General features: G+C 49.5%; 50 protein-coding genes (3 of these 50 running past the window's edge). 42 read left to right on the top strand and 8 right to left on the bottom strand.

All coding sequences use genetic code 11. From position 1 onward, the window contains the following. Window positions 1–75, bottom strand: the start of a protein-coding gene (locus PBN151_RS20945; RefSeq protein ID WP_072730558.1) for an electron transfer flavoprotein subunit beta/FixA family protein. 684 nt of this gene lie to the left of the window's left edge; the window shows 75 of its 759 coding nt (coding positions 1–75); its start codon is at window positions 73–75; its stop codon lies beyond the left edge, outside the window. A gap of 268 nt (window positions 76–343) precedes the next feature. Next, window positions 344–928, bottom strand: a complete 585-nt coding sequence (locus PBN151_RS20940; RefSeq protein ID WP_065293672.1) for a fatty acid metabolism transcriptional regulator FadR — start codon at window positions 926–928, stop codon at window positions 344–346. 209 nt (window positions 929–1,137) lie between these two features. Here PBN151_RS20940 and PBN151_RS20935 point away from each other — a divergent pair, with 209 nt between their 5' ends. The 15 genes from PBN151_RS20935 to PBN151_RS31440 all read left to right on the top strand — a co-directional run bounded on the left by PBN151_RS20935 (window position 1,138) and on the right by PBN151_RS31440 (window position 19,960). After that, window positions 1,138–3,312, top strand: a complete 2,175-nt coding sequence (locus PBN151_RS20935; RefSeq protein WP_028533636.1) for a heterodisulfide reductase-related iron-sulfur binding cluster — start codon at window positions 1,138–1,140, stop codon at window positions 3,310–3,312. A gap of 473 nt (window positions 3,313–3,785) precedes the next feature. Continuing rightward, window positions 3,786–6,182 (top strand): 3-hydroxyacyl-CoA dehydrogenase/enoyl-CoA hydratase family protein, encoded by a 2,397-nt coding sequence (locus PBN151_RS20930; protein WP_072730557.1) that lies wholly within the window; start codon window positions 3,786–3,788, stop codon window positions 6,180–6,182. A gap of 34 nt (window positions 6,183–6,216) precedes the next feature. Further along, window positions 6,217–7,398, top strand: coding sequence for an acetyl-CoA C-acyltransferase (locus PBN151_RS20925; protein ID WP_072730556.1), 1,182 nt, complete (start codon window positions 6,217–6,219; stop codon window positions 7,396–7,398). Between the two features lie 103 nt (window positions 7,399–7,501). Continuing rightward, on the top strand, window positions 7,502–9,286 hold the full coding sequence (locus tag PBN151_RS20920) for an acyl-CoA dehydrogenase family protein (RefSeq protein ID WP_370510441.1): 1,785 nt from the start codon (window positions 7,502–7,504) through the stop codon (window positions 9,284–9,286). Between the two features lie 37 nt (window positions 9,287–9,323). Further along, window positions 9,324–11,003 carry a long-chain-fatty-acid--CoA ligase gene (locus PBN151_RS20915; protein WP_072730555.1) on the top strand — a complete coding sequence of 560 codons (1,680 nt, stop codon included), beginning with the start codon at window positions 9,324–9,326 and terminating at the stop codon, window positions 11,001–11,003. Window positions 11,004–11,100: 97 nt separating this feature from the next. After that, window positions 11,101–11,529 (top strand): PaaI family thioesterase, encoded by a 429-nt coding sequence (locus PBN151_RS20910; RefSeq protein ID WP_021252281.1) that lies wholly within the window; start codon window positions 11,101–11,103, stop codon window positions 11,527–11,529. Window positions 11,530–11,796: 267 nt separating this feature from the next. After that, on the top strand, window positions 11,797–12,798 hold the full coding sequence (uvsE, locus tag PBN151_RS20905; RefSeq protein ID WP_021252280.1) for a UV DNA damage repair endonuclease UvsE: 1,002 nt from the start codon (window positions 11,797–11,799) through the stop codon (window positions 12,796–12,798). Window positions 12,799–12,949: 151 nt separating this feature from the next. Then, window positions 12,950–13,720: an enoyl-ACP reductase FabI gene (fabI, locus tag PBN151_RS20900; protein WP_021252279.1), complete on the top strand. Its 771-nt coding sequence runs from the start codon at window positions 12,950–12,952 to the stop codon at window positions 13,718–13,720. A 147-nt stretch (window positions 13,721–13,867) separates the two neighbouring features. Further along, entirely contained in the window at window positions 13,868–14,692 is an 825-nt protein-coding gene (locus PBN151_RS20895) for a sulfite exporter TauE/SafE family protein (RefSeq protein ID WP_072730554.1), read from the top strand. 101 nt (window positions 14,693–14,793) lie between these two features. Continuing rightward, on the top strand, window positions 14,794–15,651 hold the full coding sequence (locus PBN151_RS20890) for an inositol monophosphatase family protein (RefSeq protein WP_072730553.1): 858 nt from the start codon (window positions 14,794–14,796) through the stop codon (window positions 15,649–15,651). Window positions 15,652–15,685: 34 nt separating this feature from the next. After that, window positions 15,686–15,967, top strand: coding sequence for a hypothetical protein (locus PBN151_RS20885; RefSeq protein ID WP_072730552.1), 282 nt, complete (start codon window positions 15,686–15,688; stop codon window positions 15,965–15,967). Window positions 15,968–16,176: 209 nt separating this feature from the next. Beyond that, entirely contained in the window at window positions 16,177–16,416 is a 240-nt protein-coding gene (locus tag PBN151_RS20880) for a hypothetical protein (RefSeq protein ID WP_072730551.1), read from the top strand. Window positions 16,417–16,488: 72 nt separating this feature from the next. Next, window positions 16,489–17,016 (top strand): RNA polymerase sigma factor, encoded by a 528-nt coding sequence (locus PBN151_RS20875; protein ID WP_005543265.1) that lies wholly within the window; start codon window positions 16,489–16,491, stop codon window positions 17,014–17,016. Beyond that, window positions 17,016–19,580: a DUF4179 domain-containing protein gene (locus PBN151_RS20870; protein ID WP_072730550.1), complete on the top strand. Its 2,565-nt coding sequence runs from the start codon at window positions 17,016–17,018 to the stop codon at window positions 19,578–19,580. Before PBN151_RS20875 ends, PBN151_RS20870 begins: the two co-directional genes overlap by 1 nt. A gap of 212 nt (window positions 19,581–19,792) precedes the next feature. After that, window positions 19,793–19,960: a hypothetical protein gene (locus PBN151_RS31440; RefSeq protein WP_163974314.1), complete on the top strand. Its 168-nt coding sequence runs from the start codon at window positions 19,793–19,795 to the stop codon at window positions 19,958–19,960. A 114-nt stretch (window positions 19,961–20,074) separates the two neighbouring features. On the opposite strand, the gene PBN151_RS20865 is transcribed toward PBN151_RS31440, so the two are convergent. Then, entirely contained in the window at window positions 20,075–21,451 is a 1,377-nt protein-coding gene (locus PBN151_RS20865; protein ID WP_072730549.1) for a C39 family peptidase, read from the bottom strand. A 185-nt stretch (window positions 21,452–21,636) separates the two neighbouring features. Here PBN151_RS20865 and PBN151_RS31435 point away from each other — a divergent pair, with 185 nt between their 5' ends. The 8 genes from PBN151_RS31435 (at window position 21,637) to PBN151_RS20825 (ending at window position 31,432) form a co-directional block, all read left to right on the top strand. Further along, entirely contained in the window at window positions 21,637–22,248 is a 612-nt protein-coding gene (locus PBN151_RS31435) for an RNA polymerase sigma factor (RefSeq protein ID WP_227774908.1), read from the top strand. Beyond that, window positions 22,196–23,926: a DUF4179 domain-containing protein gene (locus PBN151_RS20855; protein ID WP_072730548.1), complete on the top strand. Its 1,731-nt coding sequence runs from the start codon at window positions 22,196–22,198 to the stop codon at window positions 23,924–23,926. The genes PBN151_RS31435 and PBN151_RS20855 overlap by 53 nt, the downstream gene beginning before the upstream one ends. Window positions 23,927–24,119: 193 nt before the next feature. After that, window positions 24,120–24,893: a hypothetical protein gene (locus tag PBN151_RS20850; RefSeq protein WP_072730547.1), complete on the top strand. Its 774-nt coding sequence runs from the start codon at window positions 24,120–24,122 to the stop codon at window positions 24,891–24,893. A gap of 21 nt (window positions 24,894–24,914) precedes the next feature. Beyond that, complete coding sequence (locus PBN151_RS20845; protein WP_072730546.1) at window positions 24,915–25,646, top strand: hypothetical protein; 732 nt, start codon at window positions 24,915–24,917, stop codon at window positions 25,644–25,646. A 258-nt stretch (window positions 25,647–25,904) separates the two neighbouring features. Then, window positions 25,905–27,641 carry a DUF4179 domain-containing protein gene (locus PBN151_RS20840; RefSeq protein ID WP_227774907.1) on the top strand — a complete coding sequence of 579 codons (1,737 nt, stop codon included), beginning with the start codon at window positions 25,905–25,907 and terminating at the stop codon, window positions 27,639–27,641. A 191-nt stretch (window positions 27,642–27,832) separates the two neighbouring features. Then, window positions 27,833–28,597: a hypothetical protein gene (locus PBN151_RS20835; RefSeq protein WP_072730545.1), complete on the top strand. Its 765-nt coding sequence runs from the start codon at window positions 27,833–27,835 to the stop codon at window positions 28,595–28,597. An 81-nt stretch (window positions 28,598–28,678) separates the two neighbouring features. Continuing rightward, the gene (locus PBN151_RS20830; protein WP_072730544.1) at window positions 28,679–30,028 is read left to right on the top strand and encodes an ABC transporter substrate-binding protein; all 1,350 of its coding nucleotides are present in this window, start codon (window positions 28,679–28,681) and stop codon (window positions 30,026–30,028) included. 45 nt (window positions 30,029–30,073) lie between these two features. After that, window positions 30,074–31,432, top strand: a complete 1,359-nt coding sequence (locus PBN151_RS20825) for an ABC transporter substrate-binding protein (protein ID WP_072730543.1) — start codon at window positions 30,074–30,076, stop codon at window positions 31,430–31,432. A 74-nt stretch (window positions 31,433–31,506) separates the two neighbouring features. Here the strand turns inward: PBN151_RS20825 and trpB are convergent, their stop codons facing one another. Continuing rightward, window positions 31,507–32,667 (bottom strand): tryptophan synthase subunit beta, encoded by a 1,161-nt coding sequence (gene trpB, locus PBN151_RS20820; protein WP_083545253.1) that lies wholly within the window; start codon window positions 32,665–32,667, stop codon window positions 31,507–31,509. A gap of 325 nt (window positions 32,668–32,992) precedes the next feature. Between trpB and PBN151_RS20815 the strand changes: the two genes are divergently transcribed. The 8 genes from PBN151_RS20815 (at window position 32,993) to PBN151_RS20785 (ending at window position 42,109) form a co-directional block, all read left to right on the top strand. Next, window positions 32,993–33,868 (top strand): ROK family protein, encoded by an 876-nt coding sequence (locus PBN151_RS20815; RefSeq protein ID WP_021252261.1) that lies wholly within the window; start codon window positions 32,993–32,995, stop codon window positions 33,866–33,868. Window positions 33,869–34,464: 596 nt separating this feature from the next. Beyond that, window positions 34,465–36,099 (top strand): glucose-specific PTS transporter subunit IIBC, encoded by a 1,635-nt coding sequence (gene ptsG, locus PBN151_RS20810; RefSeq protein WP_072730541.1) that lies wholly within the window; start codon window positions 34,465–34,467, stop codon window positions 36,097–36,099. 430 nt (window positions 36,100–36,529) lie between these two features. Next, window positions 36,530–37,309 (top strand): dethiobiotin synthase, encoded by a 780-nt coding sequence (gene bioD, locus PBN151_RS20805; protein WP_072730540.1) that lies wholly within the window; start codon window positions 36,530–36,532, stop codon window positions 37,307–37,309. Window positions 37,310–37,412: 103 nt separating this feature from the next. Continuing rightward, window positions 37,413–37,562, top strand: coding sequence for a hypothetical protein (locus tag PBN151_RS31430; RefSeq protein ID WP_175560765.1), 150 nt, complete (start codon window positions 37,413–37,415; stop codon window positions 37,560–37,562). A gap of 2 nt (window positions 37,563–37,564) precedes the next feature. Beyond that, the gene (gene bioB / locus PBN151_RS20800) at window positions 37,565–38,569 is read left to right on the top strand and encodes a biotin synthase BioB (RefSeq protein ID WP_072730539.1); all 1,005 of its coding nucleotides are present in this window, start codon (window positions 37,565–37,567) and stop codon (window positions 38,567–38,569) included. Next, window positions 38,557–39,795 (top strand): aminotransferase class I/II-fold pyridoxal phosphate-dependent enzyme, encoded by a 1,239-nt coding sequence (locus PBN151_RS20795; protein ID WP_227774904.1) that lies wholly within the window; start codon window positions 38,557–38,559, stop codon window positions 39,793–39,795. Before bioB ends, PBN151_RS20795 begins: the two co-directional genes overlap by 13 nt. Window positions 39,796–40,025: 230 nt before the next feature. After that, window positions 40,026–41,096: an alpha/beta fold hydrolase gene (locus PBN151_RS20790; protein WP_227774902.1), complete on the top strand. Its 1,071-nt coding sequence runs from the start codon at window positions 40,026–40,028 to the stop codon at window positions 41,094–41,096. Then, window positions 41,096–42,109: a methyltransferase domain-containing protein gene (locus PBN151_RS20785; protein ID WP_072730538.1), complete on the top strand. Its 1,014-nt coding sequence runs from the start codon at window positions 41,096–41,098 to the stop codon at window positions 42,107–42,109. Before PBN151_RS20790 ends, PBN151_RS20785 begins: the two co-directional genes overlap by 1 nt. A gap of 136 nt (window positions 42,110–42,245) precedes the next feature. On the opposite strand, the gene pfkB is transcribed toward PBN151_RS20785, so the two are convergent. Together pfkB and PBN151_RS20775 are read right to left on the bottom strand one after the other, a co-directional pair. After that, entirely contained in the window at window positions 42,246–43,178 is a 933-nt protein-coding gene (pfkB, locus tag PBN151_RS20780) for a 1-phosphofructokinase (protein WP_072730537.1), read from the bottom strand. Window positions 43,179–43,198: 20 nt separating this feature from the next. Next, window positions 43,199–44,068, bottom strand: coding sequence for a class II fructose-bisphosphate aldolase (locus PBN151_RS20775; protein WP_072730536.1), 870 nt, complete (start codon window positions 44,066–44,068; stop codon window positions 43,199–43,201). A 90-nt stretch (window positions 44,069–44,158) separates the two neighbouring features. On the opposite strand from PBN151_RS20775, the gene PBN151_RS20770 reads away from it, so the two are divergent. The 9 genes from PBN151_RS20770 (at window position 44,159) to PBN151_RS20730 (ending at window position 53,899) form a co-directional block, all read left to right on the top strand. Next, window positions 44,159–45,217 carry an SIS domain-containing protein gene (locus PBN151_RS20770; protein WP_072730535.1) on the top strand — a complete coding sequence of 353 codons (1,059 nt, stop codon included), beginning with the start codon at window positions 44,159–44,161 and terminating at the stop codon, window positions 45,215–45,217. 141 nt (window positions 45,218–45,358) lie between these two features. Then, window positions 45,359–46,150 (top strand): DeoR/GlpR family DNA-binding transcription regulator, encoded by a 792-nt coding sequence (locus PBN151_RS20765; protein ID WP_072730534.1) that lies wholly within the window; start codon window positions 45,359–45,361, stop codon window positions 46,148–46,150. A gap of 525 nt (window positions 46,151–46,675) precedes the next feature. Then, window positions 46,676–47,158, top strand: coding sequence for a PTS sugar transporter subunit IIA (locus tag PBN151_RS20760; RefSeq protein ID WP_072730533.1), 483 nt, complete (start codon window positions 46,676–46,678; stop codon window positions 47,156–47,158). A gap of 93 nt (window positions 47,159–47,251) precedes the next feature. Then, the gene (locus tag PBN151_RS20755; RefSeq protein ID WP_021252247.1) at window positions 47,252–47,512 is read left to right on the top strand and encodes an HPr family phosphocarrier protein; all 261 of its coding nucleotides are present in this window, start codon (window positions 47,252–47,254) and stop codon (window positions 47,510–47,512) included. A gap of 42 nt (window positions 47,513–47,554) precedes the next feature. Further along, entirely contained in the window at window positions 47,555–49,288 is a 1,734-nt protein-coding gene (gene ptsP, locus PBN151_RS20750; RefSeq protein ID WP_072730532.1) for a phosphoenolpyruvate--protein phosphotransferase, read from the top strand. A 250-nt stretch (window positions 49,289–49,538) separates the two neighbouring features. Further along, window positions 49,539–50,396: a glucose PTS transporter transcription antiterminator GlcT gene (gene glcT, locus PBN151_RS20745; protein WP_072730531.1), complete on the top strand. Its 858-nt coding sequence runs from the start codon at window positions 49,539–49,541 to the stop codon at window positions 50,394–50,396. A gap of 207 nt (window positions 50,397–50,603) precedes the next feature. Next, window positions 50,604–52,055 carry a PTS transporter subunit EIIC gene (locus PBN151_RS20740; protein ID WP_072730530.1) on the top strand — a complete coding sequence of 484 codons (1,452 nt, stop codon included), beginning with the start codon at window positions 50,604–50,606 and terminating at the stop codon, window positions 52,053–52,055. Between the two features lie 281 nt (window positions 52,056–52,336). Continuing rightward, complete coding sequence (locus PBN151_RS20735; protein WP_072730529.1) at window positions 52,337–53,035, top strand: helix-turn-helix transcriptional regulator; 699 nt, start codon at window positions 52,337–52,339, stop codon at window positions 53,033–53,035. Between the two features lie 6 nt (window positions 53,036–53,041). Then, window positions 53,042–53,899, top strand: coding sequence for a J domain-containing protein (locus tag PBN151_RS20730; protein ID WP_227774900.1), 858 nt, complete (start codon window positions 53,042–53,044; stop codon window positions 53,897–53,899). Between the two features lie 108 nt (window positions 53,900–54,007). On the opposite strand, the gene PBN151_RS20725 is transcribed toward PBN151_RS20730, so the two are convergent. Both PBN151_RS20725 and PBN151_RS20720 read right to left on the bottom strand, forming a co-directional pair. Further along, a complete protein-coding gene (locus PBN151_RS20725; protein WP_021252241.1) occupies window positions 54,008–55,324 on the bottom strand; it encodes a glutamate-1-semialdehyde 2,1-aminomutase in 1,317 nt (438 codons plus the stop codon). Window positions 55,325–55,339: 15 nt separating this feature from the next. Further along, entirely contained in the window at window positions 55,340–56,374 is a 1,035-nt protein-coding gene (locus PBN151_RS20720; RefSeq protein WP_072730527.1) for an LCP family protein, read from the bottom strand. Window positions 56,375–56,555: 181 nt separating this feature from the next. Here PBN151_RS20720 and PBN151_RS20715 point away from each other — a divergent pair, with 181 nt between their 5' ends. After that, on the top strand, window positions 56,556–57,671 hold the 5' portion of the coding sequence (locus tag PBN151_RS20715; RefSeq protein WP_072730614.1) for an ABC transporter ATP-binding protein. 6 nt of this gene lie beyond the right edge of the window; 1,116 of the gene's 1,122 nt are visible here — the first part of the coding sequence; its start codon is at window positions 56,556–56,558; its stop codon lies off the right edge, out of view. Continuing rightward, window positions 57,670–57,671: a 2-nt sliver of an ABC transporter permease gene (locus tag PBN151_RS20710; protein ID WP_072730526.1), read on the top strand. 793 nt of this gene lie beyond the right edge of the window; a 2-nt sliver of its 795-nt coding sequence is all that appears in the window; the start codon is cut by the window's right edge — 2 of its three bases fall inside, at window positions 57,670–57,671; its stop codon lies off the right edge, out of view. Before PBN151_RS20715 ends, PBN151_RS20710 begins: the two co-directional genes overlap by 8 nt.

Below are 57,671 nucleotides of genomic sequence, written 5' to 3'. Positions count from 1 at the left end.
TGCAATTTTGCCTCCTTCGGTGATGATCTTTTCCTCCGTATCGAATGTCTGCTTGACTAATACGATGATATTCATCGTTCATTGCCCCTTTCGCTTTATTTAGTTTCAAAATATCTAAAGCGGACTTGCAGAACAAGTGGACTGCCATGCAGGAGATTGGGTAGGAGTACAGCTCTGAGAAGGGGTATTACAACGTCGGTATCCATTTCCTATATGGCGATAACGTGATAGTGAATCCAAGATGAGACATGATCATATATCCAAGATGGGTCTTGGTAGAACAAGAATAAATAAGGATCTGACCTTAAGAACAGGGTGTAATCGGGAAATTAGAAGGGGAGAGCTAAGGCTCGAGTCCCTTTAGGAAAAAAGTGATCGTGCCATCCAGCTGTCCAACCAGAGAATACTTCTGCCCGGAAATGAGCCACGACGTCACGACTTCATCCATAGAACCGAATATGAGTAGACGGGTAAGCTTGACGTCAATATCGTCACGGAATACCTTTTCTTCAATGCCCTGCAATAAGATTCGTTCAATCAGTACAATATAGGGTTTTATAATTTTTCCGATTTCCTTGCGAAGCTCAAGGGAGCTTTGTCTCAGCTCGATTTGCGTGACGAACGCCAAATCCGGATTGCTCTCAAACTCGGAAAAATGGATTTTGCATACATTACGCAATGCTTCCTTGGCCCCGGTCGTTTCTTCGAGGCTTGCATGAAACTTAGCGATAAGCTCCCCAAGCTTCTCTTGAAACAAGGAAATCAGGATATCCTCCTTTCGTTTGAAGTATAGATAGATCGTGCCGTCAGCAACTCCGGCTGCTTTTGCAATTTTGGAAACTTGCGAGCGGTGAAACCCGTGTTCTGCAAAGACTTTGACCGCTGCTTCGAGAATTTGGGAATATTTTTCTTTTTTCTGACTTGTCATGGAATCACCTCGGTGCTAGAATATGGAATACAAATGAATGAATGCTCATTCAGTTTCTGCTGCTATCATAAATTAGAACTGAGATCATTGTCAATCATTGGATATAGATCTGGGTTAAGGCAGTAGAAAGGCACTTGGTGACAAGGGGATGAAAACGCTTCCTGTAGGTAATTCATTCATTTGCAATATTGAGAAAGGGGATGGTTCCGATGCCGGGAGCGATTGTGCAGCTTGTCCTATTTTTGGCCGTTACGGGACTCGGCGTTTATTGGTTTGCCAAAGCGGTCTATCACCGGTTCTTGTATGTCAAACTCGGACAGCCGGTAAATTGGAGCGGACGGGTGAAGCACAATTTGCATGCATTTGCCGCCCAAGTGTTCGGGCAGACGAAACTGCTGAAGGATAAGAAAAGCGGCCTGATGCATATTGTCATCTTCTATGGTTTCATCATTTTACAAGTTGGCGCACTGGATATTATTTATAAAGGATTGTCGGGCAAACCGCTGCCCATTCCCGGGTACGAGGCATTCGAGCTGCTGCAGGAAGCAACCGTGACGTTGATACTCATTGCCATGGGGTATGCTGCCTATCGCAGATACGGGGAGAAACTAGGAAGGCTGAAGCGGGGCTGGAAGCCATCGATTGTCGTCTTCTTTATTTACGCTTTGATGTTGTCTGTCTTATTGACGATGGGATTCCATCGGTTAGCTGAAGGAGAAGGGGCATCGGGATACGCGCCGATATCTTCCCTTATAGCAGGTATTTTTACCGGCATATCCCACGGGGTGGCTGAGGCGCTCTATATCGCATTCTGGTGGGCGCACTTGTTGATTTTGCTTGCGTTTCTTGTCTATGTGCCGCAGAGCAAGCATTTCCATCTACTGTCGGCTCCCGTCAACCTGCTGCTTCGGCGCACAGAGCCTGTCGGGCGGTTGAGCAAGCTCGACTTGGAAGATGAGGAAGCTGAATCGTTCGGTGTGGGCAAAGTGGAGGATTTTACACAGAAGCAGCTAGTGGATCTGTACGCATGCGTCGAATGCGGGCGCTGTACGAATGTATGTCCGGCTGCCAGTACAGGGAAATGGCTGTCGCCCATGCATATGATCGTCAAGTTGCGCGATCACCTGACAGAGAAAGGAGCGGCTATTACGTCTCGTTCACCATGGACTCCTGCCTTTGCATTCAAATCAACGGGTACTCACAGCATGAATCCAGAGGGGGCCGAGCTTGGAAAGTGGCACGGACAGGGGATAACCGATATTGCTTCGACGATGCAGGCGCAGGCAGCCACTTGGCAAATTGCACAACACCCCCCAGAGCAACTTGAGCTTATCGGCGATGTGATGTCCGAGGCTGAAATATGGGCATGCACGACCTGCCGCAACTGTGAGGATCAATGTCCGGTCGGCAATGAACATGTCGACAAAATCGTCGATATGCGCCGTTATCTGGTGCTAACGCAAGGGAGCATGCCGCATGATGGGCAGCGGGCGCTGCAGAACATTGAGCGTCAGAGCAATCCGTGGGGCATTAGCCGCAGTGATCGTGTGAAATGGGTGAAGGAAGTTGATCCTGAAGGTGTGCTTCATGTACCAACCGTGAAGGAGAATCCGGAGTTTGATATCCTGCTGTTCGTCGGCTCCATGGGCTCTTATGATAATCGCAGCCGGAAGGTTACGCGGGCGCTTGTGCGCCTGATGAATGAAGCCGGCGTGAACTTTGCCATACTCGGCAATGAAGAGAAGAATTCGGGCGATACTCCGCGGCGCATGGGCAATGAATTTTTGTTCCAGCAGCTATGCGAGGAGAACATCGTCACTTTCCAAAAATATAATGTACGCAAAATTGTTACGGCTTGTCCCCATACGTACAACACGTTAAAGAATGAGTATCCCGAGTTTGGGCTGGAAGCCGAAGTACTCCATCACAGCGAGCTGCTTGATGAACTGATTCGCGCGGGAAGTCTTGTTCCGCAGTATGAGGTGGAGGAACGAATTACGTACCACGACTCCTGTTATCTTGGACGCTATAATGGCGTTTATGAACAACCGCGCAATATCCTGCGCGCGATACGCGGCGTAACCCTGCTTGAAATAGAGCGAAGCCGTGAGAATGGCATGTGCTGCGGAGCTGGCGGCGGCATGATGTGGATGGAAGAGACTGCAGGCAAGCGTGTCAATCTGGCGCGCACTGAGCAAGCACTGGCCACAAAGCCGACCGTAATTTCATCGGCATGCCCGTACTGCCTCACGATGATGGAGGACGGCACGAAACTGCTTGAAGCCGAGGAATCCGTTCAGACGCGCGACATCGCAGAAATTTTGGAACTAGCTGTGTTCGGGGCGGTTAAATTGGATGACAAGCAGCCGATGACGGTTTCATAAGACAGCCCTTGGTAAGTCTACAAAGAATGATTGCATTTTTTGAACAATGGTCAAAAACCTCATTCTCTCACCATCAATGAACTACTCCATATATCTTTCTTCTATGAATCTACAACTACAACGACAAGCACAATCCAGATTAGCACTTGTCTTAAGAGCAGCATTGGCATCAAGAGCAGCGGTCTGGAAGCATTGCACATCTCAAGAAGCACACATCTCAAGAAGCACACATCTCAAGAAGCACACATCTCAGAAGTACACATTTCAAGCAATACACACCTCACGAAGTACAGACACACTTACAAGTCCTGAAGCAGGAACATCTTACGAAGTGCACCCAGCACTTCTGAAGCAGGGAACATCTCAGAGTATCGTCATCAGCCAACAATTTCATATCTATTAAAGTCTTGAAGTCGTTCTTGTTGTTCTCATCATGTGACACAGACCATTACAAATTGGGAGGGAACTCGCATATGGTTCAACCGATTCAATGCGCCGCCGTTATCGGCTCTGGCGTAATGGGTGCGGCTATTGCCGCCCACTTGGCGGGTGCAGGCATTCGCTGCCTGCTGCTCGACCTTGTGCCGAACCAGCTTACAGAAGCTGAATCCAAGAAAGGACTCACACTGGAGCATCCAGCTGTACGCAATCGTTTAGCTGCGGATGCGATCGCGCGCCTGAAGAAGACGAAGCCGGCACCGCTTTATAGTGAAGAGTTCGCGGGCAGAATTACACCGGGCAATCTCGAAGATGATCTGTCGAAGCTTGCAGACGTGGATTGGATTATTGAGGTCGTCGTCGAGAGACTGGATGTGAAGCGCGACCTGCTGAAGCGAATCGAAGGGGTATGGAAGCCGGGAACGATCGTAACATCGAATACGTCAGGCATATCCATCAACGACATGGTTGCTTCGTGCGGAGAGTTATTTAAAAAGCACTTTTTAGGCACTCATTTTTTCAATCCTCCACGTTATATGAAGCTGCTTGAAATTATTCCGGGAGAGACGACAGATCCGGAAATTGTGTCCTACATGCATGAGTTCTGTGAGCGTCGCCTCGGCAAAGGCGTCGTTGTAGCCAAGGACACGCCGAACTTTATCGCCAACCGAATCGGTACATTTGGACTGCTTATTACATTGCGAAATATGATGGAGCTTGGGTACACGGTCGAGGAAGTAGATGCTGTCACTGGACCTGCGCTTGGTCGCCCGAAGAGCGCAACGTTCCGTACACTTGATCTGGTTGGACTTGACACGTTCGTGCATGTAGCAGCGAATGTGCATGACCAGACAGCAGCGACAGTAGAGAAAGATGTATTCAGCGCGCCGGATGTTCTTACCCGGATGGTTGACTTAGGCTGGATAGGTGAGAAGCAGGGCCAGGGCTTCTATAAGAAGGTAAAGACCGACTCTGGGAAGGTCATACAGGCACTGCGCTTTGACACGATGGACTACGAGCCGGTACGCAAAATCTCTTCCGCCTCCTTGGAAGCGTCAAAGTCTGCCAAGGGCGCAGCGAATAAAATCAAGGCGCTGCTCGGTACAAAGGATCGTTATTCCGAACTGGCATGGAACACGCTGAAGCCGGTGCTGCTCTATTCGGCGCACAAGCTGGGCGAAATCGCCGATTCGATTGTCGATATCGACAATGCGATGAAATGGGGCTTCAATTGGGAACTCGGGCCGTTCGAAGTATGGGACGCGATCGGCTTGGTGTCGGCTGCCAAACGCATGGAGGCAGAGGGCGACGTGCTGCCAGATTGGGTACGCGCGTGGATTGCTGAAGGACATACTCACTTCTATGAGAAGCGGGAGGCACAACAATTTTACGTTCATGGCGGGGAGTGGACTGAGCTGGAGTCGGCAGCGGAGCATATTTCGCTCAAGCAGCTCAAGCAGCAGAACAAGGTCGTGCTATCTAACCCGGGTGCTAGCTTGATTGACATCGGGGACGGCGTAGCTTGTCTGGAATTCCATTCGCCGAACAATGCCATCGGTGCGGATATTTTGACCATGATTCAGAAAAGCGTGGAGGAAGTTCGCCGTAATTACCGCGGACTCGTTGTGGCAAATGAAGGGCGTCATTTCTGCGTGGGCGCCAATGTCATGCTGCTTCTAATGGAGGCTCAGGAAGAGGAATGGGATGAAATTGATCTTATCATCCGCCAGTTCCAGACTACGATGCTGACGCTGAAGAGACTGGAGAAGCCTGTTGTAGCTGCGCCGCATCAAATGACGCTTGGTGGAGGGGTAGAAGCGTGCCTGCCGGCAGACAAAATCATTTTCTCTGCGGAAACGTACTTCGGATTGGTCGAAACGGGCGTTGGCTTGATTCCAGCGGGCGGCGGCTGTAAAGAGATGGCCTTGCGCTCAAGCCAAATCGTCGGCCAAACGAATCCAGACCTGCAATCGTACATCAACAGCTATTTCGAAACAATTGCTATGGCGAAGGTATCGACAAGTGGACATGACACGAAGCGGCTCGGCTATATGGGGCCTAACGACTCCGTCGTTATCAACCCGGATCGCCGTATACATGAGGCGAAGATGGCCGTGCTGGAAATGGATCGGGTCGGATATGCGCCGAGAGAAGAGGAGCGCATCCGCGTCGTTGGTGAACCTGGCAAATCCGTACTGCAGCTGGCAGCCTATACGATGCACCTCGGCGGCTATATTTCAGATCATGACCGGTTGATCGCCAATAAGCTGGCGCATGTGCTTGCGGGCGGCAACGTACTGGCGAACAGCTTGGTGAGCGAGCAATACATGCTCGATCTGGAACGTGAAGCTTTCTTAAGCCTGTGCGGCGAACCGAAGACGCAGGCGCGCATGCAGCACATGCTCTCCAAGGGCAAGCCGCTGCGCAATTAATATCCTTCCAAATTAGGAATGAGGGGAGATCGCAATGAAAGAAGCTGTCATTGTATCTATAGCGCGTACGCCGGTTGGCCGGGCGAAGAAGGGGAGTCTCGCGCAGACGAGAGCTGAGGATCTGGGGAGAACGGTACTGGAGGAAGTTGTTCGACGCGCACCAGGCTTGAACAAATCGGATATTGAGGACGTCATACTCGGCTGCGCAATGCCGGAAGGCGAGCAAGGCTTGAACATGGCACGAATCTTGTCGTTGTATGCAGGTTATCCGCAGGAGGTGCCTGCGGTTACGGTTAACCGGTTTTGTGCTTCTGGCCTGCAATCGATCGCATTTGCTGCAGAACGGATTATGGCCGGCTCTGCGGACACGATTGTTGCCGGCGGAGTAGAGAGCATGAGCGCGGTGCCAATGACCGGTTTCAAGCTTGCACCGCATCCGAAGCTGATCTCAGAAATGCCGGAAGTATACATGGGCATGGGATACACTGCGGAAAATGTTGCGAAGCGATTCGGCATTAGCCGTGAGGATCAGGATCAATTCGCTGCTAACAGTCATCGCAAGGCTGCGGCAGCCATCGCCGAAGGCAAATTCCGTGACGAGATTGTACCTGTCTCAACGGTACAGAGAGGGGTCGACAGCAATGGACGGCCTTGGGAAAAAGAACTGACCTTCGATATGGATGAATGCGTTCGGCCGGACACGACAGAAGAAGTGCTTGCGAAGCTGAAGCCTTCGTTCTCCGTGGGCGGCAGCGTCACGGCAGGCAATAGCTCGCCGATGAATGACGGCGCGGCAGCCTGTGTACTGATGAGCGCCGATAGAGCGAAGGAGCTTGGATTGAAGCCGCTTGCGGCCTTCCGCAGCTTCGCGTTGGCTGGCGTCGCGCCTGACATTATGGGCGTCGGACCTGTAGAAGCGATTCCGAAGGCGCTGCGCAAGGCCGGTATTACGCAGGATCAGGTCGATCTGTTTGAGCTGAATGAAGCATTCGCCTCGCAGTGCCTGCATATCATTCGCCACTTAGGGCTGGATGAGAGCAAGGTGAATGTGAATGGCGGCGCGATTGCGCTCGGTCATCCGCTTGGCTGCACCGGCTCGAAGCTGACGGCGACACTCTTGCATGAGCTTCGCCGCCGTGGTGGCGGCTATGGTGTCGTATCCATGTGCATCGGTGGTGGAATGGGAGCTGCCGGAGTGTTCGAAGTGTTTGCTTAAACGCTGTGCGTAGACTTATTGCCTTGCATTGTTGTTCAGATTGATCAAATGATTCAAAGCCATTTATCCATTCTTAATCCACTTCGAAAGGAAGAAGATTACCATGACCATGTTGGAACTGAAAATCAAAGGCGGAAGCTTTGTCATTGATGACATCACTCCCGATGCGATTGTTACTCCGGAGGACTTCACCGAAGAACAGCGCATGATGGTGGATACAACTCGTGATTTCGTAGAAGGAGAAGTGCTGCCGCACGACGAAGAATTGGAAAAATTGAATTACGATTTGACGGTTAAGCTGATGCGCAAGGCCGGGGAAATCGGGCTGCTTGGCGCAGATATTCCAGAGGAATACGGCGGTCTTGAGCTCGACAAGGTCAGCTCTACGCTGATCGGCGAAACGCTGACCAAAGCATCTGGCTTTGCGCTCTCGGTTGGCGCGCATGTGGGTATCGGAACACTGCCGATCGTGTTCTTCGGCTCACCGGAGCAGAAGGCCAAGTACTTGCCTGACCTTGCAACAGGCGCTAAAATCGCTGCTTATTGCCTGACGGAGCCGTCATCGGGATCTGACGCGCTTAGTGCGAAGTCGACAGCGGAGCTGTCTGAGGATGGCAGTCATTACGTGCTGAATGGCTCTAAAATTTTTATTACAAATGCAGGCTTCGCAGATATTTTTATCGTATATGCGAAGGTAGATGGCAAAGACTTCACGGCATTCATTGTTGAGAAGGGAATGGAAGGCTTCACGGTTGGGCCGGAAGAGAAGAAGATGGGCATCAAGAGTTCTTCCACTTGTCCGCTCTTCTTCGAGGACGTCAAGGTTCCAGTGGAGAATGTGCTTGGAGAGGTAGGCCGCGGACATGTCATTGCGTTCAATATTTTGAACATCGGCCGCTTCAAGCTGGGCGCGGGATGTCTCGGAGCAGCGAAGGAAGCGATCGAGCTGAGCGTGAAATATGCTGGCGAACGCAAACAGTTCGGCAAGGCGCTTACAGAATTCTCTCTGATCGGCAATAAGCTGGCGGATATGAACATCCGTACTTATGTAACGGAGTCGATGGTGTATCGGACTTCTGGCTTGGTAGACAATGTGCTGAAGGACATCGATTACAAGCAGCCGGATTCGGGACAGTTAATGGCCAAGGCGATTGCTGAATATGCGCTTGAATGCTCCATTAATAAAGTGTTCGCTTCAGAGGTGCTTGATTTTGTAGCCGATGAAGGCGTACAAATTCACGGCGGCTACGGCTTTACGCAGGAGTATAAAATCGAGCGCATCTACCGCGACTCCCGTATTAACCGCATTTTCGAAGGAACGAATGAAATCAATAGATTGCTTATCCCAGGTACGCTGCTTAAGAGAGCCGCCAAGGGAGAATTGCCGCTCCTGCAGAAGGCGAAGGCGCTCCAAGCCGATCTGATGTCTATCGTATCCATGCCGGAATCAGGTGGAGCGATGGAGCAGGAGGAACATCTCGTTCAGATGGCCAAGAAGATATTCCTTATGCTTGGTGGATTGGCGGCTCAGAAATACGGTACATCGCTTGAGCAGCATCAGGAAATCTTGAGCAACCTTGCTGATTTAATGATTGCTGTATATGCAATGGAAAGCACGCTGCTGCGCACTCGCAAGCTGATGGCGAAGTCCGGCGAAGCGAAAGCAAAACTTGCGATGCAGATGACAACCGTATACGTGCATGAGGCATTCGCAGATATTGAACGAACAGCCAAGGAAACGCTGGCGGCAATGGAGTCAGGCGATGTCTTGCGCACGCAGCTGTCCATTCTGAAGAAGCTGGCGAAGAGCACGCCGATTGACGGCGTTGGCATCAAGCGTGAGATAGCGGAACGCGTGATTCAAGCGGAAAAATACGTGGTCTCGTAATACGCGGGAGCTCCCCGCGAGGAAGGGATGGTTAGGCATGCCATTGGAGAAGCCATGGCTCCGTCATTACCCGCAGGAAATTGACCCGACGTATGAATACCCGCGACAAAATGTCGCCCAATTCCTCATTGATGCAGCCCAGGAATATCCGACACGGCCTGCGCTCGAATTCATGGGGAAGCAGCTGAGCTATGAGCGGCTGCTTGAAGAATGCTGCCGATTCGCAAACGCGCTTGTGCGGCTTGGGATCGGCAGGCAAGAACGAGTGGCAATTATGCTGCCCAACTGTCCACAGACCGTTATTGCGTATTACGGTACGTTAATGGCTGGTTGCATAGCTGTACTGACGAATCCGCTTTATAAGGAGCGGGAGCTGGCGATCCAGCTAGCCGATTCCGGTGCGGCTGCGATCATAACTCTTGATGTATTATATCCGCGTGTGCGTGCCGCTCAGGCACGCACACCGCTTCGGCACGCGATTATCACTTCGATTAAGGACTACTTGCCCTTTCCGAAAAACGTGCTGTTTGCCTTTAAAATGAAGAAAAATGTTCAGGCGGCAGGGATCACCTATAACGATCATGTTCATGCCTTCGTACCGCTGCTCAAAAGCGTACCGCCAAGATTTATGTGCGCCGAGGTGGATGGAGAACATGATCTGGCATTGCTGCAGTATACGGGAGGGACGACAAGCACCCCAAAAGGGGTGATGCTGACTCATCAGAACTTGGTTGCCAATACGATGCAATCGGCTGCATGGTTCTATAAGGTAAAGCGCGGAGAAGAAATCTTCTTGGGAGCGCTTCCATTTTTCCATGTGTTTGGAATGACCATTTTGATGAATCTGTGTACGTTATGCCGGGGGATGAACGTGCTTGTGCCGAAATTCGAACCCTCTGAGATGCTGCGCATTATTCATAAGCTGCGCCCGACCGTGTTCCCAGGGGCACCGACGATGTACATTTCGCTCATTAATCATCCTGACACGGATCGTTATGACCTATCTTCCATCCACACGTGCATTAGCGGTGCTGCTTCGCTGCCGCTTGAGGTGCAGGAGAAGTTCGAGGCGATAACAGGCTGCGTGCTTATCGAAGGGTACGGCTTGACGGAAGCATCGCCGATTACGCATGCGAACCTGCTCTGGGGCAAGCGCAAAAACGGATCCATTGGCATTCCATTCCCCGATACGGAGGCGAAGATTGTTGATTCCTACACGGGAGAAGAGTTGCCACAGGGCGAGGTAGGGGAACTAGTTGTCCGCGGACCACAAGTAATGAAGGGGTATTGGAACAAGCCGGAGGAGACCGTAACGGCGCTTCGGGATGGCTGGCTGTATACAGGGGATCTGGGCAGGCAGGATGAGGATGGCTTTTTCTCCATCATAGATCGAAAAAAAGATTTGATCATTGCCGGCGGGTTCAATATTTATCCGCGGGAAGTGGAGGAAGTGCTGTACGAGCATCCTTGCGTGAAGGAAGCCGTCGTCGTCGGTGTGCCCGACTCCTACCGAGGAGAGACAGTCAAGGCATATATTGTGACTCGCACAGGTACCCAAGTGACCCAAGAGGAGTTAAATGTCTGGTGCCGCGAGCGGATGGCCTCCTTCAAGGTACCGCGCCAATACGAATTTCGCAGTGAGCTGCCGAAGACGATTGCGGGCAAGGTGCTGCGCCGCATGCTTCTGGAAGAGGAAGAATTACTAGTGAAAAAGTAAAAAAGCAAAAAAGGCGAATAAGCAATTAAGCGAAAAGCAGTAAAACCACTAGCAGGCATAAGGTTGAATACGAAAGTGATCGGAGGCGGAGATTTTTATGGCAGAACAGGCCGCATCCCCAGTAGCTATTGCCAGTGAGCGACTTGATCAATTGTATGCGCAAGCGAAGGGAACCTTCTGGGATTACCTTGGCTGCGAGACGATTACGGCAGAGCCGGGGCATGTCGTTCTGAAACTTGATGCTGAACCCCATCATTTGAACGTCATTGGCATCGTTCATGGAGGGGTACTGTCCTCCCTATTGGATAACGCTATGGGATTGGCTACGATGCTGGCTCGTCCTGATGAACATACCGTTACGTCCAACTTGAACGTCAACTTCGTTGCGCCGCTGCATACCGGAGAAATTCGAGTTACGGCGGAAATCGTGCATGAAACGCGCCGTTCAATTACGTGCACAGGACGAGTAACGGATGCAGATGGCAAGCTCGGTTCCCTTGCGCTGGCGACATTCCGGGTGATATAACACCATGTAATACGTAACGGTAACTTCATAAAGCAAGCCCCTGTACCAATCGGTCAGGGGTTTTTGCATTGTTAAGAAGGTTAGGAATGTTGGCGCAAATTTAGTGATGAGGAGAGACGGCACTCGGTACATCCGCAACTACGAATATCTCTTAGCCTAGTTCGATTAAGTGTAGGCTAGTAAGGTTATGCTAGAAGGAGAGAATGCCTATCAGGCAGGGTAGAAGTAGGGCCTATACGGCGATAGAAGTGGAGAGGAGTCCGAAGTATGCTGGTTCGTTTCGGATACGTGGCGATGTCCGTCACGGTGGCGAATGCTTCGCCGTCGCGCACGATGACATTCACATCATTTTGCAAACTGGAAGATCGTGCCGCGGCGTTGCGCAAGGCGGAACGCATAGCGGAAGAAAATTTGCATAATACATTGCGGCTCTTGAAGCATAATCGAGCGCATGACATTCAACTGTACCGCTTCTCTTCGAAGCTAATCCCGCTGGCTACACATCCCGAACTAAGCGACTGGGATCCATTCCCGGCCTTGCAGGAGGCATTTCAGGCAATTGGACAATATGTTAACGAGCATCATATGCGTGTGTCATTCCATCCCGATCACTTTACCGTCCTGAGTACGCCGCGCGAAGATGTGCTCATCAAGTCTGTAAAGGATCTGGAGCATCATGTTCGGATGTTCAAGGCCATGGGAGTGGATGCTCGTGCGAAGAACAACATTCATGTCGGCGGGGCATATGGAAATAAGAAGATCGCGGGAGAGCGATTCATAGAGAACTTCAAGACATTGTCTGAAGAGGTACAGAAGCGCATGACACTGGAGAACGACGACAAAACCTTCAATGCGGTAGAGACACTTCATATAAGCGAGCAGCTTGGTGTTCCGATGGTACTGGATATTCACCATCAGTGGGTGAATCATGAAGAGGAATCGTTGGATGAGCTGTGGCCGCGCATATTGAAGACATGGCAGACGCCATTTGGGCAGGCGGACGCAGCGCCGGACGATCCCCTCCCACCTAAAATCCATGTATCCAGTCCGAAGAGCGCTTCCGATATACGTGGCCATGCCGATTATGTGGAAGTGAAGCCCCTACTCGCCTTCCTCAGGGCGATTGCTCCCTATACGGAGCGCATCGATGTCATGCTGGAAGCGAAGCAGAAGGACGGGGCATTATTTCAATTGATGCGGGATCTTGTCCCTTATACGGCGGAAGGGGTTACGATTCTCGACCAAGCGAGCGTGCGAATTGATCCGTAGCTCTTAGCGATGAGATCCACTTGCTACTTGAAAATCAAGCAAAAATAGGATACGTTGAAAAAAGAGCTTTTCCGCAACAGTCAAAAGGGACATGCATATTTCATGAAACCAAATTTGATGATGCGAAATGGCGAGAGGAGGAAATTTAGCAATGTCTCAATTATTAGCAGGTAAAAATATCGTGGTTATGGGTGTCGCGAACGATCGCAGCATCGCATGGGCCATCGCGCAATCACTCGCCGCACAAGGCGCAAGATTGGCATTTACATACGAGAGCGAACGTGTAGAAGCGCGTGTACGCAAGTTGGCGGAAACGATTCCGAACGCCATCATTCTTCCGTGCAACGTTACAGTAGATGAAGAGATCGATCAATTGGCAGATAGACTTCGTGAAGAATTCGGTACACTGCATGGTCTTGTGCACAGTATCGCATTTGCGAAAACAGAAGAATTGACAGGACTGTATGCAGACACGTCCCGTGCAGGCTTCGCGCTTGCGCAAGACATTAGCGCATACTCTCTCGTAGCTGTAGCACAGCGCTTGCATCCGCTCATGACAGAAGGCGGAAGCATTATGACGATGACATACCTCGGCGCAGAACGCGCGATGAAGAACTACAATGTCATGGGTGTAGCGAAGGCTGCGCTTGAGGCTTCTGTTCGCTACTTGGCGGCAGATCTGGGACAGTTCAACATTCGCGTCAATGCGATCTCCGCAGGTCCGATCCGTACGCTTGCTGCGAAGGGCATCAGCGACTTCAACTCGATCTTGAAGCAGGTCGAAGAGAAGGCTCCACTGCGCCGTACGACAGACACGGCGGAAGTTGGCGATACTGCAATGTTCCTCATGAGCCATTTCTCACGCGGCATTACGGGTGAAGTGATCTACGTGGATAGCGGCTTCCACATTGTCGGCGTGTAACACTCGACTTCCATATCCGCCTTGCCTGGCAGCCGCCTGAATTGGTAGCTGCCTGCGGGCGGATTTTTATTTATCCGGGTGGCCGGGCAATCTCATCCCGCTCAGTAATAGGGACTTACTACGTGAGGAGAAAGTAGGAGCATCCAAATGGCAGCAACCATTATATTTCTTGTTCTTATTGGCCTAATTGCAGCAACGTTCGGCAGTCTTGTCGGACTGGGCGGTGGTATTATCATCGTACCGGGGCTGATTTTTTTCGGGCCGCATTTGCTAGGAGAAGCGATATCCTCCCAGACAGCGGTGGGAACTTCATTAGCGGTGCTTATTTTTACAGCGCTTTCCTCCACACTTGCCTATATGAAGGTGAAGCGGGTGGATTGGCGAAGCGGTGCGATTTATTTTATAACGAGCGGACCTGCTTCTATGCTGGGTGCGGCGTTAACGGAGTATTTCAAGGACAATGTATTTAACTTGGTGTTCGGGTTCTTCATGCTCGGGATGGCAATTCTGATGATCGTGAGGGAACGGCTGAAGCCGGTGAATATCACGTGGCGAGGCACACGTACGTATGTAGATCCCTCTGGTCAAGCGACCGAATATGGATACAGTATTGTGCCAATGCTGTTTATTGGATTTGCAGTCGGCTTCATCTCAGGGCTGTTCGGGATCGGGGGAGGATCGTTGTTCGTTCCGCTTATGGTACTGTTATTTCGTTATCCGCCGCATGTCGCTTCAGCCACATCCATGTTTGTCATTTTTCTATCCTCCATTCTCGGAACTACGGTTCATGCCTGGAATGGATCGGTCGATTGGATGCTGGTAGCGGTATTGGCTCCAAGCGCTTGGATCGGCGGAAGATTAGGGGCCGCAATTGCGAATCGAATGTCTGGCAAAGGGCTGTTGCTTGTCCTCCGAATTACCCTGTTCGTACTGGCAATTCGCATGATTGTGAGTGGATTTGCAGGCTCATGAACATTTTACATAGGCTAGGATATTCGAACGAAACTTATAACTGATTACTACGTATATTGGAAGAAAAGGAAGCAATTTTTAATAGAAAGTAGCGTGAAGCCTTGAATACTTCAGATAAAACTCCACACGTGGTCACCAGTAAAAGTTATACAGCGGTAGCGGTCAACTGTGCGGCTAAGACAGGTGAATGGATCAAGAGTAAATTAGGGCAGTACATATCGCTCAATATAAAATCATCTATGCACGATCTCGTTACCGAAATTGACAAAGGAGCCGAGCAGATGATTCGTCGTCTGCTGTTGACTCATTTTCCGCAGCATGCCGTTCTCGGTGAAGAATCAGTAGATCCTGGCAAGGATGCAGCCAAGCGGGCGTTGGAGAACGCACTGCAGGAGGAATATGTATGGATCATCGATCCGCTTGATGGTACCACGAACTATGTTCATGGGTTCCCATTCTACTCCGTTTCAATTGCTTTGGCGCATAAGGGAGAAGTCATTGTTGGGATTGTGTACGATCCGATGAGAGACGAACTATTCGTCGCAGAGAAGGGCAAGGGAGCCTATGTGCATGGAAGCCGAATGCAGGTGGCGCCTGAGCAGCAGCTTGGAGCCAGCTTGATTGCAAGCGGATTCCCCACGGAGCGCGAGCGTGCGCTGCCTGCGAATCTGGCGGGAATCACTGCACTTGCGCCGCAGGTTCGCAACATCCGTACCGCAGGTTCAGCTGCTCTCCATATGGCCTATGTGGCGGCAGGCCGCTTGACAGGGTTCTGGGAACTCAACCTGAATGCTTGGGATTTGGCGGCAGGAAGCTTGCTGATCACGGAATCTGGTGGCAAGGTGACAGATACGTATGGCAAGCCCTATCATTTGGGCGTGCGTGATGTCGTTGCTTCGAACGGACATATCCATGGCTCCTTCATTGAAGCGCTAAGAGATGCGAAAGCTCAAGGGTAGAGAATAGCATTCAAGCTCATACTAGTGGAAGCATATGTTTGAGGGAGGTGTTCCTGTGACTGAAAGGGACAAGGATTCACAAGAACGACTGGAAGCGGAGCTGCATGAGCGTCTGACGGCTGGGGAGATGGAGTCCGAAGAGCCGAGTGAGGCTGTGCGACGGCGGATAGCGCCGCGAACGGAAATTCGTATTCAGACGACGCTGGATCCAATCGTGGAAGAGACGAATCGGTATCGCTCTATCGCTGAGGAAGTAGACGACCGTTATGACCAATATATGAAGCGCGCTAAGCGCGATGGAGAGTCCCGGACATAGTCCGGGATTTTTTTGTGTACCAAAACCATTGCCCGAAGTGAGTCATCTTACTATCGAAATTCATTTTGATGGAGGTTGTTGTTGAAATGACTTGCTTTTCGCAAGTGTATTTATTATCTATTTTTTTCATTTCTGTATAAAAAAACTATTTTAATGGGTTGTGCATCTTATTATCGAAATTGACTTCAAATGAAGGAGGAACGATAATCATGAGATCAAATAAAAAGCTGCTTGCAGCATTAACTGCATTCAGCATGCTCTTCGCTCCGCTCATTACAGCGTGGACAGATTTAGCTAAAGAGAGCACGAATAAGGGCATCAAAAGTAATGGGCAAGTGGAAATAGCGATAGCTGATCTGGACGCGCAAAAGGCCCAGAGGGCAATGAAACAACTAACAGGCAAGGAAGTCGAATTGGAAGCTGCCTCGGAATCCAAAGGAACGACGTAATATCATATTTTCCGTTTCCAAAACTATTTAGGGCCTCCATGCATCATAGTGGTGACCGAAGGGGGAGGAACTATGGATCAGAAGATGCTGATTGTCCGCGCGCAGCAGGGCGATACACATAGCTTTGCACTAGCGGTACAGCAAATTCAAGACCGATCGTACCGAATCGCATATAGTTATCTACACGATGAGGCCGCCAGTATGGACGCAGTATGCGATGCTGTGGAGAAGGCCCTTATTCATATACAGAAATTGAAAGACCCCGAAAAATTCAACACTTGGTTCACTCGGATTGTCATCAATCAGTGCAAAACCTATTTGCGTAAAAATAAATCGATAGTCTACATAGAGGACGAAGAGGTTATGGGAGTCGCAAAGCGTCCGCCGACGGACGAAATGCTGGATTTTCAGGCTCTTATGGAGCAGCAGCCGCCAATGACGCGGATGCTCATCCAATTGAAGTATGTCCAAGGATACACACTAGAAGAAATTGCAGAGATGACAGATATGCCGCTAGGCACGGTTAAAACGAAAATATATAACACAATTAAGTTGTTTAAAAAGCAAATGATGCCAGAAATGAAGGAGGCTAGATGCTGATGGAATTTAGGGATGAGGAGATCGAAGCAATGTTCGCAAAATTGCCCGAAGTGCCTATTCCACCTAATCTGTCTCAACGGATTGCGGAGCGGATCGAGAATATGGATCGCCGCCGCCATCGGACGAAGATTGTACAGCGCAGCATAGGAACGGTTGCGGCCGGCGTTTTGCTGTTCTCTGGCTCGATCATGTTTGTGCCTTCCTTTGCCGCGTATGCGAAGCAAATCCCCGGACTGGAGGCCGCAGTCAAGTGGCTGGAGGGGGCGGGCAGCTTTATGGGCATCCGCAATGCTAAGGAGCATGGCTACATTCCGGTACAGACCTACCGTACGAAGTGGGGAGAGCGGGAAGTAAGCGTCGATAATTTGTATTTGGAAGATGATCGTCTGTTCGTCACGGTTACAATCAAGGGCGAGGATATTGCCGAGGCGCAGCGTTCCCGCCGATTGTATGACGAGTTCGAGGATTATACGGCTACGCTCCCTGAATTTGACGAACACCGATTCTCGGATGGAAGCAATCATACGACTTCCTATCATATTGAATCCGATGATGAGTCGCGTAAACAGGCTAAAGCAAAAGCGGATGGTATTGTTACTTGGAAACATGACATTCCTTTGCCGCCAGAATACGTCGAGCAGTTGAAACGAGAAGATAAGGATCGGACAATTACGATCCGGCTGACAAAAATTAAGCGCAATGACGAATATAAAAATATTTACTCCGAATCAGAGGATATTCAGGTTCCGCTCGGTATCAATAATATAAAACCAACTCGCGTGGTCAATCTGGAGCGGACGGCAGAGCAGGCAGACTCGATTGTGCAGCAGTTTGCTCTTAAGGATATTACGATCTCTCCTACCCGTATGCTGCTTGAGACTCGAACTCGAATTCAAGATGAAGGAAAGGCAGAGCTGCATCCAGGTTACGATTGGGATGAGATTGTCCGAGAAAATCTTATACTGAAAGACGAGACCGGTAAAGTGTATCCGATTCGACAGTCTTCAGGATTCAGAGATTTGGTGAATGGGGTCAGCCGCAACCAGTGGGAGTTTATCCCGTCTGTCTATTTCGAGAACAAGCCGAAGCACATGACTCTGGAATTAAAGAGATTGTATGTGACTCAAGCCCGGCCAAATCGTACGTTCCGTCTTCGCACGGAAGATAAATATCCAAAGAAGATCCAATATCAGGGCAGGGATATAACGATATTAGGAATGGAGTTTGACAATAAGGGAATCCTTCATCTCAAGGTTCAGCCAGATCAAGCGGGAAATAACCCGTTTCAGAGCACATTCTTGACGTATGAGCCTTACTACTTGAAGCTTCAGGGATCAGGATCGAACGAGATTTGGAAGCAATATGACTTGAAGCTGGATACACCGGAGACGAGAGCTATCCCAATGACAGGCAAGCAATTAAACGAAAAATATGAAAGAAATATTACGTTCAATTGGGTATTGGGAACGATTTTTGAGGATAAGGATAAGTGGGGGCAGGAGAAGGTCAAGCAAGATGTTTATGATATTGCGATTATGGCCCCGAAACTGGACGAATATGAAATATCGCTACGGAGATACAATGAGCCGATTGAGGTTAATCAGAAGGTTGAGTTTACAATCCCGCCGCTCGCAGGAGAACACGATCAAGTAGGCAGCTTGACGGAGCCGAAGCATGGCAAGACGGTGAAGGATTTGGATTCTTCCATATTGGAGCGTATGAAGCAAACAGTACGAGAAGTTGCTGGTCGTGACATTGAGCTGTATGGAGTCGAGGAATACCGTGGATCTTCTTATCACGATATTACCGTTTATAGCAAGGATAACAAGAGCTATGCCGCTCTTGATGTGAAACGTGGAACATATGATGTTCACATCTCCATGAATTACGCTGAGCTGCCAGATAAGATTAAGCGGATTGTTGAAGGGCAAACAGGACTGGACGAAAAACAGTTGGCTGCCCGTATTCAGGACATTACTCGGGCAAAGACAAGGGTCGATCGGGATGTGCATACCTGGATTACAGGAAAAGATATCGACATCGAGATGGAGGGAGAGCGAGTCCTCAGCATGTCTTATGACATTCCGATGGATCAAGTAAGTGCTAAGGCGCTTGAGTCGGCTAAGAAAGCTTCCCTCACCGTTAGAGGGAAAGAAACCCCGATGGCGCTTGCAAGCCGTACGTATCGCTATGACAGCCGTATCGGAATTGCGAAGGATTATTACGATTTAGAGGATCAGGAGCGTGATTTGTCCATTCAGGTTGGCTATAACACTGGACGCATACTGTCCGTTTATGATTCCGACATTTTAGAAACGGGAACGAATGCAACCGAGGCCCTCTTCGACAAATTCTCGAATAAGCAGGTGCTTGACGCAGCGGCACCTGACGTGAAAAGGCTGTTCGGCATTGATCTGAACGGGTATTCGGTTGAGCGATATAACGGTCAAAACTGGTATATCCTCAAAAGAGAAGGCAGTCTGACGATTGAAGGGCAAATGAATCGTTATTCGAAGTTCTACCGCCTGGATATTGATACTAATAACGATATAAATCTAAATTAGACAAGAGAAAAAAGGTTAGAAAAGCTGACCCGCGAAGCAGAAATCGCTTTGTGGGTCAGCTTTCTGTGTTCATAGGGGTAGTCAGGCATGTTGAAAAAGAAATCCTAATTGCAGTGCTGCCTGCGTAGATATCAACAAGGTGGTGTAGTTGAGTTGGATAGCCAACATGAGCTATTATGGCCAGGTTTCTTAGTTGGAGCGGAGGGATGCGGTTGATTGGCTTTCTGATATGGGTGTTAAGCTGGGTGTGCCTGTTCTGGATATGGGGCGAGGCATCAGCGCGCAAGGGGAAGCAGATTGGTTGTTTATGGGCGCTCGTTGTCTTCCTGCTTGGTCCAGTAGGGATTATTCTCTACCTCATTTTGCGCAACTATGATTAGGGAGAGTTTATCTAAGAATCATTGGGGCAAAGTTTGAATACGGCCAGAAAAAAAGGAACTGACTCTCTGCATAAATGGATGCAGGGAGGACAGTTCCTTTTGTGTTGCCGGTGCCTATGTTGCTTGTGCAGTTGGCGCTGCCTTCGTATAGGTGATAGCTTGGCTGCCCATTTGCTCCCATCCACGCTTGAAGGCGGCGCGTGTGATACGATCGCGGCGGCCAAGCGGATCATGCACGTATACATATTGCTCGTCATAGCCGATCACGAGCAAGGAATGCTCATAGTAGGTCACTTGGATTGGCCCATCAGCAGTATTCCACGTTACCCAAGCGTTAGCGGGAACAGAATCATACAGCGTCGTATGAATAACCCATACGGGTGTCCCTTGTCCAACTGTCCATAACAGATGGTCCAGGGAGGTGCCGGTCATATCAATGATTCGTCCCGGTAAATACTTCTCCGCGACCTCTGCTATCGGCTCATGATATACCCCGAGCCCAGGATTGGCGAACGTGTACATATCGCCGACGAATCCTCGATGCGGATTGCCGAAATAGATACCGCCGTTTTTCTTCTCATACGGCGTTGTATCTTTGCGGATATTCTTCGCAAGCTCCATCTTGTCAACCTTCTGACCTGCGGATTGCAAGAGCATCGCAAGCGCAGTCACTTCACAGCCGCGCGGCAGCTCGGGGAGCTGCAAAATAAGCGGGGCCCCATTCAAGCGGATCGACTTCGGCGCAGGCTTCTTCGGATCCCACATCACATGCTGACCGCGGTAGGTGACTCTGCGTCCGGGAACCTGCTTCGCGTAATTGACAGCATCCTCCCAGCTATGGAACAGTGCGGTATAACTTGTTCCCATCTTGACCGCATACGAGCCGAAGGCATCGTAGGCTAGATAGGAGGACAATTCCTCTCTCCACTCGTTCCACTTCTCTTGTTTAGGCGCCTTCGGTGTCGTGGTCAGCGCGATAACGCCGTCGCTGCTGTGAATATGCCGACCAAACGCTTTGCTAGCTGGTCGAAGCGGGACGTAGGTAACTCCGTCCTTCTGGACAGGCAATGTGTTGACAGAGACTGCGGATTTGCTGCCGGATGGGGTCGCGATACTGACCCTGCCTGCCTTGAGCGAATACGTAATCTTCGCGTCGTCTCTTGACAACGTAAGGGTACGGCCGCTCTTATCGACAGCAAGCTCTGCGTCGAGCTTGTCCGCTAGGAAGCGGGCGGGTACAAGAGTCTCTCCCTTCTCTTGATAAGGCGCGGCCTTCGGCTCGGACTCTGCAAGCGGCACCAGATAGCGACCAACCCTTGCAGTGTTGCTGTACAGCAACAGAACAATGTCATCCGAAGGCGGCCCGAAGGAGAAGGATAGGGAACCTTCCTTGAGCTTAGAGAGAATAAAATTTTGAAAGGGAAATGCACATAAAGCTAGCAATATAAGAAACAGCAGCCATCGATTCAGCTGCCTGACGATTCGCGGCAAAGTTTATACCCTCCTCAGACATACTCCCTTCTTATATCGGCAATTTACGGAGGTTTCATTAGGTACTAAATTTTTTACCCCATTTATCCAATAAATGAACCTTTTATAGAAGATAGTTGTTAATCTAGTAGTGCATGTTCAAGGGGAGCAGCAACTAGCGATGTGTAGGAAAGGTGGAGAACCTGTTGACGGACAGGGAATTTTTCGAACGATACAACAGAGATGTATACAGGACCTGCTACTATATGCTGCGCAATGCCTCGGATGCGGAAGACGTCTGCCAAGAGGTGTTTATGAAGGCGCTCACGTCGGGATGGGAGCAGGTGGAGTTTCTCAAGACGTGGCTAATGAGGATTACGGTCAATCATTGCTTGAATCACTTGCGCAAAAATAAGTCGAGATGGATGAAGGAAAAGATGCTGCTCTTGTTCCAACGAGAGCAGGTGGAGCCTTCTATCCTAACGGTAGTCGAACAAAAGGAATCGGAGGACGAGTGGAAGCGGCGCCTCGCGAAGCTGCCTGACAAAATCCGCATTGTCATCACTCTGCGGTATACGAACGATCTGCCGCTTGCCGACATCGCGGATATTCTGGATATTCCGCTGGGAACCGTGAAATCCCGGTTGAACCGAGGATTGAAGATGATGAGAGTCATATTGGACGAGCTGGACGATGATTTGAAGCTGTCAGAGGAGCAATCAGTCAAGCGGAACAGCAGCTTGGGAAGAAAGGAAGGTGAGGAACTTGGAGAAAAAAACAAACGAAGTAACGAATCTTTCTCAGCAGCTGGGCGATGAAGGCAGCCATTCCTACCCGGACTTCGAGGCGATGTGGATGCGGATTGAGGCGGCCAGAAATGAGCAGGACGAACAAGGAACATCTGCCGCTCCGTTACAGACGAAGCCAGTGTTCCGCGGGCGCAGGTTGGCTGTGCTGTCATTGGCTGCGTTTGTGCTGTTGGCTACTCCAGTGCTCGCCTATATTACCGGAAAGTGGGATTTTAAAAATCTTAAAGGCGTGGAATCAGCGATCCAACACGGATTCGGGCAGCCGATCAATAAGAAGGTTACGAATAGCGGCGTCACATTCGCCATTGATACAGCAGTGACCGACGATAATGGAACTACGCTGTTATACAGCTTGAATACTGGGGATAAGCAGGAGCGCAAATGGATGTTCGACCAATTTGAATTCAAAGACGATAAAGGAAATTCCATTGCGCGCATGGATCTTGTGCAGATGATGAAGATGAAATGGGATAATGGCCTCTATTGGCATAATTGGGATGAAGAAAACCGAACCTACAACGGCTTCTTCGATACGTCCTGGACGGTTCCCGGCAAGGAAGCGAATGTGCAATTGTCTGCGCGTGGGCTGCAGGCGTATGACTATGTTCGTGTACCAATCAATTTGAACCCGCGTAAGGCTGAGGTACAGACTTTTCCGATTCATGATGGCGGGATCAAGGAATTGAGGGTGCAGTTCATGGATGGCGGTCAAGGGCAAGCAACCATTAAATACTCTGTGTCCTACACAGATGATTCGAATTTCAACATCGTTGGCCCTCAAATTGTGGTGAAAAAGGAGGGGGAAGCGGTAATTCGATCAGGCGATAAGGCGACTAGAACGATCCTGATTGAGGGGCATCCAGAATGGGGTGTACAAGAAAGTTATAGCTCGGAAGAACTACTGCAGGGCGGCAATTCATTCGAATTTGTGTATGGCGTAAAGGGAAGCCATATCGAGGGAGAATGGGATATCGACATGTTCACCTTGAACAAGGAGAAGGCGATGCAGGCATCAGTGACCCGGGAATTAAACATTCCGCTCCGCACGACGCAAGGGGAATCAGTCCTCCGCAAGCTGATTATCAGGCCGACAGCGATAAAATTGGAGGTAGAGAATAAGAAAGTATTCGAGGAAATTCCATACCGAGCAGTTTCGTTGCTGGTGAACGGACGTAAGCTTGAAGGCTGGGAGATGATACTGGAGTATGCCAATACTTCGCTCCATGGATATCGGCAAGCCTTCACGTTTCCGGCAAGGCCCGACGTACGTTTGACCGCGGACACGCCGATAGAATTGTTGTTGGAACGTGAGATCGAGAAGATAAAGGACTATAAGAAGCCAATCAAGTTGACAGCTATTTCAGATGAAAAGAAAGAAACGCTTGTGAACGTAGAGGGTTATCCGGTCAAAGTAACCTACTATACCAAAAACGGTGACCTGTATGTCGAGAACGAGAGCGAGAATCTAAAGTTCAGCGGCGTCTCTCAGACGTACATGAAACAGGGAGACAAGAGAGTATTCGGGGAAGCCCTGTTTTTCAAATGGGAGGAGAACTGGCTCGATTGGGAGAATTCCAACAAGTACGTAAACGTGTATCGCGGATTTAAGGGACATGAAACAGAGATTTACTTGTTTGAGTTCTACATTCGACATTGGGATCGGAATATGAAAATAAAGCTGCAATAGGATGAACGATGCTGTCCCCGTCAGGATATGACGTGAGGGTGGCATTCTTTTTCATCCCTTCCAAATTAGTGAACCTAAATGAAGGCGGCTGTGTTAATTAGAATAGAGGCTTGCGCCTAAGGGATCCCATAAACGCTATCGTGCGGCCTGACTAACAACCAATATCGTTTGAATTTAGAGAGGAGAATAACTCATGAAAAATACGATGAAAGTAACAATCGCTACACTTTGCAGTATCCTGCTGCTAGGTTCCATGAGCGCTGCTGTACAGGCAGCATCGTCGCAATCATTCAACGGTATCACGCTCAAGACGGCAGCAGCCAAAGCGCCGACTGATGCAGAAAAAAAGAAAATGTTCGAAGCGGAGAAGAAAAAGATATTTCAAATCAAAAAAAATCCGGGGGATTTCTATGTTCTATATGTCAGTGATAAAAAACTGAATGGCGGAAGTGAGTTTTTATATTCTTCGGAGTTTCCCAAATTCACAAAATATGAAGACTACAAGAACTGGACAGCTAAATTGAAGGGAGCAGTTATTCAGGAGCCAGAAGGGATGCCAGAAGGATATAAATTCGTAAATGGAGTAATCCAAAATCCGTATACACAGTTCAATGCGCAAGTGAAGGCTGAAGCCAAAGGCAAAGTGGTGTACTCCAAAAAGATAGAATGGGATGAAGCCGGAATGATCAGGCTGGAATATGCCAATGGCAAAAACAAATTGGTGCTAAGTCTGTTTAAGTTAGAAGCTGGAGTGGAAAAGAAAGCTAAAGAAGGATTCCAGTATGAGTCCGCTGAAGAGAAGGCCAAAGAAAATGCTAAACAGCCAAAGAATGAAATCCTTCCAGACATCAATAATTCACTGTCATGGACAGAAAAAGGAGTAAGCTGCACGATTTCCACAAATCCCGAGAATCCTTTGACGAAGGAAGAGATGATCAAGCTTGCGAAAACGATGATTAAAAAATAGTTCAGGAGAGGAGCATTACCCATGAAAAACACAAAGAAAGTAACAATCGCTACCCTTTGCAGCATTCTGCTGCTAGTTTCCATGAGCGCTGCTGTACAAGCAGCGTCATCGCAATCAAGCAATAGCATTGCGCTCAAAACGGCGGCTGGCAAAGCGCCGACTGATGCAGAGAAAAAGAAACTGATCGAAGCGGAGAAGGCAAGGATAGTACAGATCAAAAAAAATCCTGGTGATGTTTATCTCGTGTATGTCAGCGATAAGAAGCTGAATGGCGATAGTGAGTTTTTATACTATGTGGAATTCCCAACATTTCAGAAATACGAAGACTACGAGAAATGGACTTCTAAATTGAAGGGAGCAATCGTGCAGGAGCCAGAAGGGATGCCAGAAGGATATACCTTTGTTAAAGGAGTAATCCAAAGTCCGTTCAGCAAAAAATTCGAGGCACAAGTGAAGGCTGAAGCCAAAGGCAAAGTAGTATATTCCAAAAAGATGGAATGGACGGAAGCGGGAGAGATCAAACTGGAGTACAAAAAAGGAAAAGATAATATCATTCTCCAAATGCAAACGGTTCATACCGAAGAAAAGGAAGCTAAAGGATACACATACGAATCCGCAGATAGCTTACATACTGATCGAAATCAAGTTACCTGGTCGGAGAACGGAAAGGTATTTTTCCTCTCCGTAAATTCTGAAAATCCATTGACGGAGGAAGATTTAATGGAGCTTGCGAAAACGATGATTAAAAAATGATACTATGCTGAATCCGGCAAAGCATTATACGGACGAGCAGTGAAGAAGGCGCAAGTGAAGCTCCGCAAAGACAAGTAAAACAGAAACAGCCATAGTCGTTTCCCCCCCGGCTATGGCTGTTTGTTTGCATAGGTTAGATATCTTAATCTTGTTTATTCAGCATATGGAATACTTGCTCGAGGTTCTTGTCTCCGCTGGACGACGACTTGAAGGGGCCAGAAGAGCATTTAAATCAGAAGAACTTGGGAGGAAAGGAAGGTGGGGGATCTGGAGAAAAGAATAAACGGAATAACAAAACTTTTTCAGCAGTTGGGCGATGAAGGCAACCATTCCTACCCGGACTTCGAGGCGATGTGGATGTGGATCGAGGCGGCTAGGAACGAGCAGGACGATCGAAGGATCTCTGCCGCTTCGTTACAGATGAGGCCGTTGTTCCACGGACGCCGGTTGGCCGTGTTGTCAGTGGCTGTGTTTGTGTTGTTGGCTACTCCGGTGCTCGCCTATATTACCGAGAAGTGGGATTTTAATAATCATCAAGGTGTGGAATCAGCGATCCAACATGGATTCGGGCAGCCGATAAATAAGAAGGTTACGAATAGCAGCGTCACATTCGCCATTGATACGGCGGTATCCGACGATAATGGTACCACGCTGTTATACAGCCTGAATACAGGGGATAGGCAGGAACGAAAGTGGATATTCGATCAATTCGATTTCAAAGACAGTAAAGGAAACTTCATTGCACACCTGGATGATGTGCAGAAGATGCAAATGCACTGGGGAAAAGGCTACTATTCGCATGCATGGGATGAAGAAACCCAAACCTACAACGGCTTTTTCGAAACGCCTTGGACGGTGCCCGGCAATGAGACGGATATGCAATTGTCTGTGCGCGGGCTGCAGGCATATGACTACGTTCACGTTCCGATCGCTCTGGATCCGAGCAAGACAGAAGTGCAGACCTTTCCGATTCATGGCGGCGGGATCAAGGAATTGAAAGTGCAGTTCGTAGAGGGCAGGAAAGAGCAAGTACTGCTCAAATACACCGTGTCGTACACGGATGATTCGAATTTTAACATCGTTGGCCCTCAAATCGTGGTGAAAAAAGGTGGGAAAAAGGTAGATCGAACGGGCTATAAGATGACTGATTATATTGAGATTGAAGGGCATACAGAATGGGGCGCGCAAGAAGGCTACAACCTGGGTGAACTACTGCAGGGCAGCAACTCATTCGAATTTGTGTATGGCGTAAAGGGAAGCTATATTGAGGGAGAATGGAATATCGGCATGTTCACCTTGAACAAGGAGAAGGCGCTGCAGGCATCAGTGACCCATGATATGAACATTCCGATCCGCTCGGCACAAGGGGGATCGATCCTCCGCAAGCTGATCATCAGACCGACAGCCATGAAAGTAGAAGTGGATAATAAGAACGGATTTAGCGGACTTCCGTACCAGTCGGTTTCGTTGCTGGTGAACGGTCATAAGCTGGAAGGAGAAGAAACATGGGATTATGCTAATTCTCCGTTAGGTGCTTACAGGTCAGTGTATGCATTCTCGACATCCCCTGACCTGCGGCTGACCGCAGACGCGCCGGTAGAATTGCTGCTGGAACATAAATTCGAGGAGATAAGAGACTACAACAAGCTGATCAAGTTAACTCACATTACAGAGCAAAAGAAAGAAACGCTTGTGAACGTAGAGGGTTATCCGGTAAAAGTGACCTACTATATGAAAGACGGTGACCTGTATGTTGAGAACGAGAGCGAGAATCTAGAGTACAGCGGCGCTTCTCAGACATACATAAAACAGGAAAATGAGAGGATATACGGGGAAGTCCTATTTTACCAATGGGAGAAGAACTGGGTCGATTGGAGGAACTCCAACAAATTCATGAACGTCTATCGCGGATTTAAAGGAACCGAAACGGAGCTTTGCTTGTTTAGTTTCGACATTCGACATTGGGATCAGAATTTGAAAATTAAACTGCAATAGGATAAACGATGCTGTCCACGTCAGGATATGACGCGAGGCAGCATTTTTTTTGCATTCTTTCCAAATTAGTGAACCTAAATGAGGGCGGTGGTGTTAATTAGGATAGAGGCTTGCGCCTAAGGGATCCCATAACATTGCAGTGCGGCCTGAATAACAACCAATATCGCTTGAATATGAGGGGAGAATAACCTATGAAAAACACAATGAAAGTAACAATCGCTACACTTTGCAGCATCCTGCTGCTAGGTTCCATGAGCGCTGCTGTACATGCAGCATCGTCGCATTCATTCAATAGCATAACGCTCAAGACGGCGGCTGCCAAGGCTCCGACTGATGCAGAGAAAAAGAAAATGATCGAAGAGGAGAAGGCAAGGATCGTAAAGCTCAAAAAAAATCCTGGGGATGTTTATCTCGTGTATGTCAGCGATAAGAAGCTGAATGGCGGAAGTGAGTTTCTATACTATACAAATTTCCCGACATTCACCAAATATGAAGACTACGAAAAATATAGTTCTACATTAAAAGGGCCTATCATACAGGAGCCAGAGGGCATGCCGGAGGGATATACCTTTGTCAAAGGAGAGATCCAGAATTCAATTGATTATAAGAAATTGGAGGCACAAGTAAAGGCTGAGGCCAAAGGCAAAGTGGTGTATTCAAAAAAGATAGAATCGCCAGAGGTGGGAGAGATCAAGCTGGGGTACGCCAAAGGAAATGATAAGTTGTTCATGGAACTCTTCACGCTAGAGACAGATAAGAATGCTAAAGACGAAGGGTTCAAGTACAAATCTGCTGACGAATATGATGCAGAAACAAAGAAGAAGAATCCTCAATTCGTTAGAAATTCGGTGTCATGGTCGGAGAAAGGGATAAGATTCACCATTGCCACGAATCCTGGTAATCCATTGACTGAGGAAGAGATGATCGAGCTCGCGAAAACGATGATCAAGAAATGATAGGGATTAAGGCAGACAGAAGCTGCAGGTTAGGGTTGCCTGCGGCTTTGGATACGGAAGCAAAGGAGAATGATAGGCGAGATGCGATGGGGTTCGTGGTTGAAGCAAGGCACGATTCTGGTAAGCATTATGGCTCTGGTGAGCGGATGCTTCGGAACGAAGCCTGTGCTGGAGGAGCTTGGTAAGGATGGCCGCGGCAAATTAAAGGTGCTTTACTCTAATGAGGGCGATTTCTTTCGAGAATACGGAAATGTATTTACGCTCAAATTTCCGAATATCGACATCGAAGTGGTCGAGACCAATGGATTATACCAGCAGATGCAAATCCAAAAAGGTGTTGATTATGGGACGCTATTAACGAAGCTGATCGATGAACAGCAGCCAGATGTGTTGACTCTATCAGCTCCAGAGTATGAAGAATACGCATTGGGCGGCAAATTATATAATCTAGATTCGATCATCAAGCAGGAGCAATTCGATCTGGAAGGGTTCATGCCAGGTTTGATCGATATGGTGAGAGAGCAGGGAGGAGGCGCACTATTTGGCCTGCCGCCGTTTTTCTATACGGATGTACTCTACTATAATGCCGATTTATTCAAAGCGAATGCGATAGATCTGCCCAAAGGTGGCATGACCTGGAAAGAACTGTTCAATCTGGCTGCGCGCTTCGAAGATGCGGGAATGCCGGGGCTATATGCTGGCTATGAGAACGCGGTTGGGATGCTGAAACGCATAGCGGACACATGGGGCCTGCAGGAATTCGATGCCAAGGGGGAGCATATTCTGCTCGAATCAGAGAGTTGGAAGCAGGCCTATCAAATGATGACGGATGCAATACGTACCCGCGCACTGCAGGTTCAGAAATCGGATGAGATGTTTCTTCCTTCGTCCAACAATCTCTTCCTGCAAGGCAACGCGGCCATGACCTTTGGCAGCTCAGGCTTTATTAGCGAGTTTAGCGATCCGCAGAACAAGAAGGCAAGCAAGATGGATTGGGGCATGGTTCCTGTCCCTATTGATCCCTCCCACCCAAATGAAACGACAAGTGCAAGGCTCTATGAGTATTTTGCCATTAACGAGCATTCGAGCAATAAGCGGGCCGCCTGGGAATTTGTAAAGTACGTCAACGGACCGGAGATGGCGAAGGCAAGCTCTGCTATATACTATAAGCTGCCGACGCGAACCGGATTCGTCAAGTCGATTCAGGGCAAGAGTACAGAAGCTTTCTATGCCTTGCAAATAAAAAATATGAAATACGAGTCGGCGATAAAGCGGGTTCCTAATGAATTCTACAGTGCATATGCTCCTTTGCGGGAGGAAGCATTGAAGGCCATCATTGACAAAGAGAAAACCGTGGATGAGGCCTTGACAGAACTACAGCAGAAGGCACAGGCAGCGCTTCAGAAGGTGCGCCAAGACAAAGTGAAATAAAAGAGATCGTTGAATAGGCATGTAAAGGAGAAGTGAAGTGAAGAAATGAGGCGAACCGGAAAACGAAAGGCGGCTGTACTGCTTCTGCTTAGCATCGTCCTGGTCATAAGCGGATGCTTCGGGAGTAAGTCCGTACCAGATGGGCTTGGCGGTGAAGGCAACGGGAAGCTGAAGGTGTATTATCCCTATGTGGAGGACTTCCATAACAAGTACGGCCAGTTATTTACCAGTCAGTACCCGGACATTGAAATCGAGATCATCAAGTCGGGGAATGAAGGAGAAGACGCATCGGACAAATTAAGCCCACAGGAAAAGCTGCAGCGCATGATGGAGCGCCAGAAGCCGGACGTCCTTGTTCTCAATCTGGATGAGTACGAGCATTTATCCAGTATGGGCAAGCTGTATGATTTGGAATCGGTTATCAAGCAGGAGCAATTCGATTTGGACGGTTATATGCCCGGTTTGATCGACATGCTGCGCGAGAAGGGTAACGGCTCCCTATTTGGGCTTGCTCCTACGCTCAGGGCTGGGTACTTATACTACAATGCGGATATGTTTCAGGAGAAACGTATTGATCTGCCGGTGAACAAAATGCAGTGGAAGGATCTCTTTGAATTGTCTGCAAGATTCCATAACGGAAGGACGGATGAAGATGCTTCCTATGGATTGATCAATAATCAAGCTTCTGATGTATTGCGGGAAGTCGCGGATACGATGGATTTGCAGCTGTTCGATACGGAAGGCAAGAAGGTGCTGCTGCAGTCCGAAGGCTGGAAGCAAGCATTTCAGTTAACGGTCGATGCGCTCAAGAAAAAGGCGGTATCCGTTCGCCCGCCAGAGCAGAGCGGCGATCCGGGATCGCGTTATATATTGGCCATGAACAAATTCGTTAACGGGGAATCCCCGATGATTCTCAATGATTCGTCCTTTGCCGCACACATTGGCGGGTCTTCTTCCAAGATAAATTGGGGCATGGTAACCGTCCCTATCAATCCGGCGCACGCAGATGAGACTGACAGAATCTCTGCCACGCAAATATTCGCCATTGCCGCCGATTCGGCAAATAAACATGATGCTTGGGAGCTCGTCAAGTTCATGAACGGCACAGGGATGGCGAAGATCATATCCCGTTCAGGAAGAAGTGATTTACCAGCGCGGACGGGATATATCCCGAGAAGCTTGGAAAGAGGCGCTGAGACCATTTATATGCTGAAGCCAGGGAAGCATCATACGAACGAGCAGTGGAAGAAGAACATTCCGGACAGCTTCTATCAGGCGTATGAAGCGCTGTTGAATGAAGCGCTGCATGCTGTAGCCGGAGATAAGATGACATTGGAACAGGCGATTGCGGATCTGGAGCAGCAGGCGCAAGTGAAGCTGGATCTTGCCCGCAAGGACAAATAAAGCAGAAACAGCCATATCCGTAGCGAACGGACTATGGCTGTTTGTTTGCGTAGGATAGGTATCCTACCTTAGTCTTACTTATTCAGCATATGGAATACTTGCTCGACGTCTTTATCCCCGCGACCGGAGATGTTGACGATGATGATCTGCTCTTCTCCAAGCGTTGGAGCGAGCTTCAAGGTATGAGCAACCGCGTGTGCGCTTTCAAGTGCAGGAATAATGCCTTCTGTCTTCGACAGCACTTGGAAGGCTTCAAGCACTTCTTCATTCGTTACCGTCACATATTCCGCGCGGCCGGATTCCTTCAAGTGGCTGTGCTCCGGTCCGATACCCGGGTAGTCCAAGCCTGCTGCGATGGAGTAGGTTGGAGAAGGGTTGCCTTCCTCGTCTAACAAGACAAGACATTTGAAGCCATGCAGTACACCAGGCACACCCTTTGTTAAGGTTGGCGCTTGATCTGGCTCGACGCCGATTAGACGCACAGATCGCTCCTCAATATAATGGGCGAAAGCGCCGATTGCATTACTGCCGCCACCAACACAGGCGATAACGGCATCAGGGAGACGGCCTTCTTTCTCCACAATTTGACGCTTCGATTCTTCGCTAATAATCGATTGGAAATGCTTCACGATAGACGGGAATGGGTGTGGACCGACAGCAGAACCTAACAGATAGAACGTAGACGCATAGTTTTCTACCAAATCATCCAGTGCTACGTCCACCGCATCTTTCAGACGTCCTTGCCCCTTCGAGACCGACACGACCTTGGCCCCAAGCAATTCCATACGGAATACATTCAATGCCTGACGGCGAATATCTTCTGCCCCCATATAGATGATGCATTCCATACCGAACATGGCACATACTGTTGCTGTTGCAACACCGTGCTGGCCTGCGCCTGTTTCCGCGATGATACGGTGTGCGCCCATGCGCTTAGCGAGCAGAATCTGCCCAAGAACGTTGTTGATTTTATGGGAACCGGTGTGATTCAAATCCTCGCGCTTCAAATAAATCTTGGCGCCGCCAAGCTTCTCTGTCAGATGCTTCGCATAGGTGAGCGGATTATCACGACCTACGTATTCGCGTGCGTACATATTGTATTCTTGGATAAATTCCGGGTCGTCCTTGTACTTGTAGAAAGCTTCTGCGAGACGCTCCAACACTCCTTGCAATTGGGGCGGTACATAGCTTCCTCCGAACTGCCCGAACATGCCTTGCTCTGTTGATACGGTCATGTGAATACCCCCTCGGTTCCAATGATTAGCAATAATTTGTCCATATTTTAGCGCACTATCGGGTTAAAGTCTAACATTATTTCTGGTGCATCAGCTTCTTATAGAGATGAAAAAGGGTATAAAGTTCAGGAGGTGTGTCCGAATCTTAGATGATATGCGACATATGATTGGAACATGAATGACCTAATGATATAATCAATATGATGAAAACGTTGTCTTTCGATTTGCGTTTTCGATTTTCGTAAGCGCGATCATAAGTTGGCATATGGGGGATCTCCTCTGAACGAGACAGATAAAGTCAGGCTTGAGAAGGTGAGGGAGAAACATGAAATTGTTAGGCGCTATTGAAGGTGGAGGCACGAAGTTTGTCGTTGCTGTCGGTACCGAAGATGGACAAATTCAGCAAATCGAATCGTTCCCGACGACGACACCGGAAGAAACAATGGATCGTACGGTTGCGTTCTTTAAAGATAAAGGGATTAGTAGTATTGGCTTCGGTTCTTTTGGACCGGTTGATTTGAATCCGAACAGTCCCACATACGGACATATTGCAAAGACACCTAAGCCGCATTGGAGCGGATATGATGTAGTCGGACATTTGAAGCGTCATCTTAATGTCCCTGTCGGCTTCGACACGGATGTAAATGGAGCGGCACTCGGTGAAGCGACATTCGGCGCGGCTAAAGGATTGAACAGCTGCTTGTACATCACGGTAGGTACAGGCATTGGTGCTGGTGCTGTCGTGGAAGGCAAGCTGGTACACGGTCTGCTTCATCCAGAGATGGGTCATATTATGGTGAAGCGTCATCCAGAAGATACGTATGAGGGCAAGTGCCCATACCACAAGGATTGCCTTGAGGGTCTTGCTGCAGGTCCGGCAATCGAAGCGCGCTGGGGTGTGAAGGCGTACGAGTTAGGCGAAGACCATAAGGCTTGGGAGCTTCAGACCTTCTATTTGGCACAAGCGCTCATGAACTACATTTTGACGATTTCTCCGGAGAAAATCATTCTTGGCGGCGGCGTTTCCAAGCAATTGCACTTGTTCCCACGCATTCGCGAGCAAGTGAAGACATTGTTGAACGGATATGTTCAGCATCCTGCCATCTTAGAAGTGAACGAGGATTACATCGTGCCTCCAGCATTGCAGGATCGCGCGGGTATTACAGGTGCGCTTGCACTTGCGGTACAAGCACTAAAATAGAGAGCCATGGGAGCGATTCCCTGGACATAAAAAGAAACCGTTCTTTGCTACATGGATGCACGATCAGCCATTGGGTGAAGGAACGGTTTCTTTGTGTTTGCGAGGTGGAAGGTTCATGTTGATATAGTCCAAGAGAAGATGTTTCCGTTTATTCAAAGTCAGCTCCATGATCGTCTCCACATTGATCGAGTCACTGTTCTCCATGCACGAAATCATCGCATCTATGAATGCCCGGTCTGAGCGGAATTCCATTTCTTTTGTGAACAGAAGGTCGCTTTGGCGCCGCAGTATACGTTTCAGATCTCCTTTATTTTCATACGTAAGGCATTGTTCTTGAATTTCTTTTAGGTTAAAGCCTAAGTCTTTATAAAAAAGAATCCAAATCTTCCACCTCCTGCAATTACTTTCCCATATGACGTGGCGTCACGCGCAAGCCTTATTTTTGCTTTCATGCATCTTGGCTGCTTAATCTACGACATCCCTACACTGTCTGATCTAGCATATTTCATCGGATTGCATACTTTTTCCTGCACTAGGGAAAGGTAAGGCGTACTTAGCGTACTTACATACCTTGATGCGATGAGGGGTTGAATCACATGTTCAAATCAGCGTTCGGCGTGTTGCAGAAAGTAGGCAAGGCGCTTATGCTGCCTGTCGCCATCCTGCCTGCGGCAGGTATTTTGCTTGGCATCGGCAATGCGCTGCGCAATCCGGATATGATTGCGAGACTGCCTTGGCTTGGAAATAGTGCAGTCAGTGTCATCACGAACGTCATGGAGCAAGCGGGAGGCATCGTATTCGATAACTTGTCTCTCTTGTTCGCGGTTGGCGTTGCCATCGGTCTTGCTGGCGGAGACGGGGTAGCGGGCTTGGCGGCTATCGTTGGCTACTTCGTTATGAACGTAACGATGAAGGTCATGATGAACGTTACACCTGATGTTGTGGCTGGCAATTCGGCATATGCTACGATTCAAGGTATTCCGACTCTGCAAACGGGAGTGTTCGGCGGGATTATAATCGGGATTGTCGCAGCTGTTCTGTACCAGCGATTTTTCACGATTGAGCTGCCCTCTTATTTGGGCTTCTTTGCGGGCAAACGCTTCGTGCCGATTATTACGGCTGTAACCTCGCTTATTATCGGTATCATCATGGTGTTTGTCTGGCCATCTGTTCAACATGGCTTGAATGCCTTCTCGCATTCTTTGCTTGATTCGAATCGAGCGCTGGCCGCGTTCATATTTGGTATTTGTGAGCGGGCACTGATCCCGTTTGGGCTGCATCATATTTTCTATTCTCCATTTTGGTTCGAATTTGGGGAATACATGGACAAGGCAGGGCAGCTCATTCGCGGCGACCAGAAAATATTTTTTGCCCAGTTAAAGGATGGGGTGCCTCTAACAGCCGGAACCTTCATGACTGGTAAATTTCCATTCATGATGTTCGGACTCCCGGCGGCTGCACTGGCAATCTATCATGAAGCGCGCAAGGAGAACAAAGCCGTAGTAGCAGGCTTGATGGGTTCGGCTGCACTAACTTCTTTTTTGACAGGGATTACGGAGCCGCTTGAGTTCTCTTTCCTGTTCGTTGCTCCTTTATTATTTGCTGTGCATGTGGTGTTTGCAGGGCTGTCGTTCTTAACCATGCATTTGCTTGGCGTCAAGATCGGCATGACGTTTTCGGGCGGCGTTATTGACTATTTGTTGTTCGGCGTCTTGCAGAATCGAACGCCTTACTGGCTTGTTATTCCGGTTGGGCTTGTGCTCGCCGTCATCTATTATTTTGGCTTCCGCTTTGCAATTCGCAAGTTCAATTTGCGAACACCGGGGCGTGAAGACACAGCTCCAGCAGCTGCCGCAGCTACGGGGTCAGCCGCCTCCAATGAACTGCCGCGCGGCATTTTGAATGCGCTTGGCGGCAAGGAGAACATTGCTTCCCTCGATGCATGTATTACGCGGCTTCGTGTACAGGTGAAGGATTCCGGTGATGTGAATAAGGATCGTCTGAAGGAGCTCGGAGCCTCTGGGGTTCTTGAGGTCGGCAACAGCGTACAGGCGATATTCGGTACGCGCTCTGAAACTATTAAGCATCAGATTAATGAGCTCATCACGCAGGAATCGATGGAGCTGAGGCCTGACGGTGGAGATGCAGAAGTTCATCGTGATGCAGATACAGAGCCAAAGGATCGAGACAGTCGTCAGACATCGGATCGCGATACGGGTGATAATCGATAGCGCTTAGAAGAAAGCTATAGAAATAAGGCGTAGAAGTAAGACGTACAACCTGTTTTATATACCTGATTGCTGGCAACCGACTGAGGCAACTGAGAAATACAAGCAGCTTCGAACTAAATGTCAGTGATTGATGATGACTGTCCCCTCACAACTTGAGTTGTGGGGGGATTTTTGATTGTAAGGTTTGTTATCTGGGTTCACAACAACATCTCCCAAAAACTTCTCCTGCTTGATAGGCTCATGATCACAGTAAAGTGTGATGTGTAGGTATTGATTAGAAATTTTCCGTTACTACAACATAATTGTTAACCAATTAACATAATATTTGGTTAACAAACTCTTGTCCTTTGAGAAATCATTAGGTAAAATATATTTCTGAAATGTTAACTATATATTTATTTCTATGGTTAACGTTGAGGAGGTGCTGCATATGGTTCCATATATACATACAGACGAGAAACACCATTTCTCAAGAGGGCTATTTATATCCTCCACAGGAACTGGGATAGGGAAAACGATTGTGACCGCAGGAATAGGGGCGTACTGCCGCGAGATATGCCAGCGTCGAATTCGAATATGGAAGCCGGTACAGAGCGGGGTAACCTTAGGTGACCCTGAGGCAGACAGCTATCGTCTGCGAATGGGAAGCGGACTGTTAGAGACACCGGAAGAAGAGATCGCGACATGGACGCTGCCAGATCCGTTGGCGCCATGGATGGCGTTTGAACGGGCGGGGGTTCCATTTGCATTCGAGCGCTTGTTGGAGGAAGGACGGAGACGGCAGGAGGATGGTTCCTTTTTGCTGGTTGAAGGAGCGGGAGGGATCGCAGTACCGTTCAGCGCAGAGTACACGATGGCTGACGCTGCTCGCGAACTGGGTACACCTGTGCTGCTCGTAGCTCCCCCCGGTTTAGGGACAGTAAGCCATACGGTGACAGCAGTGCAGTATGCGAGGGAGCGATGCATCACGGATATAGCAGTCGTATTCAGCGGACCGCGGTCATTGGCAGATGAGCGAGAGATTGCGGAAAATGCTCGGATGATTGAGGCCATGGCTGGTGTGCCCGTATGCGGGATTGTTCCCTGGCTAATGCAGCCTGCCAATGCTCAAGCAGTGGAAATGGAAGCTTGGGTGGCTTGGCGAGAGCAGTGGCTTGAATCCTTTGTCCGAATGGAGAAAATGATGGATTGGCTGCGGAAGCGGATATAAACGGTACTGGGAACATAACGAAGGATAGACACAGAGATGAATAGACACAAAGATGTAGCACAGTGATGTAGACGCAAAGATATAGAGATGTAGACGCATAGATATGGAAAAAAGATATAAGCACATAGATATAGACGCAGAGATGCAGGCACAAAAATGCAGACACAAAAATGGAAAGACACAGATAGATGCAATGTTCTACAGATGGAACGAAGATGAAATGAGGATGTCACAACCTTTAAGGGAGAGATGAGGATGAAGGAACAGTTGGTAAAGGCGGGTATGGATTGGCGCGGTCTTGCAGCAGAGATCATTGAGGGGAAGGTATTATCGCGTGAGGAGGCGCTATCCATTCTGCAGGCTAAGGATAGTGAGCTGCTTGCCATTATGGATGGGGCGTACCAGGTGCGGCGGCATTATTACGGTAATAAGGTGAAACTGAACTTGATTATTAATGCAAAGAGCGGTTATTGTCCGGAAGATTGCGGGTATTGCTCACAGTCGACTCAATCCGATGCCCCAATCGAGAAGTATACAATGCTGGAGAAGGATACACTTGTGGACGGTGCGCGCAAAGCGATGGAAATGAAGGTGGGGACGTATTGCATTGTCGCCAGTGGGCGGGGGCCTACAAAGCGGGAGTTGGATCAGGTCGTTGCAGCTGTAGAAGAAATCAAGACGACGATGCCAATGAAAATATGCGCGTGCCTAGGGATACTCTCGCAAGAACAGGCGGATCGGCTGAAGCAGGCTGGCGTTGATCGTTACAACCACAATTTGAATACGAGTGCCGATCATTATTCGCATATCACTTCAACGCACACGTATGAGGATCGAGTACATACGGTGAGTACAGCCAAGGCAGCAGGTATGTCTCCGTGTTCAGGTGTCATTATGGGGATGGGGGAGACTGACGAGCAGTTGGTGGATGTGGCCTTTTCCTTGCGCGAGCTGGATGCAGATTCGATTCCAATCAATTTCTTAAATTCAATACCCGGTACGCCACTGGCTCATCTGAATGAATTGGATCCGCGCCGCTGCTTGAAGGCATTGGCGATGTTCCGCTTCGTCTGCCCATCGAAGGAGATTCGGGCATCCGGAGGTCGTGAAGTGAATCTGCGTTCCTTGCAGCCGTTAGCGCTCTATGCGGCTAATTCCATTTTTGTCGGCGACTACTTGACGACAGAAGGGCAGGAAGCAACAGAAGATCATCGGATGATCGAAGATCTCGGATTTGAGATTGAACGATGTGCGTTATAAGTTCTGGGTCTGACCGTTGGGCATGGATGCGCGAGCAATTGGCGGAACGCGAGCAGGTCGGACGTCTGCGTCAATTGACGCAGACAACTTGGCTGCCAGATGGCTGGGTGAATCGCGATGGGAAGAGGGTACTTAATCTTGCCTCCAACTATTACTTGGGGCTGTACCCTTGGATATCTGAGACAATGTGGCGATCGTTGAATGAGGAAGCTGTGGAACTGGGGGAGCCGGGACTGCGGATCGGGTCTGGGGCTTCGCGCCTCATTACAGGGCATGATCCTCACCATGAGGCATTAGAGCGGGAGATGTCGGATTTCAAGCAGACGGAGGCATGTCTCATTTTCTCAAGTGGATATATGGCTAATGCGGGAATCATCCCTGCGCTTGTTGGTCGTCACGACGTAGTATTTAGTGATCGACTTAATCATGCGAGCATTGTGGATGGGATTGTGCTAAGTCGTGCAGCGCATGTTCGCTACCCGCATCGCGATCTCAATCGACTGGAAGACCAATTGAAGAAGTGGACGGTTGGTGCATCAGGGGCGGGGAGGGCGTCACGCAAGCTGATTGTGACCGATGCGGTGTTCAGCATGGATGGAACAAGGGCACCACTGAAAGAGCTAGTCATGTTGAAGGAGCGGTACGGTGCAATCCTGATGGTGGATGAGGCGCATAGTGGCGGTGTGTACGGTGCCGAGGGGGAAGGACTCTGTCATGAGCTTGGCATTCATGGGCATGTGGATATCATTATGGGCACGTTCGGCAAGGCTTTTGGGGCAGTCGGTGCCTATGTCGCTGCGGAGGATATTGTAATTAGGTATCTTGTGAACCATGCTCGAACTTTTATCTATAATACAGGTTTGCCGCCGTTCGTGGCAGCGCTTGTGCGCTCACGGCTTAGGGAAGTGCGCGCTGCAGGCCAGGCTCGTTTGGAGTTGATGCATAAGGCGGCGCTCTTTCGTACGCGATTGCAGGCTGGCGGCCTCGACACGGGAGAAGGGGACAGTCATATCGTTCCCGTCATGCTCGGCTCTGATCAGAGAGCAGTTGTGGTAAGCGCGGCTCTGACTAAAGCTGGCGTAGCGGGTCTTGCGATTCGCCCCCCAACTGTGCCGGAGGGTACAGCGCGCATCCGGTTCGCACCTTCTCCGCTGCATCAGGATGAGGAGCTGCTGCGGGCAGCAGATAGGGTTGTGGACGCTGCGAATCAATGGCAGGAAGCGTAACACGCTGATCGGCGACAGTAAAGGATATAAACTTAGAAATATAGAGGATAAAGATAAAGTTTGAGAGATAGAGAATGAGATAAATATAAAGGCAAAGACAAAAACAGTAGGACTGACAGTTACACGGGCAAAGCAGAGATAAGGATGAGAAGAATGATAAATATGAGAGTGATGCAAAACTAGAAATTAAAAAATGATGCGGGATAGAGCATGAAGATAGAGGTTGATATATGGATGAAGAAAGCGATGGCATGAAATATGTATGCTATCATACCGTCCATGCTGAAGGGGGTATGGGGAGGATGGAGATTCAATCGACAAGATTTGAAAAAGGCTGCATGCAAGTTGCGGCATCATTGAAGCTCCCATCTAAACCGAAACTGTTATGGGTACATGGCTGGGGAATGTCCTCTTCGGTGTGGAGGCATCTTGCAGCGATGCTGCCTGAGTTCGAGCATCGTTATGTGTCGTATGCTGATGCGAGTACAGTTGCAGAGCTGCTGGCTGCGGTTCGACGGCCGTTTGAAGATGAGCCGGAAGGGGAATGGCATGCGATTGGTTGGTCGATGGGCGGTATGCTGCTGCTAGAGCTGCTGAATGAATGGCGCGAGGCATCGGACATCGGGCTGAATAAAGCGTGGGAGCAAGATCAAGGGCAAGAGCAAGAGCATGAGCATGAGCGGGGGATTGGGCGAACAGGTTGCATGGGCGACTATGTCGCAGCTGTTCGCCCGCCCGTTGTGCGCAGCGTCATTCTGACGGGAACCACGCTGCGCTTCATTGACGACACAGGTCAGGCCGGCTGGCCAGACCGGATCGTCCGGCGCATGCGCCGCCGCTTGGCGCAAGCTGCGCCGGCGGATACACTCCGCGCGTTCGCGGAGTGTATTCCGGCTGCGGCGGAGCGCGCGAGCGCCGAGAGCTGCCGCTGGCTGCTGGAGCACACGGCAGCTCTCGGCAAGGACATCACGCCCGCGGGGCTTGATGCGGGTCTGGCCTACTTGCAGGAGGCCGACCTGGAGCGGGCGTGGGCGCGTCTTACCGACGCGCCGGATGGTCCGCGCCTGTACTGGCTTCATGGCGCGGACGACAGCGTATGCCCGCTTGCTGCGCAGCAGCGGGCACAAGCGGCGTGCGGCCACCGGAACGCTGCGCGGTTCGTGGTGCTCCCGCACGCCGGGCATGCGCCGTTCGCTACGCAGACGGCGCAATGGCTGCACCATATACGCATGTGGTGCAGCGCATCATCGAAGCAGACGCTATTCGATGATTTTCAGATGGAACAGGGAGGGGAAGCGTGATGTTTGCGGGGGCGAATGTGGACAAACGAATCGTGCGGCAGCGCTTTGATCGGCACGCTAAAGAGTATGACCGTTATGCCGAAGTGCAGCGGGTAATGGCGGATGAGCTGGTCGAGCGTATGTGTCAGACTATAAGACCGCCCTTATTTGAAGGAACACCACAAGGGAATCCTCCTAATACGGAGTCACTAATTTACGACATAGACCTTAATAAAATGACTGCATCGATCGATGAAGTAAGCTGTGCAGTGCGCATTCTTGATATTGGATGCGGGACGGGGATGCTGTCGGAACGATTAGCGCGTGCCTTTCCGGGAGCGGAGCTCACGCTGGTGGACTTGTCTTCGCGCATGCTGGAGCGGGCTAGTACGAAGCTGACACATGCGGGAGTCTCACCTGCCAACATACATCTTATCATTGCCGATGCGGAAGCCTGGCTGGAGAGTGCTTGCGGGCGGGAGGAGACGGAGAGGCCAATCTACAACATTATTGCGTCTAGCGCAGCTTTCCAGTGGTTCAATTTCCCGGCTGATACAACGCATCGCTTGCTGCAATTGCTGGCTCCTGGCGGGCTATTGGCGTTTGCTACCTTCTTGCCAGGAACGGTGAGAGAGCTGCATGACGCTTTCCGCCAAGCGGAAGCGCTGCTTGGTTTTCCTACCCAACCTCACGGCCAGAGCTATCCGAATAAGGAAGATTGGATGACATGGCTGCTCGAACATGGAGGAAATAGCCTTGCAATTCGTTGGGAGACAAGCAGCTATCGCTATACATTTCCTGATGTTCGGACTGCACTCGCGCAGGTGAGACGTGTCGGTGCGGGCAATGCTGTTCACGTTCACGACGATACTGGGGCAGTGGGTGGTGAACAGCGTAAAAGTGCAAGCAGCAGGAAGCTCATTCATACGATGCTGCAAGCCTATCAAGCAACATTCCAGCAGGACGATGGGCGAGTCCCGCTTACTTACGAAGTAGCATATTGCCTTACCCAGAGGGGGCTGCATACCAAGTGATTCGAGGATTGAAGGAAGGCATCCGTTGTAGGCCATACAAAAAACGGTCGTGCTGCGACTGTCTCAGTTGACAGTGCCCACGACCGCTCTAACGTTTCGCGATAGGATAAATTAAGCAATTAAGAAAGACATGTAACTAAGAAAAGCAGGTAACCTGTATGTCACGTAGAAGGGATTCCACGTCAGACAGCTTCACCATACCGGCTGAAGGCATAAGCGCATTCGCTGTACCGCAAGCGGCGCCAAGCTTCAGCCTCTCTTCAGGAGAGCAGCCGCGATGATCTGCGACGACGAGTCCCGCAACCATAGAGTCTCCGCTTCCTACAGCATTAACGGCCTCTACGCGCGGGATGGATACGCCATACAATCTCCCATCACAGCCTGCCAGAGCACCTCGCTCGCCAAGGGAGACGATCACATTGGAAATACCATCCTGCATGAGCTGCTGAACGGCTCGTACGATCTCGTCCTCATTGTCGGCAGAACCACCCGTGAGCTTCGTAACTTCATGCTCGTTTGGTTTAATCAAGTAAGGCTTGCTCTGGATGCCTGCGATCAGTGCATCGCCACTCGTATCCAAGATCGGAATCGCGCCTTGGCTTCGCGCGATCTGAATCAAGTTGGCATATAGATCTGTGTCGCATCCCTTCGGCATACTGCCAGAGAAGACCACATGAGAAGAACGAGAAGCAAGCTCTTTGATCTTAACCTTCATGGCCTCAATCGCTTCCGGCATGATCACAGGCCCAGCTTCCAGCAGCTCCGTCTGCGAGCCTCCTACCGGATCAATAATGTTCAGACAGAGGCGGGATTCTCCGGACACGGAGAGGAAATCTGCCTGAATACCTTCCTGACGAAGCATATCCACGATAGCCATGCCATTGTAGCCAGCCACGAATCCAGTCGCCGTTACTTCTTCTCCTAATGCATGGATGACGCGAGCGACATTGATCCCTTTGCCTCCTGCCGTAGCAAGTGTCTCATCAGCCCGATACAGCGCATTACTGCCAAATCCGGGAATGTAATAGGTCTTATCAATAGCCGCATTAAGGGTAACAGTTGTAATCATCTTCAATCCTCCAGCCGCGATTAGCGAACGGCGCTCGCCTTCCCGATGCAGCCCGCCATTTCCATCTTGCGGATTGCCAGCTCCTTCACCGCTTGCTTCGCAGGCACCATATATTTGCGTGGGTCATTCTCATCTGGGTTCGCAGTGAACACATCTTTGATCGCGTTCGAGAAGGCGATGCGCAGCTCTGTTGCAACGTTCATCTTACCCATGCCCAGCTTCACGCAGCGCTTCACCTGCTCCTCAGGAATACCGGAGCCGCCGTGCAGTACGAGTGGTACGCTAACTTGCTTATAAATTTGCTCTAGGCGATCGAAGGCGATTTTCGGTTCGCCTTTATAAATGCCGTGCGCAGTTCCGATAGCAGGAGCCAACGTTGGAACAGCTGTCGCTTCTACGAATGCCACGCATTCTTCAGGAACAGCCAGACGCGCATCCTCTTCCTCGACGACAATGTCATCCTCCACGCCGCCGACCTTGCCCAGCTCCGCCTCGATATTGACGCCAGCAGCAATTGCTACCTTCACGACCTCTTGTGTGCGGCGAACGTTCTCTTCATAAGGATGCATGGAAGCATCAATCATAACAGATGTATAGCCTGCACGGATACATTGAACGAGCAGTTCATAGTCTGTGCAGTGATCCAGATGCAATGCGATGGGAATAGAAGCTTGCTTCGCTGCTGTCTGAGCGGCAGCTACAATATATTCTGGACCTAGATGCTTTACGGTTCCGACTGTTGTCTGCAAGATAAGCGGTGTATTCGTCTCTTCTGCTGCTTCCACAACCGCTTGCAGCATTTCCAGTGTATGTACATTAAATGCAGTAATTCCGAATCCTTGTTCACGTGCAGCTTGGAGCATGGATGTAGAGCTGATAAGATGTCCCATTTCCGTAACCTCCTGCATATAAATGATTGAAACAATCAAAATAATGATTTATAATTTCATTAAGTTGATTATAAGGGAGGAATTTGTGATATGTCAAACCATCTTGATACACATACGTACCGGGAAATCAGCGATCAAGCGGCGGCGCTGCAAGCGGCTTGGGATCAGCTGCACAATCAGAAGGATTGGGTAGATCAATATATAGGAAACGATCAATTTGAAGAGGTTGTATTCATTGGTTCTGGGTCTTCTTGGTACCAAGCAATGACAATGGCGGCAACATACCGCAAGTGGACAGGAAGAAGTGCAGCTGCACATCCGTCCTCTGATCTGTTCTTGTTCCGCGAGCAGACGGTGACGCCATCGAAGAAGGTGCTGCTTGTGGGTGTATCTCGTTCCGGCGAATCCCATGAAGTGATTCTGGCGCTGGATTCCGTCAAGGACTTGACGCATTGGACAACATGTGGCATTACTTGTCATCCGAACAGCAAGATGGCGCAAATGACGCCATGCCTTGTATCTCCGCTAGGTGCTGAGAAGAGCACAGTTATGACGAAATCGCTCAGCAGCATGACGTTCATGATGCAGGCGGCAATTGCACTGGGTGCAGGACGGACGAAGGAATTGTCCGAGCTTGAGGGAGTATTGCAATCCAGCAGTGCCTTCGTTACAATGGCGGATGACACGACATCTGCGTGGGTGAAGAGCAATCAATTTGATAAGACGATTTACTTGGGTATGGGCGCATTGTATGGATTGGCATTGGAAGCTTGCCTGAAGCTGAAGGAAATGACCTACACGTGGACAGAAGCATACGGCACATTGGAATTCCGCCACGGGCCGAAGTCGATTGTTGAGCCAGGAACGCAGATTGTGCTCCTCTTATCGGAGAGTGCACGTGCTTACGAACTCAAGGTAGCACAAGAAATGAAGGCATACGGGGCGAAAGTTGTCATTGTAACAGCGCAAGCGGGTGCGGACACCGCATTTGCAGACAAGGTCATTGAGCTTGGCCATGTGGACGCAAGCGATGAAGCGCGTGCAGTGCTGTACCTGCCTTTTGTTCAATATAACGGATATTACACAGCGCTCAAGCGGGGCTTGAATCCGGATGATCCACGGAACTTGACGCAGTTCGTATCCATTTAAAGTAGAACGAGCCGTTCAGGCTAAGCATCAAGGTTGCAGGAACAGATAGCAGCTCGCACCTTTGCTTTAGGATCGCGTTTCTTCATAAAGAGAAGCAAGCCCCGACAAAGGTATGATTATGGAACGGATGGAGTGTAAGTTATGAGTGAATCGTTATCCAAGGGTGAATTGCGACGCCAGCAAATCCTGCAAGTCATGAAGCAGAATGGACGCATCACGATATCAGAAATCATAGATCGGTTCGAATGTTCGGAAGCTACGGCCCGCCGTGATTTGGATCTCATGGAGCGCAAGGGGGAACTGATCCGCACAATTGGTGGTGCGCTGCTTGAAGGGCCAGGTACGGTAAGAGAAGTCTCCTTCGACGAGAAGCGTCAATTGCTGTGGCTGGAGAAGGAAGCGATCGCAAGACGAGCCTTGGAATTCATTGAAGAAGGCGACAGCATCTGCTTGACTGGAGGGACGACGACATTCCTGTTGGCTCGGTTATTGAAGCAGCGCCAAGGGATTACCGTTGTAACCAATGCAGTCAATATTGCGATGGAATTGTCCGATTGTGAGGGGATTCAAGTTGTTGTCATCGGAGGCGTAATGCGCAGCAATAGCTTCGAGCTGTGCGGGCCATTAGCAGAACGGACGATTGAACATTTGAATATTGAGAAGCTGTTTATGGGGATAGATGGGTTCTCAACAACGAAAGGAATCACCACATACTCCGAGCTGGAAGCCCAGACGGCCCGCATGCTAATGCGCCAAGCGCAGCAGACTTTCGCGGTATTCGATCATACGAAGGTGGGCAAAGCATCGTTATTTACAGTGACTACTGTAGATGGGCTTACGGGATGCATAACGGACAGCCTATTGCCGGACGATATGGTCAGCACCTTGCAGCAGATGGGGGTATCTTGCTATTATGCGGGGGACGAACAGTAATCGGCTAAACCCAAGTATGTTAAGGGTGGAGTAAGAATGGAAAACTTGTGTCATATGCGGTTTGAAACGTTTTTTCCAGTGCTGCGTATGATATGCAATATGATGTAATCATCAAATAAACACCCAATTATGTGGTGCAAATGTGGATATAGTGGGTATATTTGTATTGTAACCATGGCGAATCGCAGACGGTATGATTTGTATCCAGAACGCACATCTTATGGATACCGCATAACTCAGCAGCCACTTGAGGATGGACGAATCGACTAGATTTCACCAACAGTCCGCTCGCTTGCATCCCGCGCAACCACCATGATACAATGGGTGTGAATCTTTACACATGAAATTAGCGTGTTACTAGTGCGACTAGGCATGAGCTAAGCGGCCGTTCACGGGGTGAACTGCATGCTTTAGCGCATGCCTTTTTATTTTCTCATAAGAGAAATTGGATTTTTTTGTCGGTTATCACAACAACCACAATGACGGACGAAAGTTCACATGGTTAAATACAAGGAGGAACTCAATATGTTTGGTTTTGGTAAAAAGAAAAAGAAAATTTCCATTACAGCACCGATTACAGGTCAAGCAGTACCTTTGGAGCAAGTTCCAGATCCAGCATTTGCACAAAAAATTATTGGTGACGGAATTGCTATAGAGCCAACAGAAGGTGTATTTATAGCTCCATTCGACGGTCATGTCGTGCATTTGATCGATTCTCATCATTCCTTGGTGCTTGCGCATGAATCCGGCTTGGAACTACTCGTTCACATCGGTGTGAACACCGTATCCTTGCAAGGAAAACCGTTCAAGCCACATGTGAAATCCGGCGACAAAGTGAAAAAAGGCCAAACGCTTATCGAGTTCGATATTGCACAAATTAAAGAAGCTGGCCTTCCTGTTGTAACACCAATTATTGTAGCGAACGGTGACATCGTTGCTGAACTGAAAGCGAACACAGGCAATGTAAAAGCAGATTCCGATGAATTGATGGAAGTAGTATTGAAATAGATGGTTTTGAACTAAGTTCTAAACTAAGTTCTAAACTAAGTTCTGAGCGAGAGAAGCAACACATTCTACTATTACCGAAAAGAGGGCATAACAATGGAAAAACAATTTACAATTAAAAATCCACAAGGTATCCACGCTCGTCCAGCGGGCGCAATCATGAAGAAAGCTGCTGAATTCGCAGGAGAGCAAATTACAATCGAATTCAACGGCCGCAAAGTAAGCGCAAAAAGCATCACTGGCGTATTGACGCTCGGTATGAAAGCTGGCGACACAGTAACAGTATCTGCTGAAGGCGATAAGGCTGCTGAAGCAGTTGAGGCAGTAGGCGCAGTAATCGAATCCGTATTGGACTAATAGAACGTAATCATTAACGCGGAAAAAGGAGTGGAGGAACCGATGCTACTTCAAGGTATTCCAGCTGCATCCGGTTATGCCATCGGCCAAGCATTCATCCTGGAGCATGATACATCTGAGGTTGAGCGCAAGCAGGTCGATGATGTACAGGCAGAAGCAACTCGCTTGCAGACAGCTGTACAGCAGGCTATGAACGAACTGGAGCAGATTAAAGAAGACACAGCGAAAAAATTAGGCGAGCATCAAGCTGAAATCTTCGCTACACATATCCTTGTATTGCAAGATGAAGAGTTTGTTGGGCAAGCGATTGAGAAGGTTCGCAGTGAGAAGGTAAATGCAGAGTTCGCTCTTTCGGAAGTGACTCAGCAGCTGGTCGACATCTTCAGCAGCATGGACAGTGAATATATGCGTGAGCGTGCAGCGGACTTCCGCGATGTGAGCAAGCGTGTACTCGGTCTATTGTCCGGCAAGAAATCTGTTTCTCTGAATGACTTCGAAGAGGCAGTTGTGCTCTTCGCGCATGACTTGACTCCTTCCGATACAGCCCAGCTGGATCGCAGCAAGGTAGCAGGCTTTGCGACGAACATTGGCGGTCGTACTTCCCACTCGGCTATTATGGCGCGCTCGATGGAGATCCCTGCGGTTGTTGGCTTGCAGGACGCTACATCTACAGTGAAGAACGGCGACATGATCATTCTCGATGGTTCAAGCGGCATTATCCTGATCAATCCAGATTCGGATACGATTGCAACTTACCAAGAGAAGAAGGTGAAGTTCGAGAAGCGTCAGGAAGAGATGAAGCTGTACAAAGACAAACCTTCGATCACAGCTGATGGCCATGAGGTTGAACTCGTGTCAAACATCGGCAACCCGCAAGATGCGCTTGGCGCACGCAACAACGGTGCTGAGGGTGTAGGCTTGTACCGTACAGAATTCCTGTACATGGGTCGTGACAACTTCCCATCTGAAGAGGAACAATACAACTCTTATGTTGCCGTATGTGAAACACTTGGAACGGAGAAGCCAGTCGTGATCCGTACATTGGATATTGGCGGGGACAAGGAGCTGCCTTACTTGCCGCTTCCGAAGGAAATGAACCCATTCCTTGGATACCGTGCGATTCGCTTATGCTTGGATCGTAAAGATCTGTTCAAGACACAGCTTCGTGCGATCCTTCGTGCAAGCGCCAAAGGCAACATCAAGCTGATGTACCCAATGATCTCTACGCTGAGCGAGCTTCGCGAAGCAAATGCGATTCTGGCAGAGACGCAAGCAGAGCTGGATGCAGAAGGCATTGCGTACAATAAAGAGATGGAAGTCGGCATGATGATCGAGGTACCTGCTGCTGCGATTATTGCAGATCAATTGGCGAAGGAAGTTGACTTCTTCTCTATCGGTACGAACGATTTGGTACAATACACGATGGCTGCTGACCGGATGAATGAGCAAGTATCCCACTTGACTCAGCCATTCAACCCAGCAGTACTGCGCTTGATCAAGATGGTTATCGATGCTGCGCACAAAGAAGGCAAGTGGGCTGGCATGTGCGGTGAAATGGCTGGCAACCTGAAGGCTGTTCCGATCCTGCTCGGTCTTGGTCTTGATGAATTCAGCATGAGTGCAAGCTCTGTACTTCCAGTACGTGTACTGCTGAGCCGCTTGAACCGTGAAGAGATGCGCAAGCTAGCGGAAGAAGCGTTGATGCTGGAGACGGCTGAAGAGATTCAAGTTATGGTCGTTGACCGTGTATCGGCAGTTCAAGAAATGTCTATCTAATAGTAACGAATGTGTTGCAGTCGGGTGAGGATAAGCTCCTTTCCCGGCTACCTCATCGTTTACATATGTGTCAATAAAATTACAAATAAATAATATTCTGCAATAATTCTACATATTCGACAAAATTAGATTTATTCGTTGACATTGAATGTAGATTCACCTAGAATGAATGTTGTAGTTGACGCACGAATCGAAAACGTTTCCAAAACGTAATCTTCCATGTGTACGCTCAGGGGAAAGGAGCCTTACTTTGTCAGAACAACGTCGCTTTGAAATCGTACGGTCATTAAGCAACAATGTCGTATTGGCAAACGATGTGTTGGCTAACAAAGAAACCATCCTTATGGGGAAAGGGCTCGGCTTTGGGGCAAAACCCGGAGGTTCTTTGGAGACGAGTGATACACGAATCGAGAAGACCTTTGTGATCGAGGACAAACAGCATTTATCGCAGTATCAGATGCTGCTTGGTCAAATTGATCCTGAAGTCATTGTCATTTCGGAGAAGATTATTTCGATCGTATCGGAGCAGTTGACGCCGGATTTGAACGAGCATATTCATCTCGCTTTGCCGAGCCATATCGAATATGCGCTTTATCGTCTCCGCAACAATATAGCGATTGAGAATCCGTTTCTATGGGAGATTCGCACATTGAACCCGAAGGAATTCGAACTCGCGTCTCAAGCAGCTGAGCTGATTAATAAGACGTTTGATGTAGAGGTGCCGGAGGATGAGATTGGTTTCTTGACGATCCATATTCAGTCTGCGGTTGCCCATGTCCCTGTCGGGAACTTTGTTCAATACAATCATCTTCTGAAGGATTTGGTCGCTCTCATCGAACGCGAGCGGGGCAGGGTCATTCCGAAGGATAGCATTGATTATTTACGATTAATTACGCATTTGCGCTTTGCGATGGAACGAATTCGCCAGGGTGATGCCACGAAGAATCCATTCCGAGACAACTTGAAGGAAATGGCGCCTTACGAATTTAGTGTCGCACAGAAATGTGCGGACTTGATGTCGAAGAAGCTGGAGATCGAAATACCCGAAGATGAAACGGCGTACATCGCAATGCATTTATATCGTTTATTTCATAAAGACTCAGAATAACGCTGGACAAGCGTGTTACTAGTTCGACTAGGCATGAGCTTGCTGGGGGATAACATCTAATTTTTTGGATGTCGTCCCGTCGCAAGCTCATGCCTTTTTTATATTCTCTAATGCGCTTACATTTTGACGGAGGAGATGACAGGTCATAGCATAAATTTTTGACCTTTTATCCATACTTTACTTATTCACCACAAGGAGGAACGACATATGCTAGCCTTTTTGCAAAAAATTGGTCGTGCATTGATGCTTCCGGTTGCAACTCTGCCGGCGGCGGCGATTCTGCTTCGCTTCGGTCAAATTGACTATGTGAAAGATTTTCACTTGGGGGATACGGTCGGCGGGTTCTTGAACCAATACATCGCCCCATTCCTTGATGCAGGCGGATCTGCAATTTTTGATAACCTAGCACTATTGTTCGCAATCGGGGTTGCGATAGGCTTTGCCGCAGACGCGGTTGCTGTTCTGGCAGCAGTTATCGCACATATGATTTTGCTGAAAGTGCTGACAAAGATTCCGGCAGCCTTTACATTCATTCCAGCTGATATGAAGCTGGACATGGGGGTTATCGGAGGTATCTTGGCTGGTTCCATTGCAGCCTTCATGTACAACAAATATCATAATATCAAGGTTCCAGATTGGCTCGGCTTCTTCGGCGGCAAACGCTTCGTGCCGATTGTCACTTCAGCTACGATGATCTTGATTGCGATTCCATTCGGTATCGTCTGGGGTCCAGTCCAAACAGCGCTTGATTCCTTCGGCAACTGGATCGTATCGCTTGGTGCGGTTGGTTCCGGGGTGTACCTGACAGCGAACCGACTTCTCATTCCGTTTGGTTTGCACCATGTATTGAATGCAATTCCTTGGTTCCAGCTTGGAACATTCACGGACGCAGCTGGCGAAGTATGGCGCGGCGATATCGCTCGCTTCTTCCATGGCGACATGACAGCTGGCGGATTTATGACAGGTTACTTCCCGATCATGATGTTCGCGCTTCCGGGTGCTGCGCTCGCTATTATTCATACAGCGAAGCCAGAGAAGCGCAAGGCGGTTGCATCGCTCTTCGTCGGAACCGCGATTGCATCCTTCTTGACAGGTATTACAGAACCGATTGAATTCGCGTTCATGTTCGTAGCGCCTGTATTGTTCGTCGTTCACGCAATCTTGGCTGGTATTTCCGGCTTCGTCATGGCAACGCTCGGCGTACGCCTTGGATTCGGCTTCTCGGCAGGATTTATCGACTATGTGTTGAACTTCCCGCTTGCGACTAAGCCACTGATGCTTATCCCTGTAGGTCTTGTATACTTCGTTGTCTACTACGTCTTGTTCCGCGTCCTCATCAAGGTATTGAACCTGAAGACGCCTGGACGTGAAGATGACGTTGAAGGCGAAGGCGCCAAGACTGAAGCTGGCGGCGGCAATGCAACACTGCAAGAGAAGGCTGTGAAAGTGCTGGGGATGATTGGCGGCAAAGACAACATCATTGTCAATGAGGCCTGCATCACGCGCCTTCGCTTGACGCTGAAGGATGATTCCGTAGTGGATGAAGCTGGTCTGAAGTCCCTCGGTGCAGCTGGCGTCATGAAGCTTGGCAAGGGTAACGTTCAAGTTGTATTCGGAACGCAGTCCGAGCTCTTGAAGGAAGAAATTAAAAAGCTGTAAGCAGTGTTCAATAGGCACTGTCACATAGGCATGATGGCAAGGCAGAAAGCCAGCGGATTTATTCCGCTGGTTTTTTTCGTATGTCAAAAAAGAGGGCATTAAAGCAGGGGGTATAATTGTTTGCGGAAACAAAGTTGATCCAAGGCAAAATGTTTTCTATACTATACGTGCATCCATAGGAACTCAAACCGCTGTTCCAGACCGAAGGATAAGGAGATGGTGGAATTGGGACAAAGGAAAATGATAGACCAGCAGCACCTTCGAGTTAGGGAGGCTGGACGATGACGATTACGCAGCAAGCCAATATGATTAATCATCCAGCCCGTCGGAATATTTTATTGTTTTTGAGGCAGCAAGGAACAGTCGGGGTGCCAGCTATCGCGGGACATCTTCAACTGACGGCTATAGCTGTTCGCAGGCATTTATATGCGCTGCAAAAGGGCGGGTATGTACATGCTCATCTGATTCGTCAGCAGCTAGGAAGACCTACCTATGAGTATAGTCTGGCTGACAAGGCAAGCATGTTGTTCGTCAGTGCATATGATGCGCTGATCATCGATATTCTTGAGCAATTGCAGGAGCGATCCGGTGAAGATACGGTGGAGCAGCTATTCCATTATCGCAGGCAGAAGTTGGAGAAGCGATATGCTCCGTTATTGAATCAAGCAAGCTTAGAGGAGAGAATCTGTGCATTAGCAGCATTACAGGACAAGGAAGGCTACATGGTTAGATGGGGAAGATGTGAGGATGGCAGCTATTGGCTGGAAGAGGCCAACTGCCCGATCTCCCAAGTTGCGGTTCAATTCGGTTCTCCTTGCAGATGCGAGCAGTCGATGTTTGCCGCGGTGCTTCAAGCGGATGTTGACCGGACAGAAAGTATTGTGGAAGGTGACACGAGATGTATGTTCCGTATCGCTGAGCCGGATCCAGGGGAACTGTGTGAATTGTCTGAACCGGAATGTAAGGATACAGGCATCTGAGCATGAATGGATTTAGCGTGGTTGCAGCTTGCTGGGGAAAGGAGAATGATGATGAAGCGGAAGGTTGATCAAAAGGATGTCGGGGCTGAGACATCAGTCGGGATCGAATGTAATGAAAATAATGAAAGTAATGAAGCTATTGAAGTTACTGATCCTTATTTGATTTCCATCGTGAATGCATTAGAGCAGTTGACAGAGTCTTGGTCTGCTAAGCTGAAGAACGGCGGCATTAAGCTTCAGTTTGCCGTTCAGATCGGCTCCAGCCTGAGTGTAATCCAACAGGAATGGCTAATGGAGTTCCTTCAGGACTTTCATGTTCGTGATCAGGAAATGTCTAAGGTGCTGCATGCCTTTGCCACCGAGATACCGGAATGGGCGACCCGGCAAATTCTTCAGCTCTTTCGCAAAGCGGAGCGTGTGAAGGCTGTACTAATTGCTCGGAATGATGTTATGGACCAGCTTGAACAGCGAATGAGGCAAATGGAGTACGACTTCTGGCAGGTCATGCTTCCTACAGATGAAAATGAGCTGGAGCATGTGCTTTCATCATGGCAGCGGGAGCTGGCCGCATGGGAGGAAGAGGCGTCTCACGAGAGAAATACATACAACCGAACCTATGGGGATAGTTCGCGTTCATCGGTGAACGCACCCTCTGCCGGTAAGGATAAGGATTTGACCTTTCATACGTTAATTGGTGTCCCTGAAGAAGCGGATGCGAAGCAAGTGAGGAAGCAGTCTCGCAAGCTGCTCCGGGTGCTGCACCCTGATCACGGCGGAAGCGCGTATTTGTTTACATGGGTAAAGGAAGCGTACGATGCGTATCAAGCGAGCCGGATTCGCCGTGAAAGTCCCACAGCAAGATGATAAATAATAAGCGCCCCGTCCTATGTTTATCACATAGGGAGGGGCGCTGTACTGTACATAACGTTTCTTTTTTAGAAAACAGGCTCAGCTACTCGTCTCTTCGTACAACTAGCCTCTCATACGGCGGAACGCTTCATGCGCAGCTTCAATCGTACGCTCGATGTCCTCCGCGGTATGCTCGGTAGTCAGGAACCATGCCTCGTACTTCGAAGGCGCAAGGCAGATGCCTTGGTCGAGCATATGACGGAAGAATGCGCCGAACGCTTCGGTATCCGTCTCTTGTGCTTCTGCATAATTCGTGACCGGATGATCACAGAAGTGCGTCGAGAAGGAGCCGCGAATGCGGTTGATCGTAAGCGGCACGCCATAACGGTCAGCGCCTTCTTGAATGCCGTTCGTCAAGCGGATTGCCAGCTCCTCCATTTGCTCGTATACGCCCTCTGCTTGCAGAACCTCCAAGCACGCAATGCCGGCTGAGATTGAAGCAGGGTTGCCTGCCATTGTGCCTGCTTGGTATGCAGGGCCGAGCGGAGCAACTTGTTCCATGATATGCTTGCGTCCGCCATAGGCGCCGATCGGCAGGCCGCCGCCAATGATTTTGCCCATCGCTGTCAAGTCTGGCTCAATTGCTGCAAAGTCAGGGAAGGCGCGGTAAGTTTGCGCCGAACCATAATGGAATCGGAATGCGCTGATGACCTCATCATAGATAACGAGTGCCCCGTATTCGCGAGCGAGCTTGCACAAGCCTTCAAGGAAGCCTTCCGCAGGCATAACCATGCCGAAGTTGCCGACGATTGGCTCAACCATCACGGCTGCCACATCGTCTCCCCAATGCTCCAGTGCTTCCTTCAAGCTGTCCAGATCGTTGAATGGAACGGTGATTACTTCGTTAGCAATGCTGGATGGAATCCCTGCGCTGTCCGGAATACCAAGCGTAGAAGGGCCAGAACCAGCTGCAACGAGCACGAGATCCGAATGACCATGGTAGCATCCGGCGAATTTGATAACCTTCGTGCGCTTCGTATAAGCTCGGGCCACGCGGATTGTCGTCATAACCGCCTCGGTGCCTGAGTTGACGAAGCGAACTTTATCCATAGACGGAACAGCTTCCTTCAACATGCGAGCCAGTTTGATTTCAAGCTCGGTTGGCGTGCCGTACAGGGTGCCGTTCTGTGCCGCGCGAACGATAGCCTTCGTTACATGCGGATGGGCATGACCTGTAATGATAGGGCCATAAGCAGCCAAGTAGTCAACATAGCGGTTGCCGTCTACGTCCCAGAAGTAAGCGCCTTGTGCGCGTTCCATGAAGACGGGGGCACCGCCGCCGACCGCTTTGAATGAGCGGGAAGGGCTGTTGACCCCACCGACGATATGTTGAAGCGCTTCTTCGTACAGTTGTGCAGAACGGTTGCGATTCGTAGTCATGTAGATAAATCCCCTTTATTGTGAATTAGTTTCAGATACGGATTGCGTGACATTCACTTCCAAAGCTTTTTGAATGTATTGCTTCAGCTTATCGTCGTCAATAACCCGGAGCACGGCAGCGTTGTTCACTCGTGCATCGGTGACATTGTCCATCGGCGGGAGCTGATGACTCTGCCCAATCGAGCTGTCGTAGCCAAGCGCGGCCAGCTTCACGATGTCATCGGCTGATAAGTTTGTCTCGACATAGGGCGACACTTCCCTGATAAGAGAGGGGAGCTGCAGCAGGTTCCAGGTTGATTTGAGCTTGTTGGCTAATGCTCCGAGCAGATCGCGCTGCCGCTGGGTGCGAGCATAATCGGACATCGCATCATAGCGGAAGCGGGCGTACATAAGCGCCGTTTCGCCATTTAGCAGCTGCTTTCCTTTTTTTAAATCAATATCGTATTGATGCTTATCTGCCTTGCTCGTATATTTCATATCCTTCTCCACTTCAAATTCCACGCCGCCCAGCGCGTCAATCAACTTGATAAATCCGACGAAGTCTGTATACACATAATATTGAATGTCCAGTCCTGTCAAGTCGCTTGCAGTCTTCATAGCCAGCTCCGGTCCGCCATAGGCGAGCGCCGCATTGAGGCGATCCTTGCCAAAGCCAGGGATGTCAACGTATGTATCCCGCAAGAGGGAGAATAAGTTGGCGCGCTTCGTCTTCGGATCGAAGGAGGCGAGCAGAATAGAGTCTGACCGTGGGACTTCGTTAGCTTCCAGTCCGCGAGAGTCTCCGCCCAGCAGTAATATGTTGACTCTCTCTTCTCCCTGCCATTTGGGAGGCTCTATGTCGACCTTCTCTGGCACGCGATGTACGACGGGGGTGAAGCGAGAGGCTTCGGGCGGCTTCTGCAGACTGTCCAAGCTGCTGTACATGGACCACATATAATAACCGGCACCAGCCAGAAGGAATACACAAACAGAAATAAGGGCATGCTTCCAATACTTTTTCAACATATGGATCGTCCTTTCCGCATCCGGCGGCAAAGCGGCGAGAGTCATGATGTCGAATCCGGTGCATTCAGCATTCTTTCAAGTCGACCTACGTGCTATAGTAAAGGTTATGGGCAAATGCTCCGCATCTTGTCTAATCAATTATAGAATTTTTACAGAATCGAATCAATTGAATGACTTGTACCCGCGTAACGGGTCGGTGACCAGGGAAAGGGTGACAGAAGTATATATGAACGCTATTGACGTGCGGGATTTACGCAAAACGTTCCAGGTACAGAAAAATCGCGATGGACTGAAGGGAGCACTCCTTGATTTATTCAAGCGGGAATATAACGAAGTAATGGCAGTGAAGGATATCTCCTTCACGATCCCACAAGGGGAAATATGCGGATATATTGGGGAGAATGGTGCAGGCAAGTCAACGACAATCAAGATGCTGACCGGGATTCTTGTGCCAACCTCCGGTGATATTCGTGTGAACGGATTTATCCCGCATAAGGAAAGAGAGAAGTTCGTGCAGGGCATCGGCGTTGTCTTCGGGCAGCGCAGCCAGCTGTGGTGGGATATCGGCGTAATTGAATCCTTCCGGCTGCTGCGCAAAGTGTATCGCGTCTCTGAACATGATTTCAAGCAGCGGCTGGATGAGCTGGTTGAGCGTCTTGCCTTGCAGGAGCTGCTGAACCGCCCGGTACGGAAGCTGAGTCTTGGACAGCGCATGCGCTGTGAATTGGTGGCATCTCTGCTGCACCGTCCTTCTGTGCTATTTCTGGATGAACCAACGATTGGACTCGACATTGTCGTGAAGACGGAAATTCGCGAGTTCCTGAAGCAGCTGAATGCAGAGCATGGAACAACGATTTTGCTGACTACTCACGATTTGCAGGATATCGAAGCTCTATGTACGCGTGTCATTATGCTCGATGATGGACGCATTATTTATGACGGCGGATTGGACACGCTCAAGTCGACGTGGGGCAAGGGACGAGAGGTCCGTTTCCAATTTGCGAAGCCTATGCGAGCAGGTGATGTTGAGGCGCTTACGTCCGGCCTTGATGTGGAATGGACAGTTGAATCTCCTTATGAAGCGGGAGTTCTTGTGCCATTTGCCACGAATGTATCGGATGTCATAGGGCGAGTAGTAGGCGGTGCGTCGATATCGGATTTGAGCATTATTGAGACAAATACCGACGATATCGTTCGTGAGATTTACAAGGCGGGCACGGCGGAGAAGCCGGAAGGACTGAGTCCTCTCTTGGTCGTGCAGGCGCAAGAGTCGAAGATAGAAGACCTTGAGCACAAAGAAGAGAACGACAAGGAGAAGGAAGAGAAGGAAGCGGTGACTCAT

It is taken from the genome of Paenibacillus sp. NAIST15-1 (genome assembly GCF_001894745.1).
GTDB lineage: Bacteria > Bacillota > Bacilli > Paenibacillales > Paenibacillaceae > Paenibacillus_B > Paenibacillus_B suaedae.
Note: the sequence above shows the minus strand (reverse complement) of the source record. Positions and strands in the feature narration are given on the sequence as shown.

Bases quoted from the DNA above. Each gene is read 5' to 3' on its own strand.
- PBN151_RS20940 (WP_065293672.1), bottom strand. From the start codon at position 928: ATGACAAGTCAGAAAAAAGAAAAATATTCCCAAATTCTCGAAGCAGCG.
- PBN151_RS20935 (WP_028533636.1), top strand. From the start codon at position 1,138: ATGCCGGGAGCGATTGTGCAGCTTGTCCTATTTTTGGCCGTTACGGGA.
- PBN151_RS20930 (WP_072730557.1), top strand. From the start codon at position 3,786: ATGGTTCAACCGATTCAATGCGCCGCCGTTATCGGCTCTGGCGTAATG.
- PBN151_RS20925 (WP_072730556.1), top strand. From the start codon at position 6,217: ATGAAAGAAGCTGTCATTGTATCTATAGCGCGTACGCCGGTTGGCCGG.
- PBN151_RS20920 (WP_370510441.1), top strand. From the start codon at position 7,502: ATGACCATGTTGGAACTGAAAATCAAAGGCGGAAGCTTTGTCATTGAT.
- PBN151_RS20915 (WP_072730555.1), top strand. From the start codon at position 9,324: ATGCCATTGGAGAAGCCATGGCTCCGTCATTACCCGCAGGAAATTGAC.
- PBN151_RS20910 (WP_021252281.1), top strand. From the start codon at position 11,101: ATGGCAGAACAGGCCGCATCCCCAGTAGCTATTGCCAGTGAGCGACTT.
- uvsE (WP_021252280.1), top strand. From the start codon at position 11,797: ATGCTGGTTCGTTTCGGATACGTGGCGATGTCCGTCACGGTGGCGAAT.
- fabI (WP_021252279.1), top strand. From the start codon at position 12,950: ATGTCTCAATTATTAGCAGGTAAAAATATCGTGGTTATGGGTGTCGCG.
- PBN151_RS20895 (WP_072730554.1), top strand. From the start codon at position 13,868: ATGGCAGCAACCATTATATTTCTTGTTCTTATTGGCCTAATTGCAGCA.
- PBN151_RS20885 (WP_072730552.1), top strand. From the start codon at position 15,686: ATGTTTGAGGGAGGTGTTCCTGTGACTGAAAGGGACAAGGATTCACAA.
- PBN151_RS20880 (WP_072730551.1), top strand. From the start codon at position 16,177: ATGAGATCAAATAAAAAGCTGCTTGCAGCATTAACTGCATTCAGCATG.
- PBN151_RS20875 (WP_005543265.1), top strand. From the start codon at position 16,489: ATGGATCAGAAGATGCTGATTGTCCGCGCGCAGCAGGGCGATACACAT.
- PBN151_RS20870 (WP_072730550.1), top strand. From the start codon at position 17,016: ATGGAATTTAGGGATGAGGAGATCGAAGCAATGTTCGCAAAATTGCCC.
- PBN151_RS20850 (WP_072730547.1), top strand. From the start codon at position 24,120: ATGAAAAATACGATGAAAGTAACAATCGCTACACTTTGCAGTATCCTG.
- PBN151_RS20845 (WP_072730546.1), top strand. From the start codon at position 24,915: ATGAAAAACACAAAGAAAGTAACAATCGCTACCCTTTGCAGCATTCTG.
- PBN151_RS20835 (WP_072730545.1), top strand. From the start codon at position 27,833: ATGAAAAACACAATGAAAGTAACAATCGCTACACTTTGCAGCATCCTG.
- PBN151_RS20830 (WP_072730544.1), top strand. From the start codon at position 28,679: ATGCGATGGGGTTCGTGGTTGAAGCAAGGCACGATTCTGGTAAGCATT.
- PBN151_RS20825 (WP_072730543.1), top strand. From the start codon at position 30,074: ATGAGGCGAACCGGAAAACGAAAGGCGGCTGTACTGCTTCTGCTTAGC.
- trpB (WP_083545253.1), bottom strand. From the start codon at position 32,667: ATGACCGTATCAACAGAGCAAGGCATGTTCGGGCAGTTCGGAGGAAGC.
- PBN151_RS20815 (WP_021252261.1), top strand. From the start codon at position 32,993: ATGAAATTGTTAGGCGCTATTGAAGGTGGAGGCACGAAGTTTGTCGTT.
- ptsG (WP_072730541.1), top strand. From the start codon at position 34,465: ATGTTCAAATCAGCGTTCGGCGTGTTGCAGAAAGTAGGCAAGGCGCTT.
- bioD (WP_072730540.1), top strand. From the start codon at position 36,530: ATGGTTCCATATATACATACAGACGAGAAACACCATTTCTCAAGAGGG.
- PBN151_RS31430 (WP_175560765.1), top strand. From the start codon at position 37,413: ATGGAAAAAAGATATAAGCACATAGATATAGACGCAGAGATGCAGGCA.
- bioB (WP_072730539.1), top strand. From the start codon at position 37,565: ATGAAGGAACAGTTGGTAAAGGCGGGTATGGATTGGCGCGGTCTTGCA.
- PBN151_RS20795 (WP_227774904.1), top strand. From the start codon at position 38,557: ATGTGCGTTATAAGTTCTGGGTCTGACCGTTGGGCATGGATGCGCGAG.
- PBN151_RS20790 (WP_227774902.1), top strand. From the start codon at position 40,026: ATGGATGAAGAAAGCGATGGCATGAAATATGTATGCTATCATACCGTC.
- PBN151_RS20785 (WP_072730538.1), top strand. From the start codon at position 41,096: ATGTTTGCGGGGGCGAATGTGGACAAACGAATCGTGCGGCAGCGCTTT.
- pfkB (WP_072730537.1), bottom strand. From the start codon at position 43,178: ATGATTACAACTGTTACCCTTAATGCGGCTATTGATAAGACCTATTAC.
- PBN151_RS20775 (WP_072730536.1), bottom strand. From the start codon at position 44,068: ATGGGACATCTTATCAGCTCTACATCCATGCTCCAAGCTGCACGTGAA.
- PBN151_RS20770 (WP_072730535.1), top strand. From the start codon at position 44,159: ATGTCAAACCATCTTGATACACATACGTACCGGGAAATCAGCGATCAA.
- PBN151_RS20765 (WP_072730534.1), top strand. From the start codon at position 45,359: ATGAGTGAATCGTTATCCAAGGGTGAATTGCGACGCCAGCAAATCCTG.
- PBN151_RS20760 (WP_072730533.1), top strand. From the start codon at position 46,676: ATGTTTGGTTTTGGTAAAAAGAAAAAGAAAATTTCCATTACAGCACCG.
- PBN151_RS20755 (WP_021252247.1), top strand. From the start codon at position 47,252: ATGGAAAAACAATTTACAATTAAAAATCCACAAGGTATCCACGCTCGT.
- ptsP (WP_072730532.1), top strand. From the start codon at position 47,555: ATGCTACTTCAAGGTATTCCAGCTGCATCCGGTTATGCCATCGGCCAA.
- PBN151_RS20740 (WP_072730530.1), top strand. From the start codon at position 50,604: ATGCTAGCCTTTTTGCAAAAAATTGGTCGTGCATTGATGCTTCCGGTT.
- PBN151_RS20735 (WP_072730529.1), top strand. From the start codon at position 52,337: ATGACGATTACGCAGCAAGCCAATATGATTAATCATCCAGCCCGTCGG.
- PBN151_RS20730 (WP_227774900.1), top strand. From the start codon at position 53,042: ATGGATTTAGCGTGGTTGCAGCTTGCTGGGGAAAGGAGAATGATGATG.
- PBN151_RS20725 (WP_021252241.1), bottom strand. From the start codon at position 55,324: ATGACTACGAATCGCAACCGTTCTGCACAACTGTACGAAGAAGCGCTT.
- PBN151_RS20720 (WP_072730527.1), bottom strand. From the start codon at position 56,374: ATGACTCTCGCCGCTTTGCCGCCGGATGCGGAAAGGACGATCCATATG.